At 66.7% G+C, this 54,018-nt stretch carries 63 protein-coding genes and 1 tRNA gene (1 of these 64 only partly in view); 41 read left to right on the top strand and 23 right to left on the bottom strand.

Annotation, left to right across the window (positions count from 1 at the left end):
- Positions 1-454: the 3' portion of a DNA topoisomerase VI subunit B gene (locus EGH21_RS08615; RefSeq protein ID WP_220618070.1), read on the top strand. Its footprint begins 1,937 nt before the window's first position; the window shows 454 of its 2,391 coding nt (coding positions 1,938-2,391); the start codon falls outside the window, past its left edge; its stop codon occupies positions 452-454.
- A gap of 1 nt (position 455) precedes the next feature.
- The gene (locus EGH21_RS08610) at positions 456-1,559 is read left to right on the top strand and encodes a DNA topoisomerase IV subunit A (RefSeq protein WP_220618069.1); all 1,104 of its coding nucleotides are present in this window, start codon (positions 456-458) and stop codon (positions 1,557-1,559) included.
- A 215-nt stretch (positions 1,560-1,774) separates the two neighbouring features.
- Here EGH21_RS08610 and EGH21_RS08605 read toward each other — a convergent pair whose 3' ends face one another.
- Positions 1,775-3,169, bottom strand: a complete 1,395-nt coding sequence (locus tag EGH21_RS08605) for an alkaline phosphatase family protein (protein ID WP_328765600.1) — start codon at positions 3,167-3,169, stop codon at positions 1,775-1,777.
- 261 nt (positions 3,170-3,430) lie between these two features.
- Between EGH21_RS08605 and EGH21_RS08600 the strand changes: the two genes are divergently transcribed.
- The 4 genes from EGH21_RS08600 (at position 3,431) to EGH21_RS08585 (ending at position 6,905) form a co-directional block, all read left to right on the top strand.
- Entirely contained in the window at positions 3,431-4,231 is an 801-nt protein-coding gene (locus tag EGH21_RS08600) for a TatD family hydrolase (RefSeq protein WP_220618067.1), read from the top strand.
- A gap of 1 nt (position 4,232) precedes the next feature.
- Entirely contained in the window at positions 4,233-5,063 is an 831-nt protein-coding gene (locus tag EGH21_RS08595) for a sugar phosphate isomerase/epimerase family protein (RefSeq protein WP_220618066.1), read from the top strand.
- A complete protein-coding gene (locus EGH21_RS08590) occupies positions 5,054-5,986 on the top strand; it encodes a UbiA family prenyltransferase (RefSeq protein WP_220618065.1) in 933 nt (310 codons plus the stop codon). The genes EGH21_RS08595 and EGH21_RS08590 overlap by 10 nt, the downstream gene beginning before the upstream one ends.
- A gap of 70 nt (positions 5,987-6,056) precedes the next feature.
- Complete coding sequence (locus EGH21_RS08585) at positions 6,057-6,905, top strand: sugar phosphate isomerase/epimerase family protein (RefSeq protein WP_220618064.1); 849 nt, start codon at positions 6,057-6,059, stop codon at positions 6,903-6,905.
- A gap of 15 nt (positions 6,906-6,920) precedes the next feature.
- Here EGH21_RS08585 and EGH21_RS08580 read toward each other — a convergent pair whose 3' ends face one another.
- The 5 genes from EGH21_RS08580 to EGH21_RS08560 form a co-directional block, all read right to left on the bottom strand.
- The gene (locus tag EGH21_RS08580) at positions 6,921-7,664 is read right to left on the bottom strand and encodes an MBL fold metallo-hydrolase (protein ID WP_220618063.1); all 744 of its coding nucleotides are present in this window, start codon (positions 7,662-7,664) and stop codon (positions 6,921-6,923) included.
- A 59-nt stretch (positions 7,665-7,723) separates the two neighbouring features.
- Positions 7,724-9,376: an ATP-dependent DNA ligase LigA gene (gene ligA, locus EGH21_RS08575; protein WP_220618062.1), complete on the bottom strand. Its 1,653-nt coding sequence runs from the start codon at positions 9,374-9,376 to the stop codon at positions 7,724-7,726.
- Positions 9,377-9,414: 38 nt separating this feature from the next.
- On the bottom strand, positions 9,415-11,856 hold the full coding sequence (locus tag EGH21_RS08570) for a type II secretion system F family protein (RefSeq protein WP_220618061.1): 2,442 nt from the start codon (positions 11,854-11,856) through the stop codon (positions 9,415-9,417).
- A gap of 1 nt (position 11,857) precedes the next feature.
- Entirely contained in the window at positions 11,858-13,480 is a 1,623-nt protein-coding gene (locus EGH21_RS08565) for a type II/IV secretion system ATPase subunit (protein ID WP_220618060.1), read from the bottom strand.
- Between the two features lie 83 nt (positions 13,481-13,563).
- Positions 13,564-14,064, bottom strand: a complete 501-nt coding sequence (locus EGH21_RS08560; RefSeq protein ID WP_220618059.1) for a TIGR04206 family protein — start codon at positions 14,062-14,064, stop codon at positions 13,564-13,566.
- Positions 14,065-14,185: 121 nt separating this feature from the next.
- Here EGH21_RS08560 and EGH21_RS08555 point away from each other — a divergent pair, with 121 nt between their 5' ends.
- A complete protein-coding gene (locus EGH21_RS08555; RefSeq protein WP_220618058.1) occupies positions 14,186-14,617 on the top strand; it encodes a DUF5793 family protein in 432 nt (143 codons plus the stop codon).
- Here EGH21_RS08555 and EGH21_RS08550 read toward each other — a convergent pair.
- Positions 14,614-15,372 carry an NAD-dependent deacylase gene (locus EGH21_RS08550; RefSeq protein WP_220618057.1) on the bottom strand — a complete coding sequence of 253 codons (759 nt, stop codon included), beginning with the start codon at positions 15,370-15,372 and terminating at the stop codon, positions 14,614-14,616. The two genes, EGH21_RS08555 and EGH21_RS08550, sit on opposite strands and share 4 nt — an antisense overlap.
- A 38-nt stretch (positions 15,373-15,410) precedes the next feature.
- Complete coding sequence (locus tag EGH21_RS08545) at positions 15,411-15,614, bottom strand: hypothetical protein (protein ID WP_220618056.1); 204 nt, start codon at positions 15,612-15,614, stop codon at positions 15,411-15,413.
- Between the two features lie 148 nt (positions 15,615-15,762).
- On the opposite strand from EGH21_RS08545, the gene EGH21_RS08540 reads away from it, so the two are divergent.
- From EGH21_RS08540 to EGH21_RS08520, 5 genes are all read left to right on the top strand, one after another.
- Positions 15,763-16,056 (top strand): hypothetical protein, encoded by a 294-nt coding sequence (locus EGH21_RS08540; RefSeq protein ID WP_220618055.1) that lies wholly within the window; start codon positions 15,763-15,765, stop codon positions 16,054-16,056.
- A 138-nt stretch (positions 16,057-16,194) separates the two neighbouring features.
- Complete coding sequence (gene sucC, locus EGH21_RS08535) at positions 16,195-17,343, top strand: ADP-forming succinate--CoA ligase subunit beta (protein WP_220618054.1); 1,149 nt, start codon at positions 16,195-16,197, stop codon at positions 17,341-17,343.
- The gene (sucD, locus tag EGH21_RS08530) at positions 17,340-18,212 is read left to right on the top strand and encodes a succinate--CoA ligase subunit alpha (RefSeq protein ID WP_220618053.1); all 873 of its coding nucleotides are present in this window, start codon (positions 17,340-17,342) and stop codon (positions 18,210-18,212) included. Before sucC ends, sucD begins: the two co-directional genes overlap by 4 nt.
- Before the next feature lie 114 nt (positions 18,213-18,326).
- On the top strand, positions 18,327-19,253 hold the full coding sequence (locus EGH21_RS08525; RefSeq protein WP_328765599.1) for a sensor histidine kinase: 927 nt from the start codon (positions 18,327-18,329) through the stop codon (positions 19,251-19,253).
- Positions 19,254-19,434: 181 nt separating this feature from the next.
- Positions 19,435-19,671: an HVO_2901 family zinc finger protein gene (locus tag EGH21_RS08520; protein ID WP_220618051.1), complete on the top strand. Its 237-nt coding sequence runs from the start codon at positions 19,435-19,437 to the stop codon at positions 19,669-19,671.
- Between the two features lie 21 nt (positions 19,672-19,692).
- Here EGH21_RS08520 and EGH21_RS08515 read toward each other — a convergent pair whose 3' ends face one another.
- Positions 19,693-20,133 (bottom strand): SRPBCC family protein, encoded by a 441-nt coding sequence (locus tag EGH21_RS08515; RefSeq protein ID WP_220618050.1) that lies wholly within the window; start codon positions 20,131-20,133, stop codon positions 19,693-19,695.
- A gap of 60 nt (positions 20,134-20,193) precedes the next feature.
- Here EGH21_RS08515 and EGH21_RS08510 point away from each other — a divergent pair, with 60 nt between their 5' ends.
- From EGH21_RS08510 to EGH21_RS08490, 5 genes are all read left to right on the top strand, one after another.
- On the top strand, positions 20,194-21,096 hold the full coding sequence (locus EGH21_RS08510; protein WP_220618049.1) for an ABC transporter ATP-binding protein: 903 nt from the start codon (positions 20,194-20,196) through the stop codon (positions 21,094-21,096).
- The gene (locus EGH21_RS08505; protein ID WP_220618048.1) at positions 21,097-22,998 is read left to right on the top strand and encodes an ABC transporter permease; all 1,902 of its coding nucleotides are present in this window, start codon (positions 21,097-21,099) and stop codon (positions 22,996-22,998) included.
- On the top strand, positions 22,991-24,079 hold the full coding sequence (locus EGH21_RS08500) for an ABC transporter permease (RefSeq protein ID WP_220618047.1): 1,089 nt from the start codon (positions 22,991-22,993) through the stop codon (positions 24,077-24,079). The genes EGH21_RS08505 and EGH21_RS08500 overlap by 8 nt, the downstream gene beginning before the upstream one ends.
- A gap of 41 nt (positions 24,080-24,120) precedes the next feature.
- On the top strand, positions 24,121-25,098 hold the full coding sequence (locus EGH21_RS08495; protein ID WP_220618046.1) for an aldo/keto reductase: 978 nt from the start codon (positions 24,121-24,123) through the stop codon (positions 25,096-25,098).
- 80 nt (positions 25,099-25,178) lie between these two features.
- Positions 25,179-25,601 (top strand): DUF7522 family protein, encoded by a 423-nt coding sequence (locus EGH21_RS08490; RefSeq protein ID WP_220618045.1) that lies wholly within the window; start codon positions 25,179-25,181, stop codon positions 25,599-25,601.
- Positions 25,602-25,610: 9 nt separating this feature from the next.
- Here EGH21_RS08490 and EGH21_RS08485 read toward each other — a convergent pair whose 3' ends face one another.
- Both EGH21_RS08485 and EGH21_RS08480 read right to left on the bottom strand, forming a co-directional pair.
- Positions 25,611-25,856: a DUF8145 family protein gene (locus tag EGH21_RS08485; protein ID WP_220618044.1), complete on the bottom strand. Its 246-nt coding sequence runs from the start codon at positions 25,854-25,856 to the stop codon at positions 25,611-25,613.
- Positions 25,853-26,353, bottom strand: coding sequence for a macro domain-containing protein (locus tag EGH21_RS08480; protein ID WP_220618043.1), 501 nt, complete (start codon positions 26,351-26,353; stop codon positions 25,853-25,855). The genes EGH21_RS08485 and EGH21_RS08480 overlap by 4 nt, the downstream gene beginning before the upstream one ends.
- 93 nt (positions 26,354-26,446) lie before the next feature.
- On the opposite strand from EGH21_RS08480, the gene EGH21_RS08475 reads away from it, so the two are divergent.
- From EGH21_RS08475 to EGH21_RS08455, 5 genes are all read left to right on the top strand, one after another.
- Positions 26,447-27,133, top strand: a complete 687-nt coding sequence (locus EGH21_RS08475) for a YqjF family protein (protein WP_220618042.1) — start codon at positions 26,447-26,449, stop codon at positions 27,131-27,133.
- Positions 27,134-27,186: 53 nt separating this feature from the next.
- On the top strand, positions 27,187-27,882 hold the full coding sequence (locus EGH21_RS08470; protein ID WP_220618041.1) for a YqjF family protein: 696 nt from the start codon (positions 27,187-27,189) through the stop codon (positions 27,880-27,882).
- A 43-nt stretch (positions 27,883-27,925) separates the two neighbouring features.
- Positions 27,926-28,558, top strand: coding sequence for a DUF998 domain-containing protein (locus EGH21_RS08465; protein ID WP_220618040.1), 633 nt, complete (start codon positions 27,926-27,928; stop codon positions 28,556-28,558).
- A 118-nt stretch (positions 28,559-28,676) separates the two neighbouring features.
- Entirely contained in the window at positions 28,677-29,468 is a 792-nt protein-coding gene (locus tag EGH21_RS08460) for an HAD-IIA family hydrolase (RefSeq protein ID WP_220618039.1), read from the top strand.
- A gap of 66 nt (positions 29,469-29,534) precedes the next feature.
- Positions 29,535-30,128: a DJ-1/PfpI family protein gene (locus tag EGH21_RS08455; RefSeq protein ID WP_220618038.1), complete on the top strand. Its 594-nt coding sequence runs from the start codon at positions 29,535-29,537 to the stop codon at positions 30,126-30,128.
- A 237-nt stretch (positions 30,129-30,365) separates the two neighbouring features.
- Here EGH21_RS08455 and EGH21_RS08450 read toward each other — a convergent pair whose 3' ends face one another.
- Complete coding sequence (locus EGH21_RS08450; RefSeq protein WP_220618037.1) at positions 30,366-31,691, bottom strand: PQQ-dependent sugar dehydrogenase; 1,326 nt, start codon at positions 31,689-31,691, stop codon at positions 30,366-30,368.
- A gap of 122 nt (positions 31,692-31,813) precedes the next feature.
- Between EGH21_RS08450 and EGH21_RS08445 the strand changes: the two genes are divergently transcribed.
- Positions 31,814-32,062 (top strand): MTH865 family protein, encoded by a 249-nt coding sequence (locus tag EGH21_RS08445; protein WP_220618036.1) that lies wholly within the window; start codon positions 31,814-31,816, stop codon positions 32,060-32,062.
- On the opposite strand, the gene EGH21_RS08440 is transcribed toward EGH21_RS08445, so the two are convergent.
- Positions 32,059-32,559: a metal-dependent hydrolase gene (locus EGH21_RS08440; RefSeq protein WP_220618035.1), complete on the bottom strand. Its 501-nt coding sequence runs from the start codon at positions 32,557-32,559 to the stop codon at positions 32,059-32,061. The genes EGH21_RS08445 and EGH21_RS08440 overlap by 4 nt on opposite strands.
- Before the next feature lie 85 nt (positions 32,560-32,644).
- On the opposite strand from EGH21_RS08440, the gene EGH21_RS08435 reads away from it, so the two are divergent.
- The 6 genes from EGH21_RS08435 to EGH21_RS08410 all read left to right on the top strand — a co-directional run bounded on the left by EGH21_RS08435 (position 32,645) and on the right by EGH21_RS08410 (position 39,410).
- Complete coding sequence (locus EGH21_RS08435) at positions 32,645-32,797, top strand: hypothetical protein (protein WP_220618034.1); 153 nt, start codon at positions 32,645-32,647, stop codon at positions 32,795-32,797.
- Between the two features lie 63 nt (positions 32,798-32,860).
- Complete coding sequence (locus EGH21_RS08430) at positions 32,861-33,553, top strand: metal-dependent transcriptional regulator (RefSeq protein WP_220618033.1); 693 nt, start codon at positions 32,861-32,863, stop codon at positions 33,551-33,553.
- A complete protein-coding gene (locus tag EGH21_RS08425) occupies positions 33,550-34,257 on the top strand; it encodes a TMEM165/GDT1 family protein (protein ID WP_220618032.1) in 708 nt (235 codons plus the stop codon). The genes EGH21_RS08430 and EGH21_RS08425 overlap by 4 nt, the downstream gene beginning before the upstream one ends.
- Positions 34,258-34,298: 41 nt before the next feature.
- Positions 34,299-34,889 (top strand): AsnC family transcriptional regulator, encoded by a 591-nt coding sequence (locus tag EGH21_RS08420; protein ID WP_220618031.1) that lies wholly within the window; start codon positions 34,299-34,301, stop codon positions 34,887-34,889.
- Positions 34,890-35,023: 134 nt separating this feature from the next.
- The gene (locus tag EGH21_RS08415) at positions 35,024-37,627 is read left to right on the top strand and encodes a heavy metal translocating P-type ATPase (protein ID WP_220618030.1); all 2,604 of its coding nucleotides are present in this window, start codon (positions 35,024-35,026) and stop codon (positions 37,625-37,627) included.
- 49 nt (positions 37,628-37,676) lie between these two features.
- Entirely contained in the window at positions 37,677-39,410 is a 1,734-nt protein-coding gene (locus EGH21_RS08410; protein ID WP_220618029.1) for an ABC1 kinase family protein, read from the top strand.
- Between the two features lies 1 nt (position 39,411).
- On the opposite strand, the gene EGH21_RS08405 is transcribed toward EGH21_RS08410, so the two are convergent.
- Entirely contained in the window at positions 39,412-39,999 is a 588-nt protein-coding gene (locus tag EGH21_RS08405) for a DsrE/DsrF/DrsH-like family protein (RefSeq protein WP_220618028.1), read from the bottom strand.
- On the bottom strand, positions 39,996-40,265 hold the full coding sequence (locus EGH21_RS08400; protein ID WP_220618027.1) for a sulfurtransferase TusA family protein: 270 nt from the start codon (positions 40,263-40,265) through the stop codon (positions 39,996-39,998). Before EGH21_RS08400 ends, EGH21_RS08405 begins: the two co-directional genes overlap by 4 nt.
- 192 nt (positions 40,266-40,457) lie before the next feature.
- Here EGH21_RS08400 and EGH21_RS08395 point away from each other — a divergent pair, with 192 nt between their 5' ends.
- The 5 genes from EGH21_RS08395 to EGH21_RS08375 are packed head-to-tail and all read left to right on the top strand — an operon-like array spanning position 40,458 to position 43,733.
- Positions 40,458-41,648, top strand: coding sequence for an MBL fold metallo-hydrolase (locus EGH21_RS08395; protein ID WP_220618026.1), 1,191 nt, complete (start codon positions 40,458-40,460; stop codon positions 41,646-41,648).
- Position 41,649: 1 nt separating this feature from the next.
- Positions 41,650-42,123: a YeeE/YedE family protein gene (locus tag EGH21_RS08390; RefSeq protein ID WP_220618025.1), complete on the top strand. Its 474-nt coding sequence runs from the start codon at positions 41,650-41,652 to the stop codon at positions 42,121-42,123.
- Complete coding sequence (locus EGH21_RS08385; RefSeq protein ID WP_220618024.1) at positions 42,120-42,608, top strand: DUF6691 family protein; 489 nt, start codon at positions 42,120-42,122, stop codon at positions 42,606-42,608. Before EGH21_RS08390 ends, EGH21_RS08385 begins: the two co-directional genes overlap by 4 nt.
- Positions 42,609-42,648: 40 nt before the next feature.
- The gene (locus EGH21_RS08380; RefSeq protein WP_220618023.1) at positions 42,649-43,032 is read left to right on the top strand and encodes a helix-turn-helix domain-containing protein; all 384 of its coding nucleotides are present in this window, start codon (positions 42,649-42,651) and stop codon (positions 43,030-43,032) included.
- Positions 43,029-43,733: a DUF2270 domain-containing protein gene (locus EGH21_RS08375; RefSeq protein WP_220618022.1), complete on the top strand. Its 705-nt coding sequence runs from the start codon at positions 43,029-43,031 to the stop codon at positions 43,731-43,733. The genes EGH21_RS08380 and EGH21_RS08375 overlap by 4 nt, the downstream gene beginning before the upstream one ends.
- A 2-nt stretch (positions 43,734-43,735) precedes the next feature.
- Here EGH21_RS08375 and EGH21_RS08370 read toward each other — a convergent pair whose 3' ends face one another.
- A complete protein-coding gene (locus tag EGH21_RS08370; protein WP_220618641.1) occupies positions 43,736-45,262 on the bottom strand; it encodes a cryptochrome/photolyase family protein in 1,527 nt (508 codons plus the stop codon).
- A 254-nt stretch (positions 45,263-45,516) separates the two neighbouring features.
- Between EGH21_RS08370 and EGH21_RS08365 the strand changes: the two genes are divergently transcribed.
- A complete protein-coding gene (locus EGH21_RS08365) occupies positions 45,517-46,077 on the top strand; it encodes a halocyanin domain-containing protein (protein ID WP_220618021.1) in 561 nt (186 codons plus the stop codon).
- A gap of 24 nt (positions 46,078-46,101) precedes the next feature.
- Here the strand turns inward: EGH21_RS08365 and EGH21_RS08360 are convergent, their stop codons facing one another.
- Together EGH21_RS08360 and EGH21_RS08355 are read right to left on the bottom strand one after the other, a co-directional pair.
- Positions 46,102-46,404 carry a DUF7521 family protein gene (locus EGH21_RS08360; protein ID WP_220618020.1) on the bottom strand — a complete coding sequence of 101 codons (303 nt, stop codon included), beginning with the start codon at positions 46,402-46,404 and terminating at the stop codon, positions 46,102-46,104.
- A complete protein-coding gene (locus EGH21_RS08355; protein ID WP_220618019.1) occupies positions 46,401-46,763 on the bottom strand; it encodes a helix-turn-helix domain-containing protein in 363 nt (120 codons plus the stop codon). The genes EGH21_RS08360 and EGH21_RS08355 overlap by 4 nt, the downstream gene beginning before the upstream one ends.
- Before the next feature lie 223 nt (positions 46,764-46,986).
- Between EGH21_RS08355 and EGH21_RS08350 the strand changes: the two genes are divergently transcribed.
- Positions 46,987-47,868: a halocyanin domain-containing protein gene (locus EGH21_RS08350; RefSeq protein WP_220618018.1), complete on the top strand. Its 882-nt coding sequence runs from the start codon at positions 46,987-46,989 to the stop codon at positions 47,866-47,868.
- Positions 47,869-48,122: 254 nt separating this feature from the next.
- Here the strand turns inward: EGH21_RS08350 and EGH21_RS08345 are convergent.
- From EGH21_RS08345 to EGH21_RS08335, 3 genes are all read right to left on the bottom strand, one after another.
- Positions 48,123-48,196: transfer RNA gene (locus tag EGH21_RS08345), tRNA-Arg, on the bottom strand.
- Positions 48,197-48,261: 65 nt separating this feature from the next.
- Positions 48,262-48,519 (bottom strand): Sec-independent protein translocase subunit TatA/TatB, encoded by a 258-nt coding sequence (locus tag EGH21_RS08340; protein WP_220618640.1) that lies wholly within the window; start codon positions 48,517-48,519, stop codon positions 48,262-48,264.
- Between the two features lie 181 nt (positions 48,520-48,700).
- Positions 48,701-48,937 carry a hypothetical protein gene (locus tag EGH21_RS08335; protein ID WP_220618017.1) on the bottom strand — a complete coding sequence of 79 codons (237 nt, stop codon included), beginning with the start codon at positions 48,935-48,937 and terminating at the stop codon, positions 48,701-48,703.
- A 137-nt stretch (positions 48,938-49,074) separates the two neighbouring features.
- On the opposite strand from EGH21_RS08335, the gene EGH21_RS08330 reads away from it, so the two are divergent.
- The 3 genes from EGH21_RS08330 to EGH21_RS08320 are packed head-to-tail and all read left to right on the top strand — an operon-like array spanning position 49,075 to position 50,882.
- Positions 49,075-49,548 (top strand): redoxin domain-containing protein, encoded by a 474-nt coding sequence (locus EGH21_RS08330; RefSeq protein WP_220618016.1) that lies wholly within the window; start codon positions 49,075-49,077, stop codon positions 49,546-49,548.
- 47 nt (positions 49,549-49,595) lie between these two features.
- Positions 49,596-50,411 carry an HD domain-containing protein gene (locus EGH21_RS08325; RefSeq protein ID WP_220618015.1) on the top strand — a complete coding sequence of 272 codons (816 nt, stop codon included), beginning with the start codon at positions 49,596-49,598 and terminating at the stop codon, positions 50,409-50,411.
- A 57-nt stretch (positions 50,412-50,468) separates the two neighbouring features.
- Positions 50,469-50,882, top strand: coding sequence for a hypothetical protein (locus tag EGH21_RS08320; protein ID WP_236035482.1), 414 nt, complete (start codon positions 50,469-50,471; stop codon positions 50,880-50,882).
- Positions 50,883-50,937: 55 nt separating this feature from the next.
- Here the strand turns inward: EGH21_RS08320 and EGH21_RS08315 are convergent, their stop codons facing one another.
- Positions 50,938-51,447, bottom strand: a complete 510-nt coding sequence (locus tag EGH21_RS08315; protein WP_220618014.1) for an NUDIX hydrolase — start codon at positions 51,445-51,447, stop codon at positions 50,938-50,940.
- Positions 51,448-52,205: 758 nt separating this feature from the next.
- Between EGH21_RS08315 and EGH21_RS08310 the strand changes: the two genes are divergently transcribed.
- Positions 52,206-52,394 carry a hypothetical protein gene (locus EGH21_RS08310; RefSeq protein ID WP_220618013.1) on the top strand — a complete coding sequence of 63 codons (189 nt, stop codon included), beginning with the start codon at positions 52,206-52,208 and terminating at the stop codon, positions 52,392-52,394.
- 159 nt (positions 52,395-52,553) lie between these two features.
- On the opposite strand, the gene EGH21_RS08305 is transcribed toward EGH21_RS08310, so the two are convergent.
- Complete coding sequence (locus EGH21_RS08305) at positions 52,554-53,159, bottom strand: hypothetical protein (RefSeq protein ID WP_220618012.1); 606 nt, start codon at positions 53,157-53,159, stop codon at positions 52,554-52,556.
- 577 nt (positions 53,160-53,736) lie between these two features.
- On the opposite strand from EGH21_RS08305, the gene EGH21_RS08300 reads away from it, so the two are divergent.
- Entirely contained in the window at positions 53,737-53,904 is a 168-nt protein-coding gene (locus EGH21_RS08300; RefSeq protein WP_220618011.1) for a hypothetical protein, read from the top strand.
- Positions 53,905-54,018: the final 114 nt, after the last annotated feature.

Genomic DNA, 54,018 nt, shown 5'->3' with positions numbered 1-54,018 from the left:
GGCCGCCCGCGAACTCAAGAGCTACCTCAACAAGCGCCGGTCGCTCCAGCAGCGCCGAGAGAAACAGGACAAACTCGCGACCATCCTGCCGGAGATGGCCGAGAAGTTGACCGAGGTCACCGGGAGCGACGAGTTACACATCGACGACTCGCTGGCCCGCATCATGAACAACGTCCTCGTCGAGCGAGAGGTCGAGGACGGGACCGTCCGTCTCGTGGTCGAGAACAACGACGACACGAACGCCGACGTCGACCTGACCGACATCGTCACCGCCGAACCGCAGGACACCAACGGCGCGACGGTCGTCGAGATGGACGGCGAGTGGTTCGTGAAGTGGTCGCCGACCGTGGCGGCCGACGAGCGGGCGGTACTGGAGTACAGCGTGGCAGACGACGCCGAGTTCACCGTCTCCGTCGACGGTGTCGAGGACGAGAAACTGACGGTGGACGCCTAACATGAGTTCAGAGAGTACCACACCAGACAGCGAGGAGGCCCGCGAGAAACTCATCGACCTCGCGGCCGAGTTCTACGACCAGTTCGCCGACGGGGACGTCCCGACGATGACGATTCCCACCCGGACGAAGTCCAACATCGAGTACGACGAGGACAAGGACGTCTGGGTGTACGGCGACCGCACCTCCACGCGGTCGGCCAAGACCGTCTCCGGGGCCGAGAAGCTCCTGAAGGCGACCTACACCATCGACTTCCTCGCCCAGCAACTCGAAGAGGACCGCTCGTCGACCCTGCGTGAACTGTACTACCTCTCGGAGTCGTGGGACCTCGAAGCGGCGCAGTTCAACAGTCAGGACGAGTCAAACGACCTCGTCGAGGACCTGGAGATCGTCTCGGAAGTCACCCGCGAGGACTTCCACATGCGCCCAGAGGAGTCCGGGGCGACCATCATGGGGCCCCTGAAACTCCGCGAGCAGACCCGCCGGGGCGAACGCGAGATCCACTGTCAGAAAGACGTCGGCGAGGGCGGCTACCAGATTCCGAACAACCCCGACACCATCGAGTTCTTAGAGAACGACGCCGACTTCGTCCTCTGCGTGGAGACCGGTGGCATGCGCGACCGACTGGTCGAGAACGGCTTCGACGAGGAGTACAACGTCATCGTCGTCCACCTCAAGGGCCAGCCCGCACGGGCGACCCGGCGCATCACCAAGCGACTCCACGACGAACTCGACCTGCCGGTCGTGGTGTTCACCGACGGTGACCCGTGGTCGTACCGCATCTACGGTTCCGTCGCGTACGGTTCTATCAAGTCGGCCCACCTCTCGGAGTATCTGGCGACGCCGGCGGCGCAGTTCGTCGGCATCCGGCCGGCCGACATCGTGGAGTACGACCTGCCGACGGACCCCCTGTCCGACTCGGACGTCAACGCGCTGGAGTCCGAACTGGAGGACCCGCGCTTCCAGACGGACTTCTGGAGAGAGCAGATAGAACTCCAGCTCGACATCGGGAAGAAGGCCGAACAGCAGGCGCTCGCCTCGCGGGGCCTCGACTTCGTCACCGACACCTACCTGCCCGAACGGTTGACGGAGATGGGCGTCCTCTGAGGGCACCGACGTTCTCTCGACATCCGAAGGGCTATCTTTTGATGCGAGTACGGCGAGCTGATGAGTGGCGACGGTGACGGCGGGTGAGCTGGTACGCCTCACCGACGTGACGACCGGAGACCGGGTGCCCATCCGGTGTGCGGCCGAGACTGAGAGCGAAGTGCTGCTCGATACGCGGGTCCGAGCGAGTGTCGACAGCCTCCGCCACGGAAGCGTCAGTCGGTTTTGGAGCCGTCCCGCTCGTCGTCGAACACCGACCGTCCGGTCAGATGGCTCGGCAAGTGGGCTCGTACGTCGACTAGGTCCGCGAGGGACGGGGCGACGGCGCGCGCGTCCACCGGGTCTCCGACCGACGGCGTCGGCGTGGCGGGACCACCGAGTGCGAAGATGCCCATCGTCTCCGGGTCGACGCGCCCGTGGGACCCGCCGACGAGCGAGGGGTCCATCGAGACCATCCCCTCGTCGCCGAGGAACAATTCACAGGGGTCGAACCCCGGCTTGTCGTGGATGTCGACGTCGGTCGCGTACGGAGGGGTTCGGCCGTCTCGCTCCCACCAGTAGTACTGGAACCACGCCGATTCGTCCGCGACGAGGACGAAGTCGCCGGCGTCGGGGTGGTCGATTCCCAAGGCGCGTTTCTCCGCGTCTCCGAGGACGGTATCGACGCCGTCGAGTCCCGCGAGTTCGTCTCTGACCGCGCCCCGTACCCGCCGGTCGGCGTACACGTGGCCGACCTGATGGTCCACGACGGCGAACGCGTCCGAGTCCGGGAGGTCGACGTCTCCGTCCGCGCCGACGGTCAGATAGCCCTCACGGGCCAGTACTCTGTTCGGGAACACAGGGCTGTCGACGTCGTGGAAACCGTACTCGCTCAGGACTGCGACCGCCGTCTCGCCCCATCTATCGGTCGCTCGGAGGTGTGTGAGGAACGACCCGACCATCTCGTCCACCGTTTCGACGGCAACAGTCACCTCGTCGGAAGACGGCCCGTAACGCTGGGCGTCGTAGTCGAGATGTGGGAGGTACACCCAGAGCAAGTCCGGGTCGTACCGGTCGACGGCCTCGGTGGCGGCCGTCAGAATCCACTCGCTACTCTCCGCGTTCGCCCCGGGTCCCCAGTAGCGATGCAGGGGGAAGTGACCGTGTTCCGCTTCGAGGGCGTCGTAGAAGCCGTCGGGATTCGTCCAGCAGTTCATCTCTAGCATGTCGTTGTTCTCGTCCTCGATAGGCGAGGGCGTCACCGCGACGTCGGCGTTCGTGCCGACGAGATGCTGGAAGAACAGGACGCCGGTCGTCGCGCCGGCGTCGCTGGCCGACTCCCAGAGCCGAGTCCGGTCACCCCGCTCTCGACCCCAGAACGTCACCGTGTCGCTCTCGCGGTCGTAGTGGCCGTTCGCCACGTCGCCGTGGTCGGCGGGGGACTGTCCAGTCGCGAGCGTCGTCTGACTCGTGACGGTGACGGCCGGGAACGGCGGACGGAGCCGAGCAGTCGAGGGTGCCTCCGGGCCGCCGACGAGACGGCTGATGTTCGGTGCAGCGTCGAGGTGGGACGGCTGGAGGCCAACCACGTCCAGTACGATAACCCGACCGGCCGGCGTCGAGACGGTCACGGTCGCCCCCGCAGAGAGAGTGACCCCTCGACTGTCGAACTGTTCGGCGCCGACGGAGTGCGGAGACGAACGTGAGTCGGTTCGGTCGATTCGACGGGACGGTGGCCGGAGACGGGCCTGGCGACGGGTTCGTACATACTGTCTAACCCCCGGAACGTCGGTATCGTCGGGCGACCGGTGTTTAGTTAGTGTGTCTATTCTGTAAGTAACTAGGACGTACACGGAGAATAACTTCATGCGGGTGTGCCGTCGGCTCCAGCGATGCGAATCATCGACCCACACATGCACATGGTGTCGCGCTCGACCGACGACTACGAGCGCGCCAGACGTGCGGGCATCGAGTGCTGTATCGAACCGGCCTTCTGGAGCGGGCAGGACAAGCACAACGCCGGCGCGTTCTTCGACTACTTCGAGCAGATAATCGGCCACGAGACACGGCGCGCGGAGCGCGTGGCGGGTATGGACCACTACGTCACTATCGGCCTCGAACCGAAGGAAGCGAACTACCGGGAGATGGCCGAGACGGTGCTCGAACGCCTCCCGGAGTACCTCGACCGGGACCCGGTGGTCGGCGTCGGCGAAATCGGCCTCGACCAGGACACCGAGGACGAGGAGTGGGCCTTCCGCAAACAACTCCGAATCGCCGACGAGCGGGAACTGCCAGTCATCGTCCACACCCCCCACGAGAACAAGCCCGAAGGGACGCGCCGAATCGTCGATATGATCGAAGACGAAGGCGTCACACAGGAACGAATCATCATCGACCACAACACCGAGCGAACCATCGACACCGCGCTCGAGACGGACTGTTGGCTCGGTTTCACGCTCTATCCCGGGAAGATAGCGGTCGACGATGCTATCGACCTGCTCGAAGCCTACGGGACGGAGAAGATGATACTCAACAGCGCGGCCGACTGGGATCCGTCCGACCCGCTCGCCGTCCCGAGGGCGCGCGACGAGATGCTAGACCGGGGTTGGGACCGCGAGACGGTCCGGCAGGTCGTCTTCGAGAACCCCTACGAGTTCTTCGACCAATCGCCGAACTTCGAGTACTCCCGCTAACATGCAGTTCGGATTCTCTACCAACGCGTTCCGCGAGTACAGTCTGCCCGACGCCATCGACCACGTCGCGGCCGCCGGCTACGACGGCGTCGAGTTACTGTTCGACGAGCCACACCTCTACCCCGAGACGGCGACTGAGGCGGACCTCGACGAGGTTCGCGAGACGCTCGCCGACGCAGATATCGCCGTCAGTAACGCGAACGCGTTCATGCTGACGGCTATCGAGGGGTTTCACCACCCGTCGTTCGTCGAACCCGACGAGGCGTACCGACGACGCCGCGTCGACTACACGCACGACGCACTGGAGCTCGCGGCGGCCCTCGACGTGGAGACTGCGTCCATCGAACCGGGTGGCCCGATTCCCGACGGCAAGTCACGCGAGTGGGCCGAAGACCGGTTCGTCGAGGGCCTCAGGGAACTGGCCGACCGGGCGGAAGACGTCGGCGTCGACGTGTTGGTCGAACCCGAACCGGACCTGCTCGTCGAGACGAGTGCGCAGTTCCTCGACCTGCTGGACCGGGTCGACTCGGACAGGGTCGGCTGTAACTTCGACGCCGGACATCTCTTCTGCGTGGGAGAGGACCCGGCGACGGCGCTGGAAGACCTGCTTCCCTACGTCGAACACGTCCACCTCGAGGACATACCGGCCGACCGCAGTCACGAACACACGCAACTGGGCGAGGGGGCGATGGACGTCGACGGGTTCCTCGAAGCCCTCGAAGCGAGCGGGTACGACGGCTTCGTGACCGTGGAACTGTACCCCTACGGCGAGACGCCGGTCGCGACGGCCGAGGAGGCCATGGCCTACCTCGAAGCCCACGGATGGGCCTGACCACCGGGGCGGCTAGTGACAGCGTCAGGGACCGGATTCTGGTGTACGCGGCGCTCGTGCGCCTGCCGAACGTGTTCACGGCCCCACCCGACGTGTTGGCAGGCGCAGCACTCGCGGTCGCATCGGGAGCGCGGTTCGGCCCCGTCGAAGTCGGGGGACTGGCGCTGGCCTCGGCCTTCGTGTACGCCGGCGGAACCACGTTGAACGACTACTTCGACGCCGACGTCGACGCCGTCGAACGACCGGAACGACCGATTCCCGCGGGGCGGGTCTCTCGACGTCGAGCGGTGGTGCTCGGTGTGGCACTCCTCGTCGGTGGTGTCGCCGTCGCACTCGCGGCCGGTGGCTTCCTGTCGGGCGTCGTGACGGCGGCGCTGGCGACCCTCGTCGTCCTCTACGACGGGGTGGCGAAGGGGACACCACTCGGGTGGAGCGTCATGGGGACGACTCGCGGCGCGAACGTGGTGCTGGGGACGACGGTCGGCGGTGGACTGCTCACGGGACGGTGGTGGCAAGTCGTGCTCCCCCTCGTCGTCACGGGGTACGTCATCGCCGTAACGTGGATGGCAGACGACGAGGCCCACGGCGCGAACCGAACCGCCATCGCGTCCGTCGGAGCAGCAGCCACGATGCTGGCGGTCGTCCCGCCGGCCGTAACGTTCGCGGCGGGTGCAGATTTACTCCTGTCGGCAATCGCTGGATGTCTTGGCGTCGCCTTCCTCGCCGTCGTCGGGCGACCGCTGGTGGCCGCGTACCACGACCCGTCGCCGTCCGTCGTCGGGCCCGCGGTCGGACGGTCAGTCCTCGGTCTCGCCGTCGTGCAGGCCGCCGCCGCGACAGTCGCCGGTCTCGTGTGGACGGGGGCCGCGCTCTCGTGTTTCGCCGTCGCCCGGTGGTTGTCCGGGACGTTCGACGTCTCGTAGCCACCTGTAGACCGGCACTAACGTGTGGTACGTGATTGGTAACTATCCGGAGGTAGGCGTGACGGGAGGTATGGTCAGCCTCGCGTTCTCGACGAACGCTTACACCGACTACTCGCTGCTGGAGGCCGTCGAACGTATCGCAGGCCACGGATACGCTGGGGTCGAGATACTGGGTGACGAACCACACGCATACTTCCCGTCGTTCGACGAGCAGGAAATCGACCGACTCGCGACGGCGCTCGCCGACGTCGACGTCGCAGTCGCGAACGTCAACGCGAACACGGCGATGGGGTACTACGACGACGCACCACCGACCCCGTTCTTCGAACCGAGCGTGATTCGCGCCGACGATTCCGCCCGTCGGTGGCGCATCGAGTACACGAAGCGCGCGATAGACCTCGCCGCGGCGACGGGGGCACCGGCTATCAGTCTCACGAGCGGCCAACCGGTACCCGGGACAGAACCGGCGGAAGCCGAGCGACTCCTCCACGAATCGCTACGGGAGATACTCGAGTACGCCGACGAGAAGGGCGTCGACGTCGGCATCGAGTACGAACCGGACCTCCTCGTAGGCGAAACCGACGACGTACTCGAACTCGTCGAGGCGGTCGGGCACGACCGACTGGGCGTCAATCTCGACGTCGGCCACGCCGCCGTCAGTGGCGAAGACGTCCACACGGCGATTCGCCGAGCGGCGGGTCACATCACCGGCGTTCACCTCGAAGACATCGTCGGCGGCCGTGGTGGGACGCACTACCACCGAATCCCGGGCGAAGGCGACCTAGATTTCAGGGCGATATTCGACGCGTTCGACGACGTCGGGTACGACGGCTACGCCACGCTGGAACTGTACACGTATCCCGACGAACCCGACCGGGCCGCCCGGGAGTCCTTCGAGGCGCTCGCCCGGTACCTGTAACCGGCTCCGGGGTCGCTATCGGTCGAGGACGACTGGCACACGCCTGCTCGCGACGTCGGCCGCGAACGCTTCGTCGTCGGCTTCCAGTGCCTCGAACGTGTTGTAGTGCATCGGGAGGACGAGGTCCGGGTCCATCGCCTCGGCCAGTTCGGCCGCCTCGTGTCGGTCCATCGTAAAATTCTGGGAGATAGATGGGACGAACAGCGAGACGTCCAGTTCGGCGTGGCCTTCGAGAACGTCCGTATCGCCCGTCCAGAACACCCGGGTGTCGTCGATTGCGAGCAGGAAGCCACAGCCGATGCCCCTCGGATGGATGGGTTCGCCGTCGGCGCCGACGTTCGGCCCGTCCTCGTGGTTGTACGCCGGGACCGTCCAGATAGGGACGCCGTCGACCAGCAGTTCGTCCTCCATACCGACCTTCCGAACCTCGTAGTCGAGGTCCGAGAGTCGGTCGAGGTCGCGGTCGCTGGCGTGGACGTCGATGCCATCGAACGCGACGACGGTGGCGTCGTCGGCCGCGACCCGACGGATGCCGTCCGGATCGTAGTGGTGGACGTGGGTGACACAGACGACGTCGCCGTCCTTCGGGGCGTAGTCTCTCGTCTCGGGGTGTCCGACGCCCGGAGTATCGGGTTCCCATTCGCCGGTCAGCACGCCGTACCGGCCGGGGTCGAGGTAGACGACGGTGTCGTCGCCTTCGAGTCTGAGCGTGGCGTAACCGAGCCATTCGGCCGTGATGCCGTCGTGTCGGATGGTCATGTGGCGGGATAGCGTCACCGACGGGATACGACTGTCGGTCAGCGCCGGTCGGCGCGCCGTCACGCGTTCTCGGCGAGGCGTTCGACCCGAGAGAGCGAGTCGGCGTCGGCCGGCGTCTTGTCCTCACGAACCGCCAGAAAGCGCGGGAATCGGAGGGCGTAGCCCGAGTCGTACGTCGTCGACGTCTGTATCTCCTCGTACCCCACTTCGAAGACGACTTCGGGAGCGATGGCGACGCTCCGCCCCTCCTCGGCGGTGACGTGCGGTTCGAGGCGGTCGGTCACCGCGTCGAGTTCCGCGTCGGTGATACCGGTGGCGACGTTGCCGACTTGCGCGTATCCGTCGTCGGTCCGGACCGACAGTTCGAACGTCCCGAGGACGTTCGCCCGGCGACCCTCGCCCCACTCCGCACCCGTCACGACGCAGTCGAGCGTCTCGACGTCCGGTTTCCGCTTGCGCCAGTGCTTCCCGCGTTTGCCCGGGGTGTAGGCCGCCTCGGGGTCTTTCAGCATGATGCCCTCGTGGCCCGCGTCGAGTGCCTCGGCCTCCACGTCGCCGATTTCGTCGGCGTCGGCCGAGAGCCAGAGGTCCGAGACCACGTCGTCGTCAAACAGGGCGGCCAGGCGGTCGTGTCGCTCGCGGAGCGACGCGTCGAGTAAGTCCTCGCCGTCGACGTGCAGACAGTCGAACAGGTGGAGGCGGACGGTGACGTCCTCGCGGGCGGCGGCGACGTCGTGTTTCCGCCGGAACCGACGGAGCACCTCCTGGAACGGGAGCGGCGCGCCGTCGTCGGCCACCGCGACCACCTCGCCGTCGAGGATGGCGGGCGCGTCGAGCGACGCCTCGACCGTGGCGACGACTTCGGGGAGCGGGTCGGTCACGTCCTCCATGTTCCGCGAGAACAGGCGGGCGGCCTCGCCGTCGTAGTGGACCTGTACGCGGGCGCCGTCGTACTTCCACTCGACGGCCACCTCGTTCCAGTCCTCCAGCGCACCGGTGACGGTGCCGGCCTGTGCGAGCATCGCCTGTACCGGGCGGCCGACTTCGAGGTCTATCGCGTCGAGGCCCGTCTCGCCCTCGTCGCGGGCCACCTCGGCGACGTAACCGTAGTCGTTCGACACCTGCAACGCACGTTCGACGGCGTCGACCGGGACGTCGAACGCCGCGGCCACGGCGTCCCGGACCGTCCCGTCGCCCACGCCGATGCGCATCTCCGAGAGGACGAGTCGAGCGAGATAGCGTGCTTCGTCGGGGTCACAGCGGTTGAACAGGCCGAAGAGGACGTCGACCTTCGTCTCCTGACTGCCGTCGCCGGCGACGGCAGCGAGGTCGGTCAGTTCCCTCTCGACTTCGGCGACGGTGAGCGCGTCCGCCCCGCCACCGCCGAACGCCGCCAGCCCTCGCTGGCCGCCGAAGTCGTAGCTCGCGGCCACCTCGCCGATTTCGCCCGTCTCCGCGAGTCGTGCCTCCACGTCGTCGGCGCTCACGTTCTGCCCGGCGGCGCGGGCGATGGCCTCGTAACAGAGGCGTGGTCCGACGTCGAGCGTGGTCGACTCGTGGGCCGGGAACACGCGGCCCTGTACGAACCGGGCGAGCGTCGCGAGGTCGTCTCCGGCGTCGGCCAGCAGGTCGGTGACGGACTCGGTGATGGCGGTGTCGGCACTCTCGGCTTCGATAGTGGCGGCGCGGTCGGCGAAGGCGGCGAACTCCATCAGCCACCCCTACCCGACAGGCGACCGTAAACCCAGCGTCACCGGAGTTCGACTTCGATGGCGACGGCGTCTTGTTGTCCGGGGGCCGGATAGGGAGCGTCGGGTCCGCCGGAGACACCGAAGTCGTAGTCGAACAATCCGTTGCCGTTCGTGTCCTGGTGGACGACGAGGACGACGGAGCGGCCACTGGACGGTGCGTTCTCTAGCTGTATCGCCACGTCACGGTGCGTCCCGGGTTCGAGGTACGGGGAGACGCCGACGACCTCGCCGTCGGCGTCGTAGGCGTGGACGACGACGAACCCGCCGGAGGAGAGCGAGGCGGAGTCGACCGTCAGTTCGCCGTCCTGTACCGTCGGCTGGTCCACCGTCAGCGACGCGACGGGCGAGGAGAGCAGGACGAAGGCGAGGTAGGCGATACCCAGCAGGGCCGCGGCGTGTTTCGCGCCGTCCTTGAGCGTCCCCTCGCCCAACTGCCCGCCGATGAACCCCGTCAGGACGGCCTGAATCAGTGCCGTGTGGAAGAACACGAGCGTGTAGGCGGCCTTGTCGATGCTCCCGAGGCGGGCGAACTGGTCGGTCCCCACGCCCAGTCGGTTGCCGGAGGGCGGCGTCGGCACCGACGACGGGAGCGCCGGGACCAGCACCTCCTGCACCGCGACGATGATGACGAGGAAGACGAAGAAGGAGACGTAGATGACGACCAGATAGGTGAGCATCTGCTGGCGTCGGCGCTTGCGAAGCCGCCGGTCCGCTCTGGCCTGCGTCGCCGCGATACGCAGGACGGGCCCGAGCTGACCCGACGCGCGCATCGCGTTCGTCAACAGCGTCACGACGCGGGTGACAGACACCGTCCGGATGCGGCGGCCGAACCGGACGAGTGCGTCGTCGACGTTCGCCCCCATCTGTACGTCCGCCCAGATTCGGTCGACCTCCGGGGAGAGGACGCCGACGTCACTGCCCCGGACTCTGCGGACGCTCTCGACGAACGTCATCCCGGCCTCGTTGAGGCTGGCGAGCCGTTCGAGGAGTTCGGGCGTCGCGTCCTCGATGCGCCGAATCCGCTGGGAGTACAGCGTCCGAACGACGGCGAACGAGCCGAGGACGAGCAGTACCGATTGCACCACGAGGTCGTCCAGCAACCTGACGTTGACGACGCTGGTCTGGAGGGCCGCGGGGGCACGGACGGCGAACAGAACGAGCGCGACGGGCACGGCGAAGTAGAGCACGTTGGTCGGGTTCCAGAGGAGGGTCTGAACCGGGGAGCGGAGCGTCCGTCGCACCGACTGGACCCGGTCGTAGAACCGGAGGCGGGCCCAGTTGGCGTCCATCCCGGGGACGACGCCGCCGTCGGTCAGCCCCGTCCGACCTCGCGCGGTCGACGGGCGGCCGAGCGTCGCCGTCTCCACCCGGTCGAGGACGCTCGTGGTCCCGTCGTCGCCGATACCGAGGGCGTCGAGGGTCTGGCTCAGGTACACCATGAACCCGAGGTTCGCGAGCGGGATGGCGAGATACGCGAGCATCTGGAGGAACCCGAGCGTGTCGGTGGTCGTCAGGCCGAAGACGAGCAGTATCGTGATGAGAAACAGCACGCCCGCGACGAAGATGGTGACGTAGGCTTCGGCGATAGTGGCGAGCGACTCCAGGAGGTCGGCCTGCCGTTCGGCGGCCTCCTCGTGGTGGCGCTCGTACTGGTTGCGGAGGAACGTCGAGAGCGACTGGCCGCTCTGGAGGACGCTGGAGAGGTTCTCCGCGAACGTCTCGAACCGGTCGCTGGGCGTCCGCGAGGACATCCGCTCGATGGCCGAAATCATGTCCCGACCGAAGACGTTCATCTCCCGGTAGGCGACGGCCATCTCCCGTGCCGTGTCGCCGTATATCTCGTCGTTCCGAGCCAACAACGCAATCACGTCCGGGAACGCGATGCCACCGCGGGAGAGGGCGTACATGAACGCGATGGTTCGGGTCATCCCCTCGTCGATGTTCCGCCGCCGGACCTCGGCGGTGTTCTTCGGGAGCTCCCACCGGAGAGCGTAGGTCAGCGCAGCAATCAGGACGCCGCCGGCGACGCCGCTCCCGACGAGCACGAGCAACGTCTCCGTGGAGGTGAGGACGAGTTCGAACCCGCGGATGCCCAGCGCGGCCACCATCGTCGGTGGCAGGCCCATCAGCAGGTCGACGATGGCCGGGACGGCGAGCAGGAACCCGCCGACGGTGTAGGCCCCGGCGATGGCCCCACCGACGGCGGCCAGACCGGTGTAGAGGTACGTGCGAGCGGCGTACCCCCGGTAGGTCTGCCCGATATACGCCGCCTCTAGCTGGCGTTCCCGCTCGGGCGACACTCGCACGTAGCGGCCGAACAGTCGGCGGGAGAGGCGCGTCAGCCGACGGTCGAACCCCTCGTGTACCGACGCGAACGCGACGACGCCGAGGATGGCGGCGACGACGGCGAGTGGTGCCAGTCCCAGCGGGCTCAGCGCCATGTCAGACCGTCACGTCGGCCCCGATTCGGGCCAGCACCGCGTCCTTGTCTGCGTAGTACTTGTTGACCATCGCCGTGAACCGGCGGTAGTCGGAGACGCCCTCGTCGTGGAGGTACCGGAGGAAGCGCTTCCGGTGGTTCATCTCCCGGAGCAGTTCGGACTGGCTCCACCCCCGCTCCTGTCGAATCTCGTCGACGAGTTCGCTGTTGCGCTCGGCGAAGCGGTCCTCGGTGGCCTGCCACGAGTAACTCGTCGAGTAGTCCAGTTCGCCGGTCCGCTGGTCGATACCCTCTATCTCGGCGAGGGTCTTCGCGCGGCGGACCCGTTCGTCGCCGGACCGGGCCAGCACCTGCACACAGAGGATGTCGAGGCTCTGGACCATCGGCCGCGGGACGTTGATGGGTTCGTTCTCCAGCCTGTTGATGACGGTCTGGACGGAGTCGGCGTGCATCGTCGAGAACGTCGTGTGGCCGGTGTTCATCGCCTGGAACAGCGTGATGGCCTCCTCCCCGCGCACCTCGCCGACGATGATGTACTCCGGGCGATGCCGGAGTGCGGAGCGCAGGAGGTCGTACATCGTGATGTCGGAGTCGTCGAGGCGCTCCCGGGTCACCGACGAGAGCCAGTTGTCGTGGTACAGCGACAGTTCTCGGGTGTCCTCGATGGTCAGCACCTTCGAGCGGGGCGGGATGAACATCGCCAGCGCGTTCATCGACGTGGTCTTGCCGGCCGCCGTCCCCCCGGCGAAGATGAGCGACTTGTTGGACTCGATGGCCAGCCAGAGGTACGCCAGCATCTCCAGCGAGAACGTGCCGTACTCCAGTAAGTCGATGGGCGTGAACGGTTCGTCGGCGTACTTCCGGATGGTGAACGCGGACCCGCGCGGGGTCACCTCCTGACCGAGAGCGAGTTCGATGCGCGACCCGTCGGGCAGCGTCGTCGAGACGACGGGGTCGGAGACGGAGACGTGCTGGCCCGAGCGCTGTGCCAGTTGGATGACGAAGTCGTCCAGTTCACCCTCGTCGAAGACGACGTTCGTCTCGACGTCGGTGTAGCCGTCGTGGTAGACGAAGATGGGTAGGTTCGGCCCGTCACACGATATGTCCTCGATGTTGGGGTCGTGCATCAGCGGGTCGATGAGGCCGTACCCCTGAAACGAGCGGTAGAGGTAGTAGAACAGGCGGTAGAACGTCTCGGATTCGACGACGACGCCGTACTCTTCGAGGCGGTTACGCAACGCCTCGCGGAGGGCCCGTTCCGGGTCGTCGTCGACGTCGCTCCGGTAGATGAGCGGGCCCCTGATGTCCTCGAACAACCGGTCTAGCAGTTCTCGCTCGACGTCGGTCAACGAGGGCTCGACGACGTGGTAGCGGTACTCGTCGTTCTCCGGGTCCCGGTTGATGGAGACGAACGCGAACGGTGCGTTGAGCCAGTAGCGTTCTATCTCCTCGAACCCGTCGAGGCCGTCGTAGCTGACGAGCGAACCGTGGCGGCCGGGGTCGTAGTTCGACTCCGGGACGGCAGAGCCGGAGAGAATCGTCGCGGTTCGAGAGAGCCACGACTGGACGTGACCCAGAGGGTCCTTGACGACGTCGCCGGGGTCGGGTGTCTCGGGATTAGACATCTGTAGTGAGAGCCGTCCGCGGTCGCGATTTACGTGCCATAGTGTGGCCATCTACTTAAATTCGCTCGCCGGCTCGCCGCTCGTTACGTCCGGTCGACCGTGAGCAGGAGGGACGCGAGGACGGCCGCGACGAGGGCGCCGACCGGGAGCGTCAGCCCCGGGAAGTACCGGAGGAACAGCGCCGTCGCCCCGACGGTCAGGAGTGCGACGGTCCCCAGTAGACCGCCGAACAGGCGGACGGGGTCCGTCGGGAGCGCCGCCGCGAGGCGGTCCTCTTCGAAGTAGTAGAACAGGCTCAACGCGAACGGGACCGAGAACACGACGAAAGCGGCGAAGCCGAGGTAGCCGGCCAGCGTGAGTTCCGGCGACGACTGGAAGCCCGCCACCTCCCACGCCCAGAGGAACGGGCGTTCGTCGTCCAGCGTCGCACCGAAGATGAACTGGAACCGGAACGGGAGGAAGCGGAGCGCGACGACCGTGAGGCCCGACACCTCGAATATCGAGGCGGACCACGGCGCGAGCGCGACCAGCCACGTCGACAGCACGGCCAGTTCTCCGGCGTACTCAGACTTGACCCACGCCATCCTGACTGGACGGGCTTCGGGGAGTGGGTAAAAGCTACCGAAAGGGCGACGGCAAGACCCTTGCGGTGGTGCCACCGCCGTTACGTTCATGGCGGGCGGTCCCCAACCTCTAACCACCCGAATGAGGCGCGACAACTTCACCGTCGATATCGACAGCGAACCCGACGACGACGGCACTCCCACCATCAGTATCGACTACGACGGCCCGTCGGGGACACTGCGCGAGCGCCTCACGACGACCACGGACGGGACACTCGACGCGGACGAGATAGACGTCACGTTCCGTCGACAGGCCGGCGCGGACAGCGGCGTCCTCTCGCTGACGAACCGCCTGACTGGCGAGTTCATCCTCGAAGTGGTCGCAGACACCGAGGCGATGCAGGCGCTCGTCAGCGCCGCAGAGCGCCACGACGACGACGGCGAGTTCGAGGTTCGACTGACCGACAGCGGCGGGAAGTCACTCGTCTACGAGAAGCGGACGCTCCTCGTCTACGACCACGACGGCAGTCTCCTCCGACAGCGGAGTCTCATCCCCGGCGGCGTCGAACTCTAGAGGGCGTCGACGAGCGCCGGCAACACGTCGGTCACGTCCGCCCGTATCACGTGGTCGGCCGCCGAATCCCGCGGCGTCTCCTCGAAGTTCACGACGACGAGCGTCGCGCCCGCGTCGACCGCTATCTTCGGCAGCAGCGACGCTGGCCTGACAGACAGCGACGACCCGACGGCGAGGAACACGTCGCTCTCGCGGGCGAGTCGCTGGGCCTCGCTCATCGCCGCGTCGGGCAGTGCCTCGCCGAACAGCACCACGTCGGGCCGGTAGACGCCGCCGCAGTCACAGCGCGGGGGCAGGTCCCCGTCGGCCGCACGGTCGAACGCCGCCTCAACCGGCAGGCGGTCGCCACAGTCGTCACAGCGCACCCGACGGTTCGTCCCGTGCAGTTCGACGACGCGCTCGGACCCCGCCTCGTCGTGGAGGCCGTCGACGTTCTGGGTCACGACGGCGTCGAGGTGGCCCGCCGACTCTAGCTCGGCGAGCGCCAGATGCGCGGCGTTGGGCGTCGGGTCCACGTCGCCGAAGAACTCCTCGCGTAACTCGAGGCGGTCCTGCCAGAACCCCGCGGGGTCGGCGTCGAGACGGCGCCGGTGGAAGTCCGTCGGGTCGCGTCGCTCCCAGAGGCCGTCCTCGCCGCGGAACGACGGGATACCAGAGGCCGTCGAGACGCCGGCGCCGGTCAGCGCCACCGCGTCGTCGGCGACTCGGAGCGCGTCGACCACGGCCGAGACTGCGTCGTCGTAGGCCTCGCTCATGGACGGCCATTACGGGGCGTCGACCGTGTCTCTGTCGGTCACTCGGTGGCGGCCCCCGCTTCTCGCGGGCCCGCCCTCGTCGGGTCCCACGCGAGGTCGTCTCCGGCGGCCCGCTGGTCGAGTGCTATCGACAGCGACATCGCCAGCCACGCGACGAGCATCGCGAGGACGACCGGTGCCCCGAGTTGCTGGTCCACCGGCGACGAGTCCGGAACCCCGCCAAGGAACAGCGACCCGACCACCCACACCGCCGTCGAGAGGACGACGCCGTACCACCACGGTACGCGAATGCATCGTAGTTACAGCGGCTCCCTCTGAATAATCTACACACGTTCGAGGTGATATTTTCCGACACGTCGATTTAAGTCAACGCAGTCCTCAGTCGGCCGCATGTGTTACGACCGACTCGTGAACGACGACGACGTGGCCGAGACGAGCGCCGTCGACCTCCTTCGGACGGAGACGGTCTGTGCGCTCCGCAACGGCGCGATGGCCGGCGTCGTCGTCCTCGCGGTGTTGCTGTTCGAGGGCGCACCGGCGTGGCTCGTAATCGCGAGCGTCGCCGGCGCCGTCGCGCTCGGAACGGCACTCCACCAAGTGCTGTTGCTCCTCGGTGCGGGCGTCCTCAGGGCCCGAACGCGTTTGCGCGACGGCGACGCGGCGACGCCCACCGAATCGACATAACCGACGGCGATTGTGTGGACTCGGTCGCTGACGGGTCGTATTTCCGGACGGTTCGCCACTTCTGTCGGGTCGAACTCTCCGGCCACTGCGACCGAGAAAGACGGATTTAAACCGTCGCCGCGCGCCTCATAGTATGACATGCGATTGCACGAATACCAGGCGAAGCAAGTCTTCGCCGACGCGGGCGTTCCGACACCCGCTTCGCAGTTGGCCGAGACAGTTGACGAGGCCGTCGACGCGGCCGAGGACATCGGCTATCCCGTCGCCATCAAGGCACAGGTCCACGTCGGTGGACGCGGGAAGGCCGGGGGCATCAAACTCGTCGAGTCCAAGGAGGAGGCCCGCGAGGCCGCCGACGCCATCCTCGGGATGGACCTCAAGGGGTACCACGTCTCGAAGGTGCTCGTAGAGGAGGCCGTCGACTTCGTCAACGAACTGTACGTCGGCGTGACGATGGATCGCGGCGAGGGCAAGCCCGTCGCCATGGTGTCGACGAAAGGCGGCGTCAACATCGAGGAAGTGGCCGAGGAAGACCCAGACGCCATCGCTCGCGAGCACATCGACCCCGCCTTCGGGATGCACCCCTTCCAAGCCCGAAAGGTCGTCTACGAGGCCGGCGTCGACCGTGACGTGGCCAACGACGTGGCCTCGGTCCTGACGACGCTCTACCAGCTATGGGACGACCGCGACGGCGCAGACGTCGAGGTCAACCCGCTGATGATCACGAGCGACGACGAGGTAATCGCCGCCGACGCCGTGATGAACATCGACGGCGACGCGCTGTTCCGCCAGCCGGAACTCGCCGAGATGGGCGAGGAGGCCGCGGAGGGCGACGAACTCGAACAGAAGGCCGACGAGTACGGCTTCGACTACGTCCGCCTGTCGGGCAACGTCGGCATCATCGGCAACGGCGCGGGCCTCGTGATGACGACGCTGGACCTCGTGGACTACTACGGCGGGAAACCCGCCAACTTCCTCGACGTCGGTGGCGGCGCGAAAGCGGACCGCATCGCCAACGCCCTCGACATGGTGTTCTCCGACGACAACGTCGACTCCGTCGTGTTCAACATCTTCGGCGGCATCACGCGCGGCGACGAGGTGGCACAGGGTATCAATCAGGCCCTCGAACAGTTCGACGAGATTCCCAAGCCCGTCGTCGTCCGACTGGCCGGGACCAACGCCGAAGAAGGGATGGAGATTCTGAACGAAGAACTCGTCACGGTCGAGTATACGCTGGAGGACGCTGTCCAACGTGCCGTCGAGTTCGCACAGGAGGTGGAAGCATGAGTGTTCTAGTCGACGAAGACACGCGCGTCGTCGTGCAGGGTATCACCGGCGGTGAGGGCAAGTTCCACACCGAGCAGATGCTGGAGTACGGGACCAACGTGGTCGCCGGCGCCGTCCCCGGCCGCGGCGGTCAAGAGGTGGCCGGCGTCCCGGTCTACGACACCGTCCAGCAGGCCGCCCGCGAGGAGGACGCCAACGCCTCCGTCGTGTTCGTCCCGCCCGCGTTCGCCGCGGACGCCTGTTTCGAGGCGATGGACGCGAAGGGCATCGACCTCGTCGTCGCCATCACGGAGGGCGTCCCGACGCAGGACATGGCCCGCGTCTACCGCAAACTGCAAGAGACCGACACCTACCTCGTCGGCCCGAACTGCCCCGGTCTCATCACCCCCGGCGTCGCCAAACTCGGCATCCTGCCGGGCAACATCTTCTCGTCGGGGAACGTCGGCCTCGTCTCTCGTTCTGGAACTCTCACCTATCAGGTCGTCGACAACCTGACCGAACGTGGTCTGGGCCAGTCCACCGCTATCGGCATCGGCGGCGACCCCATCATCGGGACGGACTTCATCGACGCGCTGGAACTGTTCGAGGCGGACCCCGACACGCACGCCGTCGCCATGTGTGGCGAAATCGGCGGCGAGGACGAGGAGGAGGCCGCCCGCTACATCGGTGAACACATGGACACACCCGTCGCCGGGTTCATCGCCGGCCGCACGGCCCCGCCGGGCAAGCGCATGGGCCACGCCGGCGCCATCGTCTCCGGGAGCGGTACGGGCACCGCCGAGTCGAAGATTTCGGCGCTCGAAGACAACGGCGTCCCGGTGGGCGACACGCCCGAGGAAGTCGCCGACCACATCGAAGACCTGCTGTAACCCGCCCTTTCTTATTCTCGCTTTTCGTACGTCGGGTGAATGAGTGAGTGGGGACACCCAAGACACGTCGCACTGACGGGGCACGGTTCTGAGGCTCTCGACGGATTGGCCAGTGTGCTGGCAGATACCGACGGGTTCGAAACAGCGGCGGTCGGCCAGTCGGACCTGCTGGACCGCCTGAACGGCGGCGAGTTCGACGCCGTGGTCGTCGGGGACCGGCCACCGGAACAGGACGCCGTGGCGGTGCTCGACGAGATTCGAGCGGCCGGCGTCACGCTCCCCGTCCTCGCCGTCGGGACCGCCGTCGACGCCGACCGCGTCGAGGCGGCGCTGGTGGCGGGCGTGAGCGACTACGTCCGCTGGCAGAGCGACGACAGCGGGGCCGAACTGGCCGGTCGCCTCCGTGCCCTGCTCCGGCAACCGTGCCGCGACGGGACCACGCAGGCCGCCCGCTGGGACGCCGTCCTCGGGTCGCTCGCACACGACGCGAAGAATCCGCTCAACGTCGTCACCGGGCGACTCGAACTGTTGGACGTCGAGGCCACCCACAGCGAGGCGATGAACCGCTCCATCGCTCGCGTCGAGGCGATGCTCGACGAACTGTCGACGGTCGCCACCGTCTCGGGACCCGTCGGCGCCACGGAGACGGTCTCGCTCGGGGACGTCGCTAACGAGGTCTGGGGTCGACTCGACGCCCTCGACGCGACGCTCACCGTCGTCGCCGACGGGACACTCACCGTCGACCCCGACCGTCTGGACGTGGTCCTCGAACGCCTCTTCGAGAACGCGGTCCTCCACGGCGGCGACGACGTGTCCGTCACCGTCGGCGCGACGGACGAGGGGTTCTACGTCGCCGACGACGGTCCGGGAATCCCCGAAGACGACCGCGAGCAGGTGTTCGAACAGGGATACGGGACCGTCCGGTCCGGAGAGGGGTACGGCCTGTTCGTCGTCGCACGGGCCGCGGCGGCACACGGGTGGACCGTCGACGTGGGGGAGAGCGAGAGCGGCGGCGCCCGGTTCGACGTGGCAGTCCGCTGACCCGTGCCGAGGTAGGGCCGTCTGAATCGTCTGACCGTGTGTCCACCGACTGTACGGGGTGTGGTACCGAGACTGGACAGATGACCACCGTACTGCGGACAGATAGTGTGAATCAATACCACGGACGCGGAGACGTGAACGTTCCGGTGTAGCTATAAGGCACGAATATCAACGTTCGGGTATGCCCCACACCTGCCGGAACTGCAAGCGGACCTTCGGGACAGAACTCGAGCTCGAACTCCACCTCGACACCTGCTCGGCGGGCCAGTTGTACTGTGACGAGTGTGGCGACCGGTTCACGGAGCGAGCGGCCACGGAGGACGGCTGGCACTATCGCTGTCCGAACGACGACTGCGACGGGAAGGGAATCGACGAGGACATCCACCGCGTATCCGACGCTCGCGTCGCCAAACAGTAATTCTGGACGCCGCCGTCTCGCTCACTCCTCCTCGCGAGCGTCGGCCGTCGCGATGGCCGCGATTCGGCCGCAGGCACGCGCACACACCGGCGCGTAGCCCGTCGCGAGGACGGGTATCTCGAAGCCGACGACGGCTCCGGCGGGGTGAGCCTCGACGAAGTGGCCGGTCGCCGGGACGCCCGCCACCGACCACGTCCAGCGGTGGTTCACACACGTCGTCACGCGAAACCGCACCCAGAGGCCGCCGACGGTTCTCACGCGGCCGGTCGTCCCCGCCTCGACGTAGCGGGTATCACAGTCGACGGCGCTAATCGACGGGCCCCACTCGGGCCACCGTTCGGTGTCGGTCAGGACGTCCCAGACAGCCTCGACCGGCGCGTCGACTGCTCGGCGGACGACGAGACGGCGGCCGTCGGGCGTCTGTGCCAGTTCGACGTCGATACCGCCGACTGAGACCACCATTATCAGTTCCAATAGGCCGGAGCCAAAGTATAGGTTGGTCCGGTCATTACGAAGCGCCAGATGATAGACGCCCGGGACCTTCGCAAGGAGTACGGCGATTTCGTCGCCGTAGAGGGCAGCACCTTCTCGGTCGAGAGCGGGGAAGTCTTCGGCATCATCGGCCCGAACGGGGCCGGCAAGACGACGACGCTGAAGATGCTCGCGGGCCTGCTGGAACCGACCGCCGGCGAAGCCGAGATTGCGGACCTCGACACGCAGACGACCGAGATGCGGGAACGACTGGGCTTTCTCCCGGAGGAGTCGCCGCTGTACGAGGAGATGACGCCCGTCTCCTATCTGGAGTTCTTCGCGGACCTCTACGACGTCCCGAGCGACGTAGCCCACCAGCGGATGCACGACACGCTGGACGAACTGGACCTGGAACACCGCGACCGGAAACTCGGCGACATGTCGAAGGGGATGAAGCGGAAGGTCGCCATCGCCCGGTCGCTCATCAACGACCCCGACGTACTCGTCTACGACGAACCGGCGTCGGGGCTGGACCCGCTGACGACGAACTACGTCATCGAGTTCACCGAGCAACTCGCCGAGCAGGGCAAGACCATCGTCTTCTCGGCGCACAACCTCTTCCACGTCGAGTCTATCTGCGACCGCGTCGTCATCATGAACGAAGGGCAAATCGTCGCCCGTGGTGACCTCGAACAGTTACAGGACGAGTACGGCGAGACGCGCTATCACGTCTACACCACCGTCGACGTCCCGGAGGCCGCGAAGGAGAACGGCCACTTCGTACGGGTCGTCGGCAGCATGGACGCCGTCGAGGAGACGCGGGCGGCCGCCGAATCCGCCGGCGGCACGGTGGTCGACATCCGGACCGAGGAGTCGAGCCTCGAAGAGGTGTTCCTCAACGTCGCCGAGGCAGGCACCCGCGGGACCCGCTACGTCGGGGAGGACGCGGAGTAGATGCAGTGGGACAAACTCCGCCGGGTCGCGAAGTGGGAGGTGACCAAGAACGCGGGCGGTATCGACAGACGGACGCTCGCCATCACGGCCGTCGCCGTCGTGGCGATGGGCGGCGTCGCGGCTATCGCCGTCGCGGGCGCGAGTCCCGGCCTGAACGCCGACATCTACCGCGTCGGCGTCGAGGAGTCGAGTCCGTACTACGGCGTCGCGGCGGCCGACGGGAGCTTCAGGATACAGGACCCGAACCCGAAGGCCGTCCGCCGCGGGGAACAGGAACTGGCGTTCGACGGTGACAGGCTGCTGGTGCCCCCGCAGTCGGGCAAGCAAGCGGCCGCGCTGTCGGCCCTCCGGGACAGCACCGAGAGCTACAACGACCGGACGCTGGCCCGCGAGGACAACCAGACCGCCGCGTTCCCGGTGTCGGTGACCGTCGTGTATCAGGAGCAGGGCGGCCCGAACCCGCTGGACCCGCGTGGGGAGGCGACGGGCGACGACGGGGGGACAGACGGGAGCAGTGGGGGCGGCGGTGCCACGGACGGGAGCGGTGAGGGCACGACGACCGACGGCGACGGCGGGACGGGCGCCGGTGACGGCGGTGGAGGCTCGAGCGCCAGTGGTGACGGCGCGGCCGGCGGCGGTGGCGGTGCGAACCTCGGCAACATCGGCGCGCGACTGACCGGCGACGTACAGGGCGGCACGCCCTCGGACATCGCGCCCCCGTTCCCGTTCGAGTCGCTGGTGCTGGCGTTCCTCTACATCGTCCCGATGAACTTCGTCATCCAGGCCTACGGGTCCTCGATGCTGTCCGAACGGTTGAACCGCCGCGGCGAACTGCTGCTCGTGACGCCAGCCTCGCGGGGTGACATCGTCGGCGGGAAGACGCTCCCGTACTTCCTCGGGGCCGTCGGCGTCGCGGCGGCCATCACGGCGGCGCTCCGGTTCAGCGGCGTCGCGCCCTCCGGGAGCGCGATTGCAGTGCTCGCAATCGTCCCCATCGCGATGCTCTTCCTCGCGGCGACGTTCTGCGGCGCGATGTTCGCGCGGTCGTTCAAGGAACTGACCTTCGTCACCGTCACCATCACCGTCTCGCTGACCTCCTACGCGTTCATCCCGGCCATCTTCACCGACGTGACCCCCATCGCGCTCATCTCGCCGCTGACGCTGGTCGTGATGGACCTCACCGGCCAGTCCGTCTCGCTCTCGGAGTTCGCGTTCTCGACGGTCCCGCCGCTGGTGACGGCGCTGGTGTTGTTCGGCCTCGGTGCCGGCCTCTACCGCGAGGAGGACATGTTCACCCAGCGGGCCATCCCGCTGAAGGTGCTGGACGCGCTGGCGGGCCGCATCAAGTCCCGGAAGAGCGCCCTGAAGATGAGCGCCATCCTCCTGCCGCTGGTCGTCGTCGCGGAACTGGTCGCCGTCGCGTTCCTGTTCGTGCTGGACTCGGTATCGCTGAACGTCTTCGGGACGAACCAGACGCTGGCCGTCGTCATCGTCCTCGGCGTCGTCGCCGTCGTCGAGGAACTGGCCAAGAGCCTCCACCTCTACGCCGGGTACGCCCACGCTCGCTACGAGCGCACGCTCCGGTCGGCTATCGGCCTCGGGGTGCTCTCCGGACTCGGCTTCTTCGTCGCCGAGAAGGGCCTGCTCATCGCCCGCCTCTCCAATCTGGAGAGTCTGCCGGTCGGGAACGCGGCCTTGCAGGGGGCGACGCCGCCGTCCGGGGTTCCGCTGTGGGTCGTCGCGCTCCTGTTCCTGTTCGCGCCGCTGGCGCTACACTCGGTGACCGCCGCCATCTCCTCGGTCGGCGCCCAGCGGGGGCGCGGCGCCTACGCCGCCGGTGTGGGCGTGGCCGTCCTCGTCCACATCGCGTACAACCTCACGGTGGTGGTCAGCCTTGCCTGAGGACCGGCCGTGGTACCGCGACCCCCGAGTCGTCGTCGCGCGCCGCGACGTGGCCTCGCTCTCGCGGGAGAAGACCATCGTGCTGGCCCTGCTCATCCAGTTGTTCGTGGCGGGGTTCTCCTCGTTCCTCGTCGTCGGCCTCACCTCGCTGTACGACCCCGGGTCCGTCTCGGCGGGCGAGGTGGAGATGGCCGTCACGGGCGACGCGCGGGACGCGCTCCTCGACGCGGCCGCCGAACAGGAGGGGGCCGACGCCGTCGCCTACCGGAACCCCGACGCCGCGATACTCGCGTTCCAGGAGCGCCGCGTCGACGCGGTGTTGAACGCCCGCTACGTCGAGGCGGCGTCCGGTGACGGAAACCGGATAGCGGTGACCGCTCGCGTCCCCGAGGGGAGCGTGCGCTCGACGCTCGTCGTCGTGGAGGTGCGGCGGGTGCTGAACGCGCTGGAGCGACAGGAACGCTTCGAGCGCGCCGACTCGCTCGACACCGACCCCGTGCCGCTGCCGCCCGAAGCCAGCGCGAGTCCGTACTTCGGCTTCACCTACACCGTCCTCGTCCCGTTGCTACTGTTCCTCCCCGCGTTCATCAGCGGGTCGGTGGTCGTCGACACCATCACGGAGGAGATAGAGCGCGGGACGCTGGAACTCCTTCGGGTGGCCCCGGTGTCGCTCCTCGACGTCGTCGACGGGAAGGCGCTGGGGATGGTCCTGCTCGCGCCCGCGCAGGCGCTCCTGTGGGTCCTCCTGCTGTTGGTCAACGGCATCCCGGTGTCGAACGTCCCCGCTATCCTGCTGTTCGTCACGGCTGTCGCCGCGCTGGTCGTCACTATCGGCGTCGTCCTCGGCGTGGCGATGCGGCGCCGTCGGCCGGCGCAGTTGCTGTACTCCGTCCTGACGCTCGTCGTCTTCGGGGCCGCGGTGCTGCTCCCGGAGCACCCGGCGACGACGGTGGCGAAACTCGCCGTCGACAGCCCGACGCTCCTGACCTACGGGCACGTCGCCGGGGGCACGCTGCTGGCGGTAGCCGCCTACGCGGTCGCCCGGCGGTACGTCGCCGACGTGGACGCCGACGCGCTCTGACCGGCACGGAGGTTTTTGTCCTCGCCGCCCGCCGGTCCGGTATGGAGTACACCACACTCGGTTCGACCGGCATGGAAGTCAGCCGCCTCTGTCTGGGCTGTATGAGCTTCGGGACGTCGGAGTGGCGCGACTGGGTCCTCGACGAGGACGAGGGTCGCGAGATAATCGAGCGGGCCATCGACCTCGGCATCAACTTCTTCGACACGGCCAACATGTACTCGATGGGCGAGTCCGAACGCGTCCTCGGCAACGTCCTCGCGGACTACGAACGCGACGGGCAGGTCGTCGCCACGAAGGGGTACTTCCAGATGGACGACCGCAACCCCAACTCCGGCGGTCTCTCGCGGAAGGCGCTCGAACAGGAACTGTCGAACTCGCTCGACCGGTTGGGGATGGACACCGTCGACCTCTACCAGATTCACCGCTGGGACTACGACACGCCCATCGAGGAGACCCTCTGGACGCTCGACGACGCGGTCCGGCGCGGCCAGATTCGGTACGCCGGCGCGTCGTCGATGTGGGCCTACCAGTTCGCCGACTCGCTCCGGGTCAGCGAGCGCGAGGACCTCGAACGGTTCGAGACGATGCAGAACCACTACAATCTGCTCTACCGGGAGGAAGAACGGGAGATGCTCCCGCTCTGTGACGAGAAGGACGTCGGCGTGCTCCCGTGGAGTCCGCTGGCGCGCGGCTACCTCACGCGCCCCCACGAGGAGTTCGAGGCGACGACGCGCGGCCAGACGGACGACTACGCCCGCGAACACCCGTACTTCGAGGGCGGCGGCCGCGAGGTCAACGAGCGCGTCGAGGAACTCGCCGCTGAGTACGACGCCACGATGGCTCAAATCGGGCTGGCGTGGCTGTTGGACAAGGAGTGGGTCGACGCCCCCATCGTGGGGACCACCAGCATCGAGCACCTCGAACAGGCGGTCGAAGCGCTCGACATCGACCTCTCGGCGAGCGACGTCGAGTATCTGGAGGCGCCCTACGAACCGGTTCGGGTGTCGGGGCACGAGTGAGGGTCCCTACCGCCGGATGCTGTCGGCAGGCTGTCTGAAGTGTCGGTCAGTTTAAATACGTCGGCCGTCCTCCGAGTAGCATGTACGACGTCCCGTTCCAGAGTGACATCGAAACGCCGTTCGCCGACAGCGTCGTGAGCACCGCCCGGACGAGCATCGGAGACTCCCTCCGGAGCGTCATCTACTTCACGCCGTCGGCGATGGACCTCCTCTACGTCAGGCGGGACCTCTACGAGTCGCGGGAGAGCGCCCTCGAGGCGAAGTCCCGTCTCGTCGAGTTCGAGCGCGTCGGCTTCGCCGAGGCGCCGGTCCGGACGGCCCTCGCCGTCCCCGCCGAGGCGGAGAGCATCGGGGCCTACGAGTTCACCGTCCGCATCCACGAGGACGGGTTCGTGGTCCGCGTTCTCGGCGCCGACGCCGGCGTGCTGCTGACGACCGACGGGATAGACGTGGACGCGTTCGAGGACGCGGCGACCGCTATCACGTCGCTCCTCGACGAGTGAGCGGGGCGATTACGGGACCCGCCCGCCGGCGGTCCCGGGCTGGTCGGTCCCCGACTGCTCGTGGGTGTGGTGGAAGAAGCGAATCAGCGGCGTCCCGTCGTCGTCGCTGACCGGTTGGAAACAGACCCGCCGGTACCGGTCGTTGTCGAGCAGGTTCACCATCAGGCCCTCGTCGTGGAGCGACACCGACTCGAAGTCCGCGCCACAGACCGGACAGACTACAGGGCCGTCCTCGCCCTCGGCCTCGTTCGTCACGCCCGCACCTCGTCGGCGACCCGCCGCATCGTCTCGAACTCGGCGTCGTCGTAGGCGACGAGCCGCACGTCGGTCAGCGACGCCGGTTCGAACGCCGCCAGTTCCTCGCAGATGATTCTGACGCCATCCTCGAAGTCGAAGCCCGCGATGCCACACCCGATGGCCGGCAGGACCACCGACTCGCAGTTCAGCGCGTCGGCCTCCGCCAGCGCGTTGCGGGTGGCGTCGCGGATGCTCTCGGCCGTCGACTGGCCGCCGGGCGGCATCGCCGCGGCGTGGACGACATAGTCGGCGTCCAGGTCGTAGGCGTCCGTCGTGGCGACGCCGCCGAGTTCCACGGGCCCCTTCGCGACGGCCTCGTCGTCGATGCCGGACCCGGCGGCACGTTTGAGCGCCCCGGCGACGCCGGACCCCATCCGGAGACTCGTGTTCGCGGCGTTGACCAGTGCGTCCGCGGACTGGGCGGCGATGTCGCCCTGGATGACCTCGAACTCCATGGCAGACGGTGGGACCGTCTCCCTCAAAGAACTACGGGGCCGTGCGATACCGTCTCACGCCAGCCCGAAACCCGTCCAGTCCATACTACACGCATGGACCTGCTCAGGATGGAGTGGCGTGACGTGGGGTTCGTCCACTGGCCGGTCGACCCGGAGACGGTGACGGCCACCCTCCCGGAGGGCCTCACCGTCGACACCTACGACGGACGCGCGTGGCTGGGCGTCGTGCCCTTCGAGATGGCCGACATCCGCCCGCGAGGCAGTCCCGTCGGCCGCTCGTTCGGCGAGTTGAACCTCCGGACGTACGTCACCGACGGCGAGACGCCGGGGGTGTACTTCTACAACTTAGATGCCGACGACCGCCTGAGCGTCGGCATCGCCCGGCGCTTCTTCGAGTTGCCGTACTACCGCGCGTCGATGGAGATAGCCCGCCGCGACGACGAGGTGCGGTTCCGGAGTCGGCGGACCGACGCCCGCGCACCCGCGGCGAACTTCGACGCCACGTACGGCCCGGCGGCGGACGGCGACCTCCACCGGCCGGAACCGGGGAGTCTGGAGGCGTTCCTCGTCTCCCGCTATCGGTTCTACGTGGCCGACGAAGACGGGCGCATCTACTACGCCGACATCGACCACGACCCGTGGCCCCTGCAGGAGGGCACTGTCGAACTGCGTCACAACGACCTGTTCTCGGCCAACGGGTTCGCCGACCCGACCGGCGACCCCGTGGTCCACTACAGCCCCGGTATCGCCGTCACCGCCGGCCGTCTGCACCGGGACTGACCCGGCCGCGGCGCGCCGCTACACTGATTGTCCTGCCCACCCCATCGTGTCACGTGTTCTCGACCCGACCGCTCGCGGTGACAGTCGACGACGTCTGCTTCTGCCACTGGCCGGTCGACGCGGACGTCCTCTCGCGGTCAGTCCCCGACTGGCTGACCGTCGAGACGGCCGACGGCGACGCGTGGGTATCGGCCGTCGCCCACACCGTGACCGGCGTCGCCTCGTTCGGCGTCGACCTGACGCGTCCGGCCGAAGCCGTCAACGTGCGGACCTACGTCCGCGGCCCGGACGGACAGCGGGGCGTCCGCTTCCTCGCCGTCTTCACCGACGACCCGCTGGCGGCGACGTTCTCGAAACCCGCGCTCCGCCTGCCGTACCGCGAGGGGCGACTCGACAGACGAGACGACGACGGCGAGTACCGTACCCGGCGAACGCTCGACGTGGACGGACGCCGTGTCCTCGACGTTCGGTACACCCCGGGCGACGGCGAGACGACGACGGCCCCGCCGGACTCGGTAGCCGCCTTCCTCGTCGAGCGCCACCGCTACTTCACGACGGACGGCTTCGGGACGCGTCTCGTCGGGAGCGTCGGCCACGACCCGTGGCCTCTCGGGAGCGTCGACGCCGACGTCTCTGGGTCGCTCCTGTCGGCGCTCGGACTGCCGGACCCAGCGGGACCACCGCTCGTCCACTACAGTCCCGGCACGGAACTCGGCCTCTCGCCGCCACGGCCCCTGTGGCTGGACTGACCCCGACACTTTAGAACTCGCCGCGAGTGGACAGTTGTATATCGTGACAGACGTCGACAGAGTCAGCGGGTGGGCGGGTGTCGCATCGGTACTCCTGACGAACGTGGCGACGGTGGGCGCCACGCTCGCGTCGCCGTCGTTCGCGTGGACCGGCAACGCGCTGTCGGATCTCGGGCAACCCGGGACGGCGGTGGCGACGCCGGTGACGACGCTGCTGTTCGACGGTGGCCTCGTCCTCGGCGGCGTCGTCGGCCTCGCCTTCACGTACACGCTCTGGATGGCCGGAGAGAACGCCGTCGAACGGCTTGCGGTCCTCCCCTTCGCCGTGGCGCTGGTCGGGATGGCCGGCGTCGGCGTCTTCCCGTCGAGTCGGCCCCTCCACGCCCCCGCCGCCCTGACGCTGTACCTCGGTTCGATGGTCGCGATGGCGGTGTACGCGCTCGGGAACGTCCTCGCCGGAGCACGGGGGCGTGGTGCCGTGACGCTGGGACTGGTCCTCGCCCACGTCGGCGTCTGGTGGTGGTGGGCGAGCGGTGGGTCGCTGACCCGCGGGGGGCTCGCGATACCCGAAATCGTCGGTGCGGCCCTGTTCAGCGCGTGGGTCGTCTGGACCGCTCACTGGCATCTGGCCGGCGAGCGGGCACCGACTGACGGCCGCGTCGCCGCACCGGGGTAGCGCCGCTATCGCACGGACCTCGTCGGCCAAACGGCGACGGCGGCGTACGGTCCGAGTGCGTGGCGTCGAGACGACGACCTGAGAGGGGTTTTTGACGCCGGACTCCCTAGCGGAGTCGATGACAGTTCGGGGCGTTATCGTAGATTTGGACGGGACCGTCTACCACGGCGACCGCCTGTTGCCCGGCGCCGCCGCCGCAGTCGACCGGTTGCGCGAGCGTGGCACGTCGCTGTGCTTCTTCTCGAACAACCCGTTACACGACGGCGCGGAGTACGTCGACCGGCTGACCGAGATGGGCGTCGACGCCCGGCCGGGCGAGGCCTGCTCGTCGGCCGTGGTCACGCGAGAGTACCTCGACGCGAACCACGCCGGCGACGCCGTCTTCGTCGTCGGGACGCCCTCGCTCCGTGACCGGGTTCGAGCGACCGCCGCGGAACTCGTCTCGGACCCACGGGCCGCCGACGTATTGCTCGCCTCGTGGACCGACGAGTTCCACTACCGCGACATGGTCGACGCTCTCCGGGCGATAGACGAGGAGACGGCGTTCCTCGGCACCGACCCGGACCGGACCTTCCCCGACGAGGACGGCAACCCGACGCCGGGGTCGGGCGCGATAATCCGGGCCATCGGCGGCGTCGTCGAACGGGACCCGGACCTCGTCCTCGGGAAGCCCTCCGACGTGGCCGTCGAGGCGGCCCTCGAACGGGTCGGGTGTGCCCCCGAAGAGTGTCTGGTCGTCGGCGACAGACTGGACACTGACGTCGCCATGGGCGAACGCGCGGGGATGGAGACGGTCCTCGTCAGGACGGGCGTGAGCGACGACGACGACGTCGAACGGAGCGAGGTGACGCCGGACCACGTCGTCGACTCGCTGGCGGACGTCACGGCCCTGCTCGACGGCCGTCGCTGAGTCCGTCGTGTAATCTCACCTACGAATTTATGGCCCGTGGAGTCGTAACGCTGATTGGTGATACCGATGCCCAAAGACATCCTGATGATAGTCGGTGACTTCGGCGAAGACTACGAGATAATGGTCCCGTACCAGACGCTCCAGACCGTCGGGCACAGCGTCGACGCGGTCTGTCCGGACAAAGAGGCGGGCGACACTATCAAGACGGCCGTCCACGACTTCCGGGGCGACCAGACGTACATGGAGTCGCGCGGCCACAACTTCGAACTGAACGCGACGATGGCCGACGTCGACCCGAGCGACTACGACGCCCTCGTCGTCCCCGGCGGACGGGCGCCGGAGTACCTCCGGACCCACGACGAGGTCACCGACGCCGTTCAGCACTTCTTCGAGGCCGACAAACCGGTGGCGGCGCTCTGCCACGGCCCGCAGATTCTCGCGGCCGCCGGCGTCCTCGACGGCTACGAGATGACCGCGTATCCGGCCTGCCGGGCCGAGTGTGAGGCCGCCGGCTGTTCGTGGGTCGACGGCGTCACCCGCGACCGGAACCTCGTCACCGGGCAGGCGTGGCCGGACCACCCCGAGTGGCTCAGCGAGTTCATGACCCTGCTCGGCGACGAGGTCAGTCACGGGGACGCGGCGGTAGCCGCCGACGACTGAGCGCGAGAAATGGTTAGCAGGATAATATTTGTATAGCACGCTCCCCAACACTGGGGTGTAATGGTCGCAAGCACCGCACTTCTCGGCCTGTTCGCGCTGGCCGGGATTGCCCTCCCAGCGATGCTCTATCTCCTGCTCAAAGGTGGGCGAAGCCGTCGAATCGAGGCGAACCGCTGAGGAACGGTCCGCTCGGACCGGGTGGTCGAGTGACCGAGAGCGGTCGACGTCGCTCCGGTGTCAGGCCGACCGGAGCAGGTGGACGGCCCCCGTCTCGCCCGTGACGCCCTGTTCGTTCGTGGTACAGACGAGCAGTTCGCCGGCCGGGGTCTCCCCGAACGAGAGCACGTTCGACCCGAGTCCGTCGCCGTCGACCGGGACGGCCGTCACCGGCCAGCGCTGGTCGCCGCGGTCCGTGGCGACGAAGAGGGTCCCCCGGGCCCGCCAGTCGGCGAAGACGTAGCGGCCCCGCAAGGGCGGGACGTTCTCGCCGTCGTAGAGGTACCCCCCGATGACGGAGATACCCGAGACCTCGCCCCCGTCGTGTGGATACTGGACGATGGGGTCCCGGAGGGGCGCGCCGTCGGGTGTCTCCGTCGGGCAGTCGGCCGCGCGGAAGCAGTTGGCGCCCTCTCTGACGTTCCAGCCGTAGTTGCCGCCGCGTTCGACCACGCTGACCTCCTCCCACTTCGACTGGCCCACGTCGGCGACGAAGAACCGTCCGTCGGGGCCGAACGAGAACCGCCACGGGTTCCGGAACCCCCACGCGAACTGCTCCGGTAACCCCTCCTTACCGACCAGCGGGTTGTCGTCGGGGACGGCGTACGGTCGCCCGTCCGTCCCGTCGCCGTCGACGTCGATGCGGAGGATACTGCCCAGCAGGTTCTCGGTGACGTCCTGTCCGTTACCGCCGTCGACCGCGTCGTACCAGTCCTCGACGTGACCCCGGCCCTGGTCGTTGCCCGCCCCGCCGTCACCGACGCCGACGTAGAGGTAGCCGTCCGGGCCGAACGTGACGGCACCGGCGTTGTGGTTGCCCTGCGGTTCCGGAATCTCCAGCACCGTCCGCTCGCTGTCGGGGTCTATCGTCCGGTCGGACACCTCGAACTCCGAGAGGACGAACGTGTGCGAGTAGTCGTCGGGCGTCCCCTCCCGCCGCGGAGCGCTGTATCTGACGTACGCCCGGCCGGCCCCGTCGTACTCGGGGTGGAAGGCCAGTCCCAGCAACCCGCGTTCGTCGTACCCGCCCACGTCCACCATCCGGTCGGTGACGTCGAGTGCGACCTGTGGATCGGCGTCGGCCCCGTCGACGACGGCCACCTGTCCCGCCTGGTCGACGACCCAGTACTCCTCGCTCCGTGGCACGACCACGTCCAGCGGGGAGGTGAACCCCGTGGCTACGGGGTCGGCCAGGAGTTCGAGCGAGTCGAGCGACGGGTCGCTCGTGCCGTTCTCAGTCGTCGCCGTCGACTGTCCGCTCCCCGCTCCGCCGTCGACGCACCCGGCGAGTGCCGTCAACGCCAGCCCGCTCGCTTCGAGGAATCGGCGTCGCGTCGTAGCGTCCATAGCGGAGGCAGGGGGGCCAGACGCAAGAGTATTCGCCGGCCGCCAATAAACTCAGAACAACGGGAAAGTGTACCGATGTCGAACCCTTTATGAAACGGCTGGCGCAATGGACACAACGAGTCATGGTCGACAAAGCGGACCTTCGCGAACAGTTCACCGAGGCGTTCGAAGACGCAGACTACCCGATTTCCAGTCCGATGGACCTCGTCCCAGCCCTGCCCAGCGGGCCGTCCACGAAGTTCGAGTCCGGGGACTTCTCGATGACTGCGATGGAACTCAACACCAAACTCGACGGGGAGTTCCCCTACGAGAGCGTGGACGACTTCGTCGACGACGTGATGGAGTCGCTGGAGAATCAGGACCTCATCTAAGCCGTCAGTACGGACGGGCGAGCGACGGCGACGACGAACGCGACGGCGAACACGCCAAGCGCGAGGACGAGGTAGTTCGCCACGGTGTTGTCCGCCCGCGTCAGCCCCAAGGTGTAGTTCTTCCCCGAGAGCGGCCAGAACGGCGCGATACCGGCGGGCGTGACCACGTCCGCGAGCAGGTGTGAGACGATACCGGTCAGACCGACGACGAGGCCGAACGCCGCCAGTCGCGTCGCCGTGGCGACGCCGCTCGCGGACCCGACCAGCCACCCGGCGCCACCGAGGAGGAGGCCCACGACGACCGCGAACAACAACGTGTGGGTGACGCCGCGATGACTGACGAAAGGGACGCGCTGGTCGTAGTCCGGAACCGGCGCCAGCACGAGCGAGAGCGCCCCGCCCGCCACGGCGAGGCCCGGTGCGTCGAGGAGGATGAGTCCGAGGCCTAGCGGCGCGTACGCGAGCAGCGCGGCCCCGTAGTGACCCGGTCGGTACATGGGCGCACGCTTGCGCTCCAGTGGCTTGTAGCTGGCGTGTCCGAGTACCCTTGCGGTTTATGTAGGGTGCTTCCAAAGGCTCTGTATGTTCGTGACGCCGGGGATAAACCTCCTCGTGGAGACGTTCGGCCCCTTCCTCATCCCGGCGACGCTGTTCGTCCTCGGCGCTATCGGCTACCTGTTCCTGTGGTTCCTGACTCGGTCCCAGCGCGAGACGTACACGGCCGACGACGAGTGAGCGCACCGAACTCGGTAGTTTAGTACCGCCACGCTTTTGCATTAGACTCGTCTAATTCTCTCTATGTTGAGCGCGAAGATGGAGGACTACCTGAAGGCGATCTATCGGCTCGAACGGGAGGGGGAACCGCCGGTCGCCACGTCGACTATCGCGGAGACACTGGAGGTGACGCCGCCGACGGCGACGAGCATGGTCGAGAAGCTCGAAGACCGAGACCTCGTCGAGCGGGAGAAGTACAAGGGCGTCACGCTCACTCCCGAGGGGGAGACGGTCGCGCTGGAGGTCATCCGCCACCATCGGCTGCTGGAGACGTTCCTCACCGAGGAACTGGGCTACGACTGGTCGGAGGTCCACGAGGAAGCCGAGATTCTGGAACACCACATCAGCGAGGAGTTCGAGCGCCGGGTGGCCGCCGCGCTGGACGAACCGGCCGTCGACCCCCACGGCGACCCGATACCCAACGACGAACTCGAACCCATCGACGACCACTCGGCGTCGGCACTGGCAGACCACGGCGAGGGCGCTCGGTTGGAGGTCGCCCGCGTGCGTGACCGCGACTCCGAGGAACTCACCTATCTCGACGACGCCGGCATCACACCGGGTACGAAACTCGTCGTCGAAGAGGTCGCACCCATCGGGATGGTGACGGTGCGCCTCGACGGCGGTGAGACCGTGTCACTCCCAGACCACATCGCCGACGCGATTCAGGTTCGGACGCCCGAAGACGCCGTCGCCGATGGGGTGAGCGAGGTGTGAGCGAGGCGACGTGGCTCACCGTCGTCGTCGTCGCCGCCGGCGCACAGTTGGCCGTCCTCCCCGGCGAGAAAGTGCAGTTCATCATCGCCGGCCTGTCGACCCGCTTCAGCCCCTACATGGTCGTCGCGGCGGCCGGGACAGCCTTCGCTGGCTGGACCGCCGTCGAGATATGGCTCGGCCAGACGGTGACGACGCTACTCCCCGGAATCTACCTCGACGCCATGACGGCGGGCCTGTTCCTCGTCTTCGCCGTCCTGTTGGTCCGGACCGCACCGGCGTCGGACGCCCCCGAACGAGAACCGGCCAGCGGCGTCCTGACCGACGGCGGTGAACTCGACGTGCGCGTGCCGGTCGCCGACTGGAAGGTCCCGAACAAGATGGGTGGGTTCCTCCCCATCTTCGCGATGATGGCCTTCGGCGAGTTCGGCGACAAGACGCAACTGGTCACCATCTCGCTGGCCGCCCAGTACGCCGCCTTCCCGACCGCTATCTGGACCGGCGAGATGCTCGCAATCATCCCCGTGAGTATGCTCAACGCACTGTTCTTCTACCGCTTCTCGCACTCCTTCGACGTTCGGAAGGCGCACTTCGCCGGGGCGGCGCTGTTCCTCTTCTTCGCCGCCGACTTCGCCGTGAACGTCCTCTTCGGGGTCTCCGTCTGGGAGACGGCCGTGGGTGCGATGGCCGGGGCGCTCCCGTTCTGACCGACGGGGAGACTCATTAGGCAGGCCCGACGAGTTCGGGTATGCGCGGCCTCGACGACACCGACCGTGAGATAGTCAGACTCCTGCTCGCGGACTCGCGACGTCCGTTCAGCGACATCGCCGAGGAGGTCGGTCTCTCGGCCCCGGCCGTCTCCGACCGGGTCGACCGCCTCCGTGAGATGGGCGTCGTCCGCGGGTTCACGCTGGACCTCGACCGCTCGTTGCTCCGCTCGGGGGTCCCCGTCCTCCTCGAAATCGACGCCGAACCGGGCCGTGCGACCGCGGTTCGAGACGCACTCGCCGGCGCAGACGCCGTCGAACACGTGTTTCGGACGGCCGACGGACGGGTGACGGCGACGGCGACAGTCCCGCAGACGGAGGTCACCGAACTGCTCGACACCCACGTCGACTTGGCCGACGTGGACGGCTACGAGGTGCGACTCGTCGCCGACAGCGAGTGGTCGCCCGGCCTCGGCACGGCCGAGTTCGCGCCCGAGTGTGCCGAGTGTGGCAACACCGTCGACGAGGAGGGCGAGCGGACGGTCCTCGACGGTGACACCTACTACTTCTGCTGTGGGTCCTGCGAGTCGCGGTTCGTCGAGCGGTACGAATCGCTCAAGGAGGGCGCGTAAGCCGGAGTGAAACTACGGAATCGACAGCAAAACTCGGAGGGGCGTAGAGTTTCGAATCGAAGGTTCACCTGCCGTTCCGCATTTGTTTTACAAGGACAAACCGCATCAAAGAGCATCCCGTACTAGTACGTAAGATGACCGAACGGACAGTCCGCCTCGAACTGACGGGGATGAGTTGTGCGAACTGCTCGGCGACCATCGAGGAGCGCGTCGCCGAGCTAGACGGCGTCGAGTCCGTCGACGCGAACTACGCCACCGACGAGGGGAGCGTCACCTACGACCCCGAGACGGTGTCGCTCGGCGACGTCGTGGCGGCCGTCGAGGACGCGGGCTACGGCGTCGTGACGGAGACGGCGACGATAGGCATCACCGACATGTCGTGTGCGAACTGCGCCGAGACGAACGCCGAGGCGCTGGAACGCACCGAGGGCGTCGTCTCGGCCGACGTGAACTACGCCACCGACGAGGCGCAGGTGACCTACCTCCCGTCGGCGGCGTCGCTGTCGGACCTCTACGACGCCATCGAGGCGGCGGGCTACGCGCCGGTGCGCGAGGACGAGAGCGGCGAGGGCGGCGACGGCGGCGAGGACAAACAGTCCTCGTCGGACCGCCGCGACGCCGCCCGGAACGCCGAGGTGAAGAAGCAACTGCGACTGACGCTGTTCGGTGCGGCGCTGTCGCTCCCCCTCCTCGTCTTCATGACGGACCACCTCCTCTCGCTGGGGCTGTTCGAGTCGACGCTGTTCGGGGTTCCGCTCGGCTGGGTGCAGTTCGCGCTCGCGACGCCAGTCCAGATAGCGCTCGGGAAGCCCTTCTACGAGAACGCGTACAAGGCGCTCGTCCGGAACAAGCGGGCCAACATGGACGTGCTCATCGCGCTGGGGTCGTCGACGGCGTACGGCTACTCGCTCGTCGCGCTGCTGGACCTCATCGCCAGCACGGGGCTGTACTTCGACACGGCGGCGTTCATCCTCGTGTTCATCACGCTGGGGAACTACCTCGAAGCCCGGTCGAAGAGTCAGGCCGGCGCGGCTATCCGCGAACTGCTGGAGATGGAGGCGGACACGGCGACGGTGGTCAACGAGGACGGCACCGAGGAAGAGATTCCGCTGGACGAGGTCGAGGTCGGTGACCGCCTGAAAGTCCGGCCCGGCGAGAAGATTCCGACGGACGGCGTCGTCGTCGACGGCGATTCGGCCGTCGACGAGTCGATGGTCACCGGCGAGTCCGTTCCCGTCGAGAAGGGCGAGGGCGACGAGGTCATCGGCGCGACGGTGAACCAGAACGGCGTCCTCGAAGTCGAGGCGACGAAGGTCGGGTCCGAGACGGCGCTCCAGCAGATCGTCGAGCGCGTCAAGCAGGCCCAGTCACGTCAGCCGGAGATTCAGAACCTCGCCGACCGCATCTCCGCGTACTTCGTCCCGGCGGTCATCGCGAACGCCCTCCTGTGGGGCGCCGTCTGGACCGTCGCGCCCGACGCGCTGGCGAGTTTCGTGAGCAGTCTTCCCGTGTGGGGGCTGGCGGCCGGCGGTCCCGCGACCGTCGGCGTCACCGAGTTCGCCGTCGTCGTCTTCGCCTCGGCGGTGCTCATCGCCTGTCCCTGCGCGCTGGGACTGGCGACGCCCGCGGCGACGATGGTCGGCACCGCAATCGGTGCCCGCAACGGCGTCCTGTTCAAGGGCGGCGACGTGTTGGAACAGGTCCGGGACGTCGACACCGTCGTCTTCGACAAGACGGGGACGCTCACCGAGGGCGAGATGGAACTGACCGACGTGGAAGTCGTCGGAGCGGCGGCCGACGGCGGCGAGTTGCAGGAAGCCCCCGAACTCACCGAGGCGTACGTCCTCGAACTGGCCGCGAGTGCCGAGAGCGGGAGCGAACACCCCCTCGCACAGGCCATCGTCGAGGGTGCCCGCGAACGCGGCATCGAGGTGCCGGACGCCGAGGACTTCGAGAACGTCCCGGGCCACGGCGTGCGGGCGACGACGCCCCACGGCGAGGTGCTGGTCGGCAACCGCAAACTGCTCGAAGACGAGGGCGTCGACACCTCGCCCGCCGAGGAGCAGATGGACGCCCTCGAACGGGAGGGGAAGACGGCGATGTTGGTCGCCGTCGACGACACGGACTCGGGGTTCCGCCTCGTCGGCGTCGTCGCCGACGCGGACACGGTCAAGGAGAGCGCCGCCGCGGCCGTCAGCGGCCTCCACGAACGCGGGACCGAGGTCTGGATGATCACCGGGGACAACGAACGCACGGCCCGCGCCGTCGCCGAACAGGTCGGTATCGACCCCGAGAACGTCCGTGCCGGGGTCCTGCCCGAGGACAAGGCCGCGGCCGTCGAGGACATCCAGTCGGACGGCCGCCGGGCGATGATGGTCGGCGACGGCGTCAACGACGCCCCGGCGCTGGCGACGGCCGCCGTCGGGTGTGCCATCGGGTCCGGCACGGACGTCGCGATCGAGGCGGCCGACGTGACGCTCCTGCGCGACGACCCGGCGGACGTGCTGAAGGCCATCCGCATCTCGTCGGCGACCCTCCAGAAGATCAAGCAGAACCTCTTCTGGGCGCTGGGGTACAACACCGTGATGATTCCGCTGGCTTCGCTGGGTCTGCTCCAACCGGCGCTGGCGGCGGCGGCGATGGCCGCCTCCTCGGTGTCCGTGCTGGCCAACAGCCTCGCGTTCAAGCGCTACACTCCCGACGAGGACTACGAACTGCTGGGGTTCCTCCGACCCTGACCGGGGGGTTCCAGTACACTCATTTGCCGCGAGGCCCGAGTCGGTGGCAGTGAGCGACTCGCAGCGCGCAGACGACCGGTCGGCCTCGACAGCGGGCAGGCAGCCGACGGGGTTAGGTGTCAAACTCCGGGCGCTGTGGCGTGCTCTCGTCATCGTCTGGCAGTTCGTCCCCTTCGTCCTCGCGTGGGCCCGCGACCGGAAGCGGTTCCTCGTTTTCGGTCGGTCGCGCTCCGTCTCGAGCGAGGACCGAACCCGACGCGCTCGACGCCTCAAAGAGACGTTTCTGGACCTCGGCCCTGCGTTCATCAAACTCGGGCAGATGCTCTCGACGCGGCCCGACGCGTTGCCGGCCGAGTACATCGAGGTGCTCTCCGAACTGCAGGACAAGGTCCCGCCGGACCCGTGGGCCGACATCGAACCCTTGCTCGAACGGGAACTCGACGGCTCCGTCGAGGAGCGGTTCGCGGCGTTCGACACGTCGCCCATCAGCGGCGCGTCCCTCGGGCAGGTGTACGAGGCCGAACTCGACGGCCGGCGCGTCGCCGTGAAGGTGTTGCGGCCCGGCATCCGGGAGCGCGTCGAGTCGGACCTGCGCGTGCTGGCGACGTTGACGCCGATTCTGGCGTCGGGGGCCGAACCGGGACAGGCGTTCACGCTGGAGAACCTCACCGAGGAGTTCTCGGCGACTATCCGCCGCGAGATGGACTACGCCCACGAGGCGCGGATGCTCCGTGAAATCGGCGACAGTTTCGCCGACGACGACGGCGTCGCTATCCCGGACGTCGTCGAGAGTCACACGACGGACCGCGTGGTGACGATGGAGTACGTCGACGGCGTCAAGATAGACGACGTGGCGCGACTCGACGAGATGGGCATCGACCGCGCGGCTCTCGTCCAGCGCCTCGAAGAGGTGTACATCCAGATGATCGTGGAGGACGGCCGGTTCCACGCAGACCCCCACCCAGGTAACCTGGCAGTCCAACCCGACGGGACGCTCGTGTTCTACGACTTCGGGATGACGGGCCGTCTCGGGCCGCGGACGCGCGAGCAGTTGATGGAGTTCTACGTCGGGTTGGCGACGGACGACGTCGACCGGGTGATGGACGCATTCGTCGCGATGGGCGCCCTCGACCCGGCGGCCGACCGCGAGGTGATGCGGGAGGCGTTCGAGATCGTCATCGAGCAGTTCCGCGGCGAGGACATCAGCGAGTACCGCGTCGAGCAGTTGGTCGGCCAGTTCGAGACCCAGTTGTACGAGTTCCCGATGCGCCTCCCGCAGGACCTCGCGCTGGTCGTGCGCGTGACGACGGTGCTCGAAGGAGTCTGTCGGACGCTCGACCCGGACTTCGACTTCATCGAGATAATCACGGAGTACGTGATGGAACAGGGTGCGGCCGACGCTGGCGAGGCAGTCCGCGAGGAAGTCCAGGAGACGGTGACCCGGACCGCACGCTCGCTCGTGACGACGGCGCCGAAGGCGGAGGCCGCCCTCGACACCGCCGGTCGAGGGGAGTTGGTGCTGGAGACGATGCTGAAGGACAGTGACGGCCTCGCCCGACAGATGGCCAGACGACTCTTCCTCGGGATGGTCGCCGCCGCCGGCATCCCGGTGGCGGCGTTCTTCTACGTCGACGCGTCGCTCCCGTCGACGCTGCTGGCGGTGGGCGGGACGGTCACGACGCTCGGACTGCTGTTGTGGTCGTTCCGGCGTCAGCGGCGGGCGGCGCTGACGACGCCACAGTTCACGCGCCACGAGATGCGGCGGCGCGAAGACGAAGGGTGATTCAGACGAGCAACTGGACGTCGGCGTCGGCCATGTGCTGGAGCGCCGTGGCCGCCCCCACGTCCGTCGTCACGCCGTCGTAGAAGTCGTCGTGGTCGTAGTCGAACAGTTCGGTGGTCATCTCGCAGGCCTGCAGGTCGGCGCCCATCTCCAGACTCGTCTCGACGAGTTCCTCGATGGTCGCGGTGCCGTTGTCGGCTATCTCGCGGTTCATGTACCACGTCGCCAGCGAGTCGCCGCCGGGGAGCGCCCCCAGTACGTTCGGCATCGGCATGCTCGGGTTGCCGACGGCGCTGACCTGCAACTCCGCCGAGCGCTCCTCGTGGAGGATGTCGAGGCCCCAGAACGTGTGGAAGACCGTGACGTCCCAGCCGAAGGCGGCGGCCGTACTGGCGAGGATGAGCGGCGGGTACGCCATGTCGAGCGACCCCTTCGTCGCGATGATGGTCATCTTCTTCGGCCCGTCGTCGCGGAGCGAGTCGACCGTCGATTCGAGGTCCTCGATGCGCTCGTAGAGCGCCTCGACGTCCGGCGTGTCCGCTCCGACTCGCTCGCTACCCGACTCGGGCGCGGTCGTCTCACTACTCATGCGTCCACCCGTTCGACGTAGTGGTGGTACACCGTGCGCCCGTCCGCTGTCGTCTCGGACTGCGCCAGCAGTGCCACGTCGTCGACCGACGCCGCCCAGCCGTCGATGTCACTGACGCTACCGGAGTCGGTGGCGAGCACCTCCAGCACGTCGCCGACTGCGAGGTCGTCGACCGCCTGTTTGGTGCGCACGACCGGCATCGGGCAGGACTCGCCGGTCACGTCTATCGTGGTCGTCACGTCGTCGGATGGGATTTCGGTCGTCATTGTATTTCGCTAGTTGTGCAATATAGGGAGATTCGTATAAATCTGTCGACGAGGAGCTCGGACGAACTATCAGGGCGCTTATGCGCTTTTTCCCACACTAATGGAGTTCAGCGTGACCACACCTCCGAGAACATAGATTGTACAATACCCACAACTCTTTTGTACGGACGCCCGGTTAGGTTTGGACACAGAATGAGCGACAAACCGTTCACCATCCCCGACGACGTTGCGACGATAGCACCGAGCGACCTCTACGACCGACTCGAGGCGGGCGAGAGCATGAGCGTCCTCGACACGCGGGCGCCCGCCGAAGTCGACGACTGGCGCATCGACGGCGACAGCGTCGCGTTCGCGAACGTCCCGTACTACGAGTTCCTCGACGGCGTCACAGACAGCACGCTCGAATCGCTGCCGGACGCGCGTCCGATGTACACAGTCTGTGCCAAAGGCGAGTCGAGCAAGTTCGTCGCCGACGTCCTCGACGAGGCAGGCGTCGACGACGTGGTGGCCGTCGAGGACGGCATGGAGGGCTGGGAGACGGTGCTTTCCGCCACCGAACTCTCGGCCGACACCGACGCCACCGTCGTCCAGTTCCACCGCCCATCCTCGGGCTGTCTCTCCTATCTCGTCGTCGACGGCGACGAGGCGCTCGTCGTGGACCCGCTCCACGCCTTCACCGAGGAATACCTCGAGGCGGCGGAGTCGTACGGCGCCGAACTCGTCGCCGCCGTCGACACGCACGTCCACGCCGACCACGTCAGCGGCGTCCGCGACCTCGCCCGCGAACACGGCGTGCAGGCGCTGGTCCCCGAACCGGCCGAAGCGCGCGGTATCGACTACGACCTGTCCTACGACACCGTCGCGGACGGCGAGACCCTCACCGTCGGCGACGTCGGCGTCGAGGCCGTCCACACGCCCGGGCACACTAGCGGGATGACCTCCTACCTCGTCGACGACGCCGTCCTGCTGACCGGCGACGGCCTGTTCGTCGAGAGCGTCGCCCGCCCGGACTTAGAGGGCGGCGACGAGGGCGCGCCCGAGGCGGCCGGACGGCTGTACGACACGCTTCACGACCGAGTCCTCTCGCTCCCCGACGAGACGCTGGTCGCGCCCGGCCACGTCAGCGACGCGGCCGAACGGGCCGACGACGGGAGTTACACCGACGCGCTGGGTGACGTCGCCGAGGCGATGGACGCGCTCGACTACGACAGAGCCTCGTTCGTGGAGTTCGTCCTCTCGGATATGCCACCCCGGCCAGACAACTACGAGGACATCATCGCCACGAACCTGGGCGAGCGGACCGTCGACGACGAGTCCGCCGCCGAACTCGAACGCGGCCCGAACAACTGCGCCGCCACGACGGACGCGATGACGGGGAACTGAGATGCTCGCCGAGACACTGCTCCCGAACGGCTGGGTCCACTACCTGCTGGGGGGCCTGCTCATCGGCGGGGGCACCGTGATAATCTACCTCACGACGGGCATCACCGCCGGCGCGAGCACGTTCCTCGAATCCACGCTGTCGTACGTCTCCGGCCAGTCCCGGTTCCAGCAGTACCGCTTCCGGGCCTCGCGGGACTGGCGCGTCGTGTTCACGCTGGGCATCGTGCTGGGCGGGGCCGTCTACGGCCTCGCGTTCGGCGAGTTCGGCTGGACGACCGACGTCCAGTGGTGGCGACTGCTCGTCGGCGGCGTCCTCGTCGGCGTGGGCACCCGCCTCGGTAAAGGGTGTACCTCCGGCCACGGCGTCTGTGGCGTCGGGTCGCTCTCGGAGACGTCCCTGCTGAACGTCGCGACGTTCGTCGGTATCGCCATCGGCACCGCACAGATAGTCGCCGCGCTGGGGGTGAGCCCGTGAGCCGTGAGCAGCGAGGGTCTCGAAACGACGCCGAACGGCACCCGCTGTTCCTGCCCGCCATCCTCGTGGGCGGTGTCGTCTTCGGGTTCGGCCTCGGCCTGAGCCAGATGTACCGCCCGGAGGTCGTCCTGCGGTTCCTCCAGTTGACGGACCTCGGCCTCCTCCTCGTGATGGGCGGGGCCAGCGTCGTCGCCGGCGTCGCCTTCGCCGTGATGTCGAAGACCGGCGGAAGTGCCCCGCTGACCGGCACGCAGTTCGGCAAGCGGGTGAAGTCGATGGACAGGAACGTCCTGCTGGGCGGCGGTATCTTCGGCGTCGGCTGGGGCCTCTCGGGCATCTGTCCGGGCGCGGCCTACGCCAGCCTCGGCGTCGGCAACGTCACCATCCTCTACGCCGTCGCCGGGATGTTCGTCGGTGCGTACGTGCAGGGATACGTCCGTTCGAACGTCGGCGCGACCGAAGGGGCCACGGAGGAACCGGCGTGACCGTGAGCGTTACCACGGCCCCGGACCGGAGGGTTCGATAATGCCCGAAGCCATCCGCACCCTGCTGGAGGAAGACGTGGAGTGTGACTTCCTGCTGGACTGCTTCCACGGCCTCACCGACCTCGACCGGCAGTGTTTCGCCACGCTCGTCGAGACGGACGGTCCACTGACCGTCGACGAACTGGCCGAGCGAGTCGAGCGCGACCGGACGACGGCGTACCGGTCGGTCCAGCGTCTGCTGGACGCTGACCTCGTCGCACAGGAGAAGGTCAGCGGCGAGGGGAGTAGCTACTACCACGTGTACGAACCGCGGGACCCGGACGAGATCGCCGACCAGATGCAACGGGAGCTGAACGACTACTACGCGAAGATGGGCCAACTCATCGCCGAGTTCCGCGAGAAGTTCGGCGAGAAACAGGGATGAGCGACGAAGAGTTCGACCCGAGCGGCGAACGCGAACGCGGCCTCGGTGCGGGCCTCTTCGAGCGCGACATGGGCCCGAGTTCGTCGATGGCCCACCTCTACCGTGGCGAGGTCCACCGGATGACCCGGTGGCGCGAGCGACTGGACCGAACGACGAACTGGGCGGTCACCGTCATCGCTGCCATCCTGACGTGGGCCTTCTCGGACCCGACGAACCCCCACTACCTCGTCCTCGTGGGACTCGTGACGCTGGCCGTCTTCCTCGGCATCGAGGCCCATCGCTACCGGGGATTCGACGTCTGGCGGTCGCGGGTCCGCCTCGTCCAGCAGAACGTCTGGGCCCACGGACTCGACCCGAGTACGGCCGTCGACGACGAGTCGTGGCGCCGGAAGTTGAGCGAGGACTACCGGGAACCGACGCTGAAGGTGCCGTTCGAGGAGGCGCTCGCTCACCGACTCCGGCGGGTGTATCTCGCCCTGTTCAGCATCGTCACGGGCGCGTGGGTCATCCGCGTGACCGCCTTCGCACAGGAGGGGTCGTGGCCCGAGAGTGCGGCCATCGGGATGGTACCGGGCGTCGTCGTCACGGCCGTCGTCGGCCTCGCGTACCTCGCCGCCGTCGTCGTCGCCGTCCGACCCAGAGCGTGGCACTCCCGATCGGAGCTCCGGCGGTGTGAGGTCGACGACTGGCGCGAGACGTAGGCTCAGAGGTCGCCGGACCGAGCCATCGCCCGTATCTCGTCGGCCCGGGCCCGTATCTCGGCCCACTCCTCGTCGTCCTTCTTGTCGACGTGACTGTACATCAGCCCCATCCGGTGGTTCGACCGGAGGGCGTCCTCGTTGCGGTCCAGAAAGTCCCAGTACAGCGCGTTGAACGGACACGCCCCCTCGCCGGTCGTCTTCGTCTTGTAGTACGGGCACCCCGAGCAGTAGTCGCTCATCTTGTCGACGTAGTTCGCCGAGGACGCGTACGGTTTCGTGGCGAAGACGCCCGCGCCGAACAGCCCCATCTCCACGACGTTGGGTGTCGTCACCCAGTGGAAGGCGTCGACGTACCCGGCGTGGAACCAGCGGTTCACCTGGGCCGGTTCGACGCCGTATATCAGGCCGAAGTTCGCGAGCACCATCAGGCGCTCGATGTGGTGGGAGTAGCCCCGCGCTCGCACGCCGTCGACCACGTCCGAGAGACAAGCCATGTCCGTCTCGCCCGTCCAGTAGAACGCCGGCAAGTCCTCGTCGGCGTCGAGTTGGTTCGCTTCTGCCAGCGCGGGCATCTCACGGCGGTAGACGTGGCGGAGGAACTCCCGCCAGCCCAGGACCTGCCGGACGAACCCCTCGACGCTGTTGAGGGGGGCGTCGCCGTCGTCGTAGGCCGCGATAGCGCGCTCGACGACCTCGTCGGGCAGGAGGAGGCCGAGGTTCAGCGCCGTCGAGAGGAGGCTGTGACTCATCGCCCACTCGTCGCCGCGCATCGCGTCCTGATACGGCCCGAAGTCGTCGAGACGGTGGGTGACGAAGTGCTCCAGCGCCCGCACGGCCTGCCGACGGGTCACCGGCCAGTGGAACGGGTCCGGGTCGGCCCAGTCGCCGCCGTACGGCGGTTCGTCGTACCCGCCGTCGAACGTCTCGTGGACCCACTCGGCGACGGCCTCGGTCGTCTCGTCGGGTTCGAACGTGGGTGGGTCGGCCGGTTCCCACTCCTCGGGCGGCGTCTCCCGGTTCTGGTCGTCGTAGTTCCACTCGCCGCCGACCGGGTCGCCGTCGTCCATCAAGTACCCCGTCTCACGACGGACGAACCGATAGAACTCCTCGTGGCGGTAGCGGCCGTCGGTGGCCCACTCGTCGAACTGCTCGGGCGAACAGAGGAACCGCTCGTCCGGGACGAACTCGACGGTGCCGCCCGCATCGTCGACGAGGGTCTCTATTCGCTCGCGTGCGCCGTCGGTCTGCGGGCGTGTCGTCACCAGCGTGTCCTCCGGGTGGGCGCCGAAGTGTGCCTCGATGCCCTCCTCGAAGGTGTCGACCTGCCGGTAATCGACCGTCCGCCCGTCCGCCCGGAGGTCGTCCCCGAAGTGTCGCATCGCACTGAACACCAGCGTCAGCTTGTGGGGGTGATACGGGCGTCTCCGAGCGAACGACGTCGCCTCCACGAGGAGAACTCGTTCGTCCGGTCGCCGGGCCAGTGGACCCCGGTGTCGGACGAGGTGGTCACCCCGTAGCCACACCGTCACGACGGACACCTCGGTGTCATTGGAGGTGGCAACGTCGGCGACGGACATGAACCCCCTTCCAAACTGTGTTGGTACGTACTACTTGCGTTCTGAGCGCTAGGTTTCGGTTGACAGAATCCTGTTACGAACGTGTTCGTCTCTGGGTTCTTTACTGTCGAAACCGCGGATATTAACCACCTCAGACCTCCATAATTGTTTATTCCGGTAGCGGCGAAGCGACTACCTTTAGTGTCTGGATACCGAAATACGAGTGCATGACAGACCACCTCGATCGGCGGACGTTCGTCCGTAGTACTGCGGCCGTCTCGGTTGCCGGACTGCTCGCTGGCTGTGGCGGGTCCGGCGGCGACGGCGGCGACGGTGGAAGCGGCGGGTCCGACGGCGACTCCGGCGGCGACGACGGTGGCACCGAGACGGCGGAGAGCACGCCGACGGACACCGAGAGCGGCGGCAGCGGTGACGTCCCGTCTGAAGTGAGCGAGTACCTCTCGGACGTCGGGAACTTCGACGGCACCGTCGCCGACCAGACCGGCACGGGGAACGTCAACGTCGAGGTCGGCGCCGAGGGCAACGGCGGTGCCTACGCCTTCGCGCCGGCGGCGGTCCGCATCGACGCCGGCACCGACGTCAACTGGTCCTGGACCGGCGAGGGTGGCTCGCACAACGTCGTCCACGAAGATGGCGAGTTCGAGAGCAGCCTCGTCTCCGACTCGGGGAACGACTTCCAGCACACCTTCGAGTCCTCCGGGGTCTACCTCTACTACTGTGAACCACACAAGGGCCTCGGCATGAAGGGCGCCGTCGTCGTCGAGTAACAGCGGTCTTCCGGTTCTCCGCGTTCACCGACCGACCAGTGACGACTGGCTCGCGACGTACAGCGAGTACGCGACGACGGCGAACCCGACCATCGTCACGGCGTTCTCGAACGCCAGCGCCGCCCGGGCGTCGAGACCGAGCAACTGGTCGGCCACGCCGGCCAGTAGCGACCCGGACGTGACCGTTCCGAAGCCGATGGCGAGGTACGCCAGCTCCCGCGAACGGGACTTCAGCGCCGCTTTGGCGGCGAAGTAGGTGATGAGGCCACCCAGTACCAGCGTGACTGTCTTGAACGCGACGACGACGAGTGGTATCTCTCCGGTCATAGTTCCTCACTGACGCGGGACCAGAGTCGCGCGAGCCGTTCGTCCGGCGTCTCGCGGTCCCGCAAGACGTCGACGTCGAACGAGTCGTCCCCGTCGAGGGCTACGAACACACCCGTACAGTCCCTGACGTACGTCGTCTCGTGGTGGCCGTCGGCCCTGACCTCCGTTCCCTCGGCGACGAGCGCGGCGTCGCTCAACTGCTCGAGTTTGCGGTACGTACTCGTCAGTGGGAGCTCGCAGACGTCGGCCACTCGTTTCGCCGGGAGCGGGTCGTCGAGCGTCGCGAGGATGCTGCGACAGTCCGAATCGGCCAGCGCCTCGAACATGGCCTGCTGGTCGGGCGGGTCGTCTCCTGACACGGGGGACCTCCTGTGGGCGACGGCGGGTAGGGTGACACGTTCGGTGTCTGGACGGCGACTCTCGGTGGATTTCCCACGGAGCGGCTTTCAACGTGACGGTCGGGTCGGTGGCAGCTCTCCGGGCGTTGATAAACGACCGTCAGATAAAGGGCGTCCGCTGATTTCCAGATTCTGGAAAGCACGTGCACGGTTTTCGGGCCGTCTCCGCGTAGCGGGAGATGCAATGGAACCGCCCTCCACCCGTAGACAGTTCCTCGCGAGCACAGCACTGACAGGACTCGCCGCCACGGCCGGGTGTCTCTCGACCGGCGAGACGTCACAGGCCGTCGGCGACGCGTCCGACGGAGGATCCACAGAGTCGACCGAGACGGCCGAACTGACGCCCCCGGACTCGCTCGGGGAGTGGCTCGTAGACGCCAACGGCTACGACGGTGAGCCCCACCGGTACGGCGCCGGCTCCCGACCGTCCGTCTGGGTCGGTGAGCCGACCGACGACGGCCTCGCGTTCGCCCCGCCGGTCGTCGAGGTCGTCCCGATGACGAAGGTCCGGTGGGACTGGACCGGCCACGGCGGCCAGCACAACGTCGTCGCCCTCGACGGCACCTTCGACAGCGGCCGCACCAACGCCCAGTCCGGGACCTGCTACCAGTACCTCTTCGAGGAGCCCGGGACCTACCCCTACGTCTCGGAACCGCGCCGCGACGACGGGATGAAAGGGGCCGTTGTCGTCCGGGAGCCGCCGTCGACGGGCTACCCGAAGGTCGACCAGTGGCTGTCCCACGCCAGCAACTTCGACGGCACCGTGGTCGACCGGACCGGCAGTGATACCGCGGTGGTCACCGTCGGCGCCGAGGGCAACGGCGGCGCCTTCGCCTTCGACCCGCCCCTCGTGAAGATCGCCCGCGGGTCGACCGTCCGCTGGGAGTGGACCGGGGACGGCGGCGCTCACAACGTGGTGTTCGAGGAGGCCGACGTCAGTTCGGGCGACGTGGCGAGCGACGCCGGCACGACCTTCGAGCACACGTTCGACGACCCGGGACAGTACCGCTACGCCTGTCTACCCCACGAGGCACTCGGGATGCGCGGCGCCGTCGTCGTCGAGTAACCGTCGCCGACGGCGCTCCCGACCGCGTCGCCCCGCCGGCCATGCGTGCTCCTCGTTCGGTCGCCCGAGCACGGGCGTGGCGGGATTGAGCGGAACCGAAGGTTCCGCGATGTTCGCCACGACCGCGACCGAGCGCAGCGAGTGAGCGGGCGTGGCGGGATTCGAACCACGGTCGGACGCGCTCGCTCCGCTGTGCGCGCCCTCTCTGATTCGAATTCCGTTTACCGGTTCGCGTCGCTCACCGTCTCCCTGCACGGGCGTGGCGGGATTCGAACCCGCGCTCTAGGGGTTAGGAACCCCTCGCCCTCGTCCACTAGGCCACACGCCCTGCCGGGAGGGTGGCGAGACTGCTGGAAAACGGTTTCGTTCGGACGAGAGAGGAAAATCCGGGGCTTAGTTGCTCGACTTGCTCGATTCGCTCGACGTCTCCTCGGTGGTCGACGTCTCCGTGGTGGTGTCGGCCGTCTCCTCGGTAGCCGTGTCGCTACCGCCCTCTTTCATCTCCTCGAGTTCCTGCTCGACTTCTGTACGGCCCTTCTGGAACTCACCCATCGCCTCGCCGGTCGAGCGTGCGAGTTTCGGAATCTTGTTCGCCCCGAAGAGGAGGACGGCGATGAGGAGGATGACCATCATCTCCGTCGTGCCCGGCATCCCCGGGAACAGTGGTACGAATGTCCCTGACATTGTAACCGAAGTTTACGTGGTTGCTATTATAGTCTTTTTGCTCGTCGTCGTCGCGTGATACCGCGGTATAGGCCTTTTCACGCTTCGAGCACGGAATTCGCTCCGACGCCGACACCGACTGGACAACAGGTGGCCGACGAGTGAGAACCTACTGTTGGGCTAAGCGTGCCGTAACGTCGTCTAACCACTCGGGGACGGAGAGGTCGGCGAGAGTGCCGTCGCGCCACGTCGTCACGACCTCCGTCTCGCCGTCGCGGGTCAGGTCGATACGCCACTTCCGCCCGTCCTCGGCGGTGATGTCGAAGCGAGCGCCGCCGGAAGGGAGCGAGTCGACGTGTTCGACCGTCACTTCGATGCCGGTGTAGACCTCCATCGTGTCGGGCATGTCCGAGTCGAGGGACCCCCAGATGTTAAAACGACCCCTCCGCCAGAGAGGATAGACGTCGGAGAATCGTTCGTAGCGACACCGAGACCGGGAGAACTGTCACAAGGGATTTCAGACAGGAGCCGAAAGCCACGGCCATGATTACAGTGGGTGAGGTTGCACCCGAGTTCACCGCGCCGCTCGCCGACGGTGGCATCGGCGAACTCTCGCTCTCGGACGCAGTCGCCGACGGCCCGGTCGTCCTCGCGTTCTTCCCCGGCGCGTTCACGAGCGTCTGCAGTGACGAACTGGAGGCGTTCGACGAACGCCAGCCCGAACTGGGTGCGGCGGACGCGACGGTCTACGGTGTCAGCATCGACACGCCGTTCGCCCAGAACGCCTTCCGCGACCAAATCGGCCTCGATTTCGCCCTCCTCAGCGACACCAGACGGACGATAATCGACGCGTACGGCGTCTCGATGGACTTCGATGGACTGGGCGTCTACGACCTGGCGAAACGGTCCGTGTTCGTCGTCGACGCCGACCGGCAAGTGACGTACGCGTGGGCGACCGACGACCCCGGCGTCGAACCGAACTACGACGACGTCCTCGATGCGGTTCGGGCGGCCTGAGAGACCGGAGGGCGGGCTTTTTCTCGCTGGCGCTAGTTGGTCTACGCATGAGTGAACAGGAGACTCCAGAGGCCGGCCGTATCTACGACCCCGACCGGGACCACGCGTTTCCGGACGAACGGGTCAACGCCGTCCTCGACCAGTTGGCGACCGACGACGAGGTGCAGGCGTATCTCGACGCGCAGAACGTGAACCCGGTCACGCGCAAGCGGTACAACGACCACGGGAAGAAACACATCGACATCGTCCGCAACCGGGCGCTGTGTCTGTACGACCTCCTGAAGCGGGGCGGCGTCGAGTTCAACGGCGCCGCCGACCACGACGGCCTCGAAGAGGCGGACGAGGCCGTCATCGTCGCCCTCGCGGCGACGCTCCACGACATCGGGCACGTCGTCCACCGGGACGAACACCCCTACTACTCCATCCCGCTCGCGGCCGACCTGCTGGACAGACTCCTCGCGGAGTTCTACGACGTGAACGAACAGGTCCGGATGAAAGGCGAGGTGCTCCACGCCATCCTCTGTCACCACACCGAGGAGAGTCCGCTGACGCTGGAGGCCGGCGTCGTCAGGGTCGCCGACGCACTGGACATGGAGCGTGGCCGCTCGCGCATCCCCTACGAACGGGGCGGCCGGGGCATCAACACCGTCTCCAGTCAGGCCATCGAGACGGTGACACTCAGCAGTGGCGAGGACTACCCCGTGCTCGTCGAAATCGAGATGAACAACGCCGCCGGCGTCTATCAGGTCGACAACCTGTTGAAGGCGAAGTTGAACGACTCCGGTCTCGAAGAACACATCCGCATCGTCGCGCTCAACTCCCGCGAGGAGGGGAACCAAATCGTCGAGCGAATCGAACTCTGAGACTCGGAACCTGTCCCTGACACAACCGTTTTGTAGCCCGCCACCCTACCCCTGCGTATGAGTCTCACACCCATGGACGAGCCACGGGGTGACGACCCCGGAGCGTCCCCAGCGGTGCAGGACGCTCCCGGCCTCGTCCAGCGGTTTCGCGTTCGGGCCCGTGAGTTCATCCGGCGTCTCCCGGGTGCGGACCGACTGCTCTCGGTGGGTGACGACCGCGGGGGCGACCGGCCGCAGTCCCGAGTCCACATCGACGGCCTCGCCGACCGCGCCGTCGAACCGCCCGAGTGTCCTCGTGTCGGCGATTTCCCCGAACGCGACCGCCCGTTTACGTACCCCACCCGCAACCACAGCGAGCGGAATCAGGTCGACCTCGTCTGCGTCGAGACGGGCGACAGACTGACCGTCTCCCTCCCGGAGAATCCCGACGCGACCCTCACCTCCGACACCTGGGAGCGCGTCGAACCCTGACCGACGCTGGCGTTTCTACGGGCGTGTCGCGACGGAAACGACGAACAGCGGCCGCTCAGTCGAAGAACAGGTCGGTGCCCGGCACCGCGACGGCGTCGGCCGGCAGGTCGGTGAACCATCCAATATCCACCGCCTCACCGTCCGCGTTTCGTGACTCGGCCGGCGACGCCGCGAAGACGACGAAGTAGCGCTCCGCCGTCCGGTCGCTGTCGGCGCTCCGCGCTTCGAAGCGCCAGACGCCCTCGACGGCGGTGAGTTCGACGGCGACGCCGGCGTTCGTCTCGACCCACCGCCGCGCGGTCGCCGCGAAGTCGTCGTCGGGGCCGACGCTCGCGGCCGGAATCTTCCAGTCGCAGGTCTCGGTGACCTGCATCACCAGCGTCTCGTCGTCCTCGTCGGTGACACCGACCGGTGCCATGTCGTCCATCGCTTCGAGTCGGTCGAGTGTAGTCTCGTCGACGGTCTCCGTGTCCTCGTGGAACGGCACGTCGTCGCTGTCACGCAACGATTCTGGGTCGTAAATCGGGCCGGGACCGGACGCGGGTCGTGAGTCGGATGCAGTCATGAATGGACACTGACAGGTGGCGTGGTGCGGGCCGGCGACAGCGTTCGACGTCGCCGGAGAGACGACTGACGACACCCGCTACTGTCCGAACGAGGAACTGATAGAAGAAGTTGGCGATTTAATTGCGCCTTCTGTCTTCACGTAAAAATTTGTCTGGCGGGGTAATAAAGCTTTCCCGGGGTACACCCACGTCACCATCTGCGATAGGCAGCGGCGTCGAGAAAGTTCGACGTCGACACCGCGAGCACGTGGGGAGACTGCGCTGGTCGGGACGTGTTCGCGGTAGCGAGACTCGTTCCTCTGGCGTGCTTCGAGCTGCCCTGTCGAGTTCACTCAGCGAAAGAAATGCGGCGGCCGGGATTTGAACCGGACCGAGACGGTCGTGCTCGCTCACTTCGTTCGCTGCGCACACTGCGACTCGTAGGGTTCAAACCGCCGGGTTTCGCATCCGCTCGTCACGTTCGTTCCTCGCACGATGCGGCGGCCGGGATTTGAACCCGGGCCATGAGCTTGGAAGGCTCAGGTCCTACAAAGCCGGTTTTCACCGGCTTTAGCGGCAACGCCTTCCTCCTTCGTCCTAACTCTCCAGCAATACCCACATCTACACCAAACAGCTGTAATAAAGCTTTGGTCGATCCGGGGGCTTGACCTCATGCAAATCCAGTCCTAAGTGCAAAAATCGGGGAAATCTCCATGCCCAAGTATTTCTATTCGATTTGTTTCGATAGTAATATAAGTCCATTACGCCATGTGTAAATATGGAACTAAACCCACGCCTTCTCGCCTTCCTCGAACACGAAATGCAGAACATCATGGACGACCCCGACCGCGATGATGAAGATCGAGCGCACGCCTCCACTATCCTCGGGCGCGTTGAAGGAGAGATTGAATGGGAAGAAGAACAAGCATACAACGGCGACGTGGACGCGACCGAGCTGTTCTCCTAATTGACTTCTACGGCTCTGCTGAAATCCTCAGAGTGTGATAGGAATCGTGTGCCGAATACAGAGAGCGCATACAGCGTGGTGTTCATCACAGTAACAGGAATGAACGATGTTGGAGCCGATGTACCCGAGAACGAGTGAGACTCGGGAGCGTCCGCCTTATCACGATTTACTGTGGGCTTGCTTTTCGTAGTACTCACCCAACAGGTCACGCCGATTCCACCATTTCTGAACTTCGTCTGGGTCTGACTGGGAGATGAAGACAAAGTTCACATCACAGTCTGCACGCTCAAGCGCCCTCCCACCGTCTTCATCTTCGCGTATCATTTGATTGTTGATATTTTTGAGTTGGACGATTCCATCAAGCGGATATGGAATCTCATTTTTTACCGCGTAGAGCGTGTCACTTAGCGAACTCCAATTTTCCAGTGATGTAATACCTCGGAACTTAAAATCACCTTCCTTCCCGACGACCTCAACCATCTTCGAGTCTCCCATCTCGGTTTCCGTTGACAAAAACTGGCATTCACATGAAAAACGGTAAAGGGGAGAGATGTTATCCAAATCTAAGTCCTTGATACGTGGAATACTGTCATCCTGAAGCAAATCGTTCACCACCTTTTTCGACTGTATGTGTTCCTCACTTTGGTTGACTGATTTCATGACGTTCTTGCGCTCCTGCTTTTGCCCTTCAACTCCACTCTTGAGGAACACTTTCAATCCAGCCATCAACTTCTGACTCCTCTGGGTTTCTTCTTCCTTCGTCACCTGAGTTGCCTCCCCAATCCGGTCGACGAAGAGTTGCTTAATGTGTGACGGCGAATAATACAGGATGTGGCGATAGGGCTGGCCCTCCATAGGCTCTCTGTCCACCACATTTGTCCCAAATTGATAAAAACGATTCCCCATCTTCTTTCCGCCTTGATATATCAACCGGTTCCGAGAATATGAGACCTTGCTGACTACGTGCTGTGTATTCAGGGAAGTTCATAATACGTATCATCACTTGAGGGTTTCAGCAAGGTCAATATCGAACTTTTCAGGTATCGTGCTTCCATCGCCCTGAACCCGAAGTCTATCAACACTACGACGACTACTCCGTCACGCAGGCGGCACCCAAGGGAATCACAGCGAAGGTCTCGATTAGGCTGTCGGGAAGTTATTTGAAAACCAAATCATCCCGGGGTAAAGAATTGCGGTGACTGTCGTGAATACTAAAATCTTGATTAAGCGGTCTACCATATCTGATCTCGCCTCCGGTGTCCTACCTAAAACTATCTGCTGGAAACTGTTATTTGCGGCCCCGCACCCCATGTTTATTATCTCTCACACTACACACGTAGCTGTGATTGGAAACGGAAACCAAACGTATCAAACTGTTATTGAACTGGTTGAAGCGTGGCGGCCTGCAAAGAACTACGGGCACGAGAGCAAGTTCCAGAACGACCTGTCCGACTTCCTTGACGAGGAACTGAACAAACAGAATGACAGTGGGATGGGCATTCGTCTTTAGCTAAGACTCACACCTCGGTTGCGTAGCGGTAGCGAGCGTCTCCTGTAAGATCGGTCGCTGTTGATGGATCTTCTGTGCATCTTCGATCAACCGCTCCAACAGCGGCGGTGGTGA

The organism is Haloarcula rubra (assembly GCF_019599465.1).
Lineage (GTDB): Archaea > Halobacteriota > Halobacteria > Halobacteriales > Haloarculaceae > Haloarcula > Haloarcula rubra.
The sequence above is the reverse complement of the archived record's forward strand: the minus strand, read 5'-3'. Positions and strand labels throughout refer to the sequence as shown.

What these genes read in the sequence shown, in the direction of transcription:
- EGH21_RS08610 (WP_220618069.1), top strand. Translation starts at nt 456, where the DNA reads ATGAGTTCAGAGAGTACCACACCAGACAGCGAGGAGGCCCGCGAGAAA.
- EGH21_RS08600 (WP_220618067.1), top strand. Translation starts at nt 3,431, where the DNA reads ATGCGAATCATCGACCCACACATGCACATGGTGTCGCGCTCGACCGAC.
- EGH21_RS08595 (WP_220618066.1), top strand. Translation starts at nt 4,233, where the DNA reads ATGCAGTTCGGATTCTCTACCAACGCGTTCCGCGAGTACAGTCTGCCC.
- EGH21_RS08590 (WP_220618065.1), top strand. Translation starts at nt 5,054, where the DNA reads ATGGGCCTGACCACCGGGGCGGCTAGTGACAGCGTCAGGGACCGGATT.
- EGH21_RS08585 (WP_220618064.1), top strand. Translation starts at nt 6,057, where the DNA reads ATGGTCAGCCTCGCGTTCTCGACGAACGCTTACACCGACTACTCGCTG.
- EGH21_RS08580 (WP_220618063.1), bottom strand. Translation starts at nt 7,664, where the DNA reads ATGACCATCCGACACGACGGCATCACGGCCGAATGGCTCGGTTACGCC.
- ligA (WP_220618062.1), bottom strand. Translation starts at nt 9,376, where the DNA reads ATGGAGTTCGCCGCCTTCGCCGACCGCGCCGCCACTATCGAAGCCGAG.
- EGH21_RS08570 (WP_220618061.1), bottom strand. Translation starts at nt 11,856, where the DNA reads ATGGCGCTGAGCCCGCTGGGACTGGCACCACTCGCCGTCGTCGCCGCC.
- EGH21_RS08565 (WP_220618060.1), bottom strand. Translation starts at nt 13,480, where the DNA reads ATGTCTAATCCCGAGACACCCGACCCCGGCGACGTCGTCAAGGACCCT.
- EGH21_RS08560 (WP_220618059.1), bottom strand. Translation starts at nt 14,064, where the DNA reads ATGGCGTGGGTCAAGTCTGAGTACGCCGGAGAACTGGCCGTGCTGTCG.
- EGH21_RS08555 (WP_220618058.1), top strand. Translation starts at nt 14,186, where the DNA reads ATGAGGCGCGACAACTTCACCGTCGATATCGACAGCGAACCCGACGAC.
- EGH21_RS08550 (WP_220618057.1), bottom strand. Translation starts at nt 15,372, where the DNA reads ATGAGCGAGGCCTACGACGACGCAGTCTCGGCCGTGGTCGACGCGCTC.
- EGH21_RS08540 (WP_220618055.1), top strand. Translation starts at nt 15,763, where the DNA reads ATGTGTTACGACCGACTCGTGAACGACGACGACGTGGCCGAGACGAGC.
- sucC (WP_220618054.1), top strand. Translation starts at nt 16,195, where the DNA reads ATGCGATTGCACGAATACCAGGCGAAGCAAGTCTTCGCCGACGCGGGC.
- sucD (WP_220618053.1), top strand. Translation starts at nt 17,340, where the DNA reads ATGAGTGTTCTAGTCGACGAAGACACGCGCGTCGTCGTGCAGGGTATC.
- EGH21_RS08520 (WP_220618051.1), top strand. Translation starts at nt 19,435, where the DNA reads ATGCCCCACACCTGCCGGAACTGCAAGCGGACCTTCGGGACAGAACTC.
- EGH21_RS08515 (WP_220618050.1), bottom strand. Translation starts at nt 20,133, where the DNA reads ATGGTGGTCTCAGTCGGCGGTATCGACGTCGAACTGGCACAGACGCCC.
- EGH21_RS08510 (WP_220618049.1), top strand. Translation starts at nt 20,194, where the DNA reads ATGATAGACGCCCGGGACCTTCGCAAGGAGTACGGCGATTTCGTCGCC.
- EGH21_RS08505 (WP_220618048.1), top strand. Translation starts at nt 21,097, where the DNA reads ATGCAGTGGGACAAACTCCGCCGGGTCGCGAAGTGGGAGGTGACCAAG.
- EGH21_RS08495 (WP_220618046.1), top strand. Translation starts at nt 24,121, where the DNA reads ATGGAGTACACCACACTCGGTTCGACCGGCATGGAAGTCAGCCGCCTC.
- EGH21_RS08490 (WP_220618045.1), top strand. Translation starts at nt 25,179, where the DNA reads ATGTACGACGTCCCGTTCCAGAGTGACATCGAAACGCCGTTCGCCGAC.
- EGH21_RS08480 (WP_220618043.1), bottom strand. Translation starts at nt 26,353, where the DNA reads ATGGAGTTCGAGGTCATCCAGGGCGACATCGCCGCCCAGTCCGCGGAC.
- EGH21_RS08475 (WP_220618042.1), top strand. Translation starts at nt 26,447, where the DNA reads ATGGACCTGCTCAGGATGGAGTGGCGTGACGTGGGGTTCGTCCACTGG.
- EGH21_RS08460 (WP_220618039.1), top strand. Translation starts at nt 28,677, where the DNA reads ATGACAGTTCGGGGCGTTATCGTAGATTTGGACGGGACCGTCTACCAC.
- EGH21_RS08455 (WP_220618038.1), top strand. Translation starts at nt 29,535, where the DNA reads ATGCCCAAAGACATCCTGATGATAGTCGGTGACTTCGGCGAAGACTAC.
- EGH21_RS08450 (WP_220618037.1), bottom strand. Translation starts at nt 31,691, where the DNA reads ATGGACGCTACGACGCGACGCCGATTCCTCGAAGCGAGCGGGCTGGCG.
- EGH21_RS08445 (WP_220618036.1), top strand. Translation starts at nt 31,814, where the DNA reads ATGGTCGACAAAGCGGACCTTCGCGAACAGTTCACCGAGGCGTTCGAA.
- EGH21_RS08440 (WP_220618035.1), bottom strand. Translation starts at nt 32,559, where the DNA reads ATGTACCGACCGGGTCACTACGGGGCCGCGCTGCTCGCGTACGCGCCG.
- EGH21_RS08435 (WP_220618034.1), top strand. Translation starts at nt 32,645, where the DNA reads ATGTTCGTGACGCCGGGGATAAACCTCCTCGTGGAGACGTTCGGCCCC.
- EGH21_RS08430 (WP_220618033.1), top strand. Translation starts at nt 32,861, where the DNA reads ATGTTGAGCGCGAAGATGGAGGACTACCTGAAGGCGATCTATCGGCTC.
- EGH21_RS08420 (WP_220618031.1), top strand. Translation starts at nt 34,299, where the DNA reads ATGCGCGGCCTCGACGACACCGACCGTGAGATAGTCAGACTCCTGCTC.
- EGH21_RS08415 (WP_220618030.1), top strand. Translation starts at nt 35,024, where the DNA reads ATGACCGAACGGACAGTCCGCCTCGAACTGACGGGGATGAGTTGTGCG.
- EGH21_RS08405 (WP_220618028.1), bottom strand. Translation starts at nt 39,999, where the DNA reads ATGAGTAGTGAGACGACCGCGCCCGAGTCGGGTAGCGAGCGAGTCGGA.
- EGH21_RS08400 (WP_220618027.1), bottom strand. Translation starts at nt 40,265, where the DNA reads ATGACGACCGAAATCCCATCCGACGACGTGACGACCACGATAGACGTG.
- EGH21_RS08395 (WP_220618026.1), top strand. Translation starts at nt 40,458, where the DNA reads ATGAGCGACAAACCGTTCACCATCCCCGACGACGTTGCGACGATAGCA.
- EGH21_RS08390 (WP_220618025.1), top strand. Translation starts at nt 41,650, where the DNA reads ATGCTCGCCGAGACACTGCTCCCGAACGGCTGGGTCCACTACCTGCTG.
- EGH21_RS08380 (WP_220618023.1), top strand. Translation starts at nt 42,649, where the DNA reads ATGCCCGAAGCCATCCGCACCCTGCTGGAGGAAGACGTGGAGTGTGAC.
- EGH21_RS08375 (WP_220618022.1), top strand. Translation starts at nt 43,029, where the DNA reads ATGAGCGACGAAGAGTTCGACCCGAGCGGCGAACGCGAACGCGGCCTC.
- EGH21_RS08365 (WP_220618021.1), top strand. Translation starts at nt 45,517, where the DNA reads ATGACAGACCACCTCGATCGGCGGACGTTCGTCCGTAGTACTGCGGCC.
- EGH21_RS08360 (WP_220618020.1), bottom strand. Translation starts at nt 46,404, where the DNA reads ATGACCGGAGAGATACCACTCGTCGTCGTCGCGTTCAAGACAGTCACG.
- EGH21_RS08350 (WP_220618018.1), top strand. Translation starts at nt 46,987, where the DNA reads ATGGAACCGCCCTCCACCCGTAGACAGTTCCTCGCGAGCACAGCACTG.
- EGH21_RS08340 (WP_220618640.1), bottom strand. Translation starts at nt 48,519, where the DNA reads ATGCCGGGCACGACGGAGATGATGGTCATCCTCCTCATCGCCGTCCTC.
- EGH21_RS08335 (WP_220618017.1), bottom strand. Translation starts at nt 48,937, where the DNA reads ATGCCCGACACGATGGAGGTCTACACCGGCATCGAAGTGACGGTCGAA.
- EGH21_RS08330 (WP_220618016.1), top strand. Translation starts at nt 49,075, where the DNA reads ATGATTACAGTGGGTGAGGTTGCACCCGAGTTCACCGCGCCGCTCGCC.
- EGH21_RS08325 (WP_220618015.1), top strand. Translation starts at nt 49,596, where the DNA reads ATGAGTGAACAGGAGACTCCAGAGGCCGGCCGTATCTACGACCCCGAC.
- EGH21_RS08320 (WP_236035482.1), top strand. Translation starts at nt 50,469, where the DNA reads ATGAGTCTCACACCCATGGACGAGCCACGGGGTGACGACCCCGGAGCG.
- EGH21_RS08315 (WP_220618014.1), bottom strand. Translation starts at nt 51,447, where the DNA reads ATGACTGCATCCGACTCACGACCCGCGTCCGGTCCCGGCCCGATTTAC.
- EGH21_RS08310 (WP_220618013.1), top strand. Translation starts at nt 52,206, where the DNA reads ATGGAACTAAACCCACGCCTTCTCGCCTTCCTCGAACACGAAATGCAG.